Genomic DNA, 49,334 nt, shown 5'->3' with positions numbered 1-49,334 from the left:
CCTAAGTCATGTGTTAATTCAAACGTTTCCCGCCAGGATAGATCTTGTGGTAAAGCTTTTTCGTAAATTCCGAGTGCATTAGTTGTCATGATGCACATTCAACTCCTTTTTTAACTTGCTTAAATTAAAAAGGGTGTTAACGAATATCGCCGTTAACACCCTCCTTTTTTACTAAATTAACCCCAAATTTTATTAATTTCATCCTTAAATTTTTTGGCTTGTTCATGTGGATCGGCAGCTTCTCTAATATCACGTCCAGCAATAAATGTATAAACTGGTACTCCTGCAAATAGCTGTAGTACTTCTGGATGAACACCACCAGTAACTGAAACTTTAAAGCCCAGCTTGATTAAATTTTTAACATTAGCAACATCTTTTTCAGACCACTTTTGTCCTGCAAATTTAGCATCACGACTTTGGTGGTAGACAACTTGATGAATGCCATGATCAAGCCATTCTTGCATTCTATTTTCGTCTTCCCAACCTTCATATAATTCCACTTGGACTTCAATTTCTTTTTGTGCATTGCTCATAGTTGGTACTGTTGCCGCATTAATGCACGTCATCCAATCTGCACCGGCTTGCTTGCATGACTGACCACACTTAGTCCCAGCGTCAGCACACTTAACATCAGCTAATACAATTTTTTCAGGAGCCATTGCTCGCAAAGCAGAAACTGCACTTAAACCATCGCGATAAATTAAAATTGTACCAGTTTCAACGACATCAATTTCATCTTTTACTTGGCGTAAAACATTAATTGCTTGAGCAGTATTATCACAATCTAAAGCCACTTGTAATTTTGGTAAATCCATAATTACCTCCTAATTCTTCTTAAACTTAGTAGGAATAGCTGAAGCCTTTATTTTTTCTTCAACCTCAGCAGCAGAAATAACATTCTTGATACCAATTACTTCACCACCACGTTTTTTTACTTCATCAAACATATTAATGAAAGGAACTGAAGTAAATACCACATCATAGTTGCGAGCGATTCCCTTAGCTTCAGAAACAGACGTATGATCAGCCTGTGTAATTTGATACCCCAACTTTTCCAATGTTTTCTTAACAGTTCTCATTAACATCAAACTAGTACCTGAACCGTTGGCACATGCCGTTAAAATTTTCATACTATACCTTTACCTTTCTTTCTAATCTTTTTTATTTAAATTTTGCCATGCGGAATAATCCTCGGTGATTAAGAAGTACCCTTCTGGATCGGCCCGATATTGCAATTGCGGAATAGCCAACAGTAGCAAAATAATCACAACTACACCTATCAAACCTAGATATTTCATAATAACTGTAAAGAATGGCCAAACCGTTGCCCAATCAAACATTCCAAGATAACCACCATATTTGGCCATACCAATCCAAGTTGCTATCAGTGCCGACCCAGCCACTTGAATCAAACCAGAAATAAAAGGCATAATCATGGCACACTTATAGCCCCCTCGATTATTTGAATATAAGCCAATTACAGCGTTATCAAAGAATAAAGGAATAAATCCTGCAATAACTAAGGTTGGCGAGTGGAACAACAATAATAAAATAATCATAGTAAATTGACCTAAAGCACCGAACATAAAGCCAATTGTTTGTGCATTCTGTGAACCAAAGCCCAAGGTTGCAGCCACATCAATTCCTGGAACCGCACCTGGCAACCAACGATCAGAAATTCCTGTAAAGGATTCCGTTAATTCATTAACAAAAGTCCTAACTCCCAACTGTAAAATTGCTAAGTAAACAGAGAATTGCAGGGCAGTTTGCAAAATATAAAAAAGAAAACTTTGCCCTTTTTGCATAAAATGTGCCTTAATTAGATAATCAGGTCCTAAAACAACTAAAATGGCACCAATGAAGATCAACATTAAGATTGAAGTGGAAACCATGTTATCGTTAAAAATAGACATAAAGCTTGGCAATTTGATATCTTCTAAGCGCTTACTTTTATTTTTATTAGTTTTGATTGAGTGTTTTTCAATTATTTCTGAAATTTTTGCAAAGAAATAAATACCAAACATTTGCTGATGAGCAACAGCAAATCCAGCACCTTCAGTCAACTCTTGCGTAATGCCAACAGTCAAATTAGAGCCAACGGCCCAATATAAACCTAAAATCAGACTCATAATAGCTAAAATAGATAATCGGTTTAAATTTGGAAAACAAAATAGTATTAACCAAAAAGCAGTTGCTGCCTGCTGAACTTGGACATTGCCCGTAGTAAAGACCGCCCGTAATTTTGTATATTTTGAAAATCTAACCAATAAAATATTAATTACATATGCAAATAATAGCAATAACATAGTATCGGCAAACGAGCGCCCAAAGCGTTGCATAATTCCTGCATTAACCGCATTTTGTCCAAAATATGGATCAATTATCATCGCATTTAAATGAAAACGTGCCTTTAAACCGACTAGAATCGGCCTAAAAGTATTAACTAGTCCACCTGAACCAGCTACCAAAATAAAGTAACCGACAGTTGCTTTTAAAAAGCCTGACAAAACGTCATACCATTTTTTATGTTCTAAAATATAACCAATTAGAACAATAAAACCTATCATAAAGGCTGGCTGATTTAAAATATTAGTAGCAAAATAGCTCCAAACAGCCAATAAAGCATTCAAAATATTCTGCATTTTTATTTGCTCTTTTCTTTATTTGAATCATGTTTTTGAATAACTTTGCGATAATCTGCTAAATTTTTTACCTGACACAAATCTTCAATCATTCCTTCTTCCATTAGTAGATTAGATAGATTAGCAATATTTTTCATATGTGTTGCATTATCTTTTGCTGCTAACATAAAAAATAATTGTGCATCTTTTTCAGAATCATTATGATCGAAGGAAACTTTTTCGGGGAATATTGTTAACCCAATTCCGGTTCCTAGAACATCCAAACTGTCTGCTTGTGAATGTGGCATAGCAACTCCAGGTACGATAACAATATATGGACCATATTGTTTGATATCAGCAATTACCTGGTCAATATATTTATCGGTTACCAGATTATTCTTTTTCATTATTTCCCCGGAAATTCGAATCGCTTCTTGCCAGTCTTTAGGATGCTGTGAACTAATATTGATTAGATTATTTTCTAAAAAATAAGGTAACATGATTTCCTCCTGCCATTAATACAATTATAATAATTCAGGGAATGGCAAGTCAGGATCATTTTTGAATGCATCATGGAAGCCGCGATCATACATATATTCATATTTATCTTTATCTTGTGGGAAATTAAATTCACCGCCTACTTGCCAAATATAAGGTTTAAATCCGTATTGCAAACGATATCGCTTTCTATCCCATAAAGCTAAAATATCTTTAGGATCACTATAAAAATTAGACCAAATATCATAGTGCATTGGAATAATAACTTGGGTATTCAACGCTTCAGCCATCCGTAAAACTTGTGAATCATCTAACTTATCTGTGATACCGCGCGGATTTTCGCCATAAGCACATAAGGCAACATCAATTTTATTTTCATTACCATGTTTAACAAAAGTGTTAGAATAATGGGAGTCACCAGAATGATATAAATTTCCACCTGATGTTTTAACTAAATAGTTAACCGCTACCTTATCCATTTTAATCGGCATGGTGCCCGCTAATTTTACATTAGGGTCATCCTCAGTAACTAACTCGGTACGATCAAAAGCTTCCAAAGCTTTTATTGTTGCTGCGCCAACTTTAACTTCATCTCCTGGCTTAACAACAGTAATTTTTTCTTTAGGAATACCCCAGTCAATCCATTCATCTGCTACCCCTTGTGGGCCGATAAATTTTGCATTTGGGCAATATTTATTAACACAAGCAGCAGTATAGATATCTAAATGATCATGGTGGGTATGTGTAACGCAAAGCGCATCTAAATCTTTAATTGCAAATGGGTCAATTACATAAGGTTTATTACGCATATTGGGTTGCATAGTCTCTGCACCAGTCATTCTCATCATTTGATGACCCTGACGCATTTTGCCATCACCATGTGTGTGTTTACCAGTACCATTCCACATGTCAATAGCAACATTGGTACCCTCATGTGTTTTTAGCCATGTTCCCATGCAGCCTAACCACCAAATTGCAAAAGATTTTTCTGGTACCTCTTTATTTGCAATTTGTTCGTTTAAGAAAGTTCCCCATTCAGGAAAATTATTTTCCGCAAATACAGCTGGTGTAACATCATTAATATTTTTAGGTTGAGCCATTTTGTTCCTCCTGTAAGACAATCTTGGTTTGTTTTCACGGTAAATTATATTGTTTATTGGTATCGCTTTCAATCGTATTTTATGATATTTATCTTTTTTTATGATATTTTTTCAAATAAAAGTCGTTAATATTGATATTTTTTCATATTTTATGATAAAAATAGAGCGATAAAAAATTTATTGAGGAAATCTGCTAATGAAAAATTCATATCAAGAAATAAAAAATAGACGAAAACAAATTATTAATTTGCTCAATCATCAAAAGACGCTTTCTCTTAATGCACTTAGCGATAAATTAAATGTTTCAATAATGACCATGCGCAGAGATTGTAGTTATCTTGCTAATCAAGGTAAAGTTATACAAGACAAAGGACTGATAACTTTAGTTAAGCCAGAAGAAATACCATTAACAGATTCAGTCAGTTATATCAAACAATGCCTTGGCAAAGAAGCTGCAGCCCATATTGAAAAACATAGTTGGATTTTTATTAATTCAAGCACAACTGCCTTTGAAGCAATTCCTTATTTGCTTAAAAAAGATGTTAATATTTTGACTAACAACGGCTATGCCGGAAACTTAGATATTCGAAAAAGTAATAGTAAAATAATCTTAAGTGGTGGTAATATCAGCCGCAAACTGATTATGAGTGGTGAATGGGCCGTGGATGCCTTTTTGAAAATTTATGCGGATTGGGCAATAATTGGTTGTGCTGGAATAAGCTTAACTCGTGGTATTTCTACGCCATTTATGGAAGAAGCAAAGGTCAATAAAGCTATTATTAAGCAAGCTAAAAAGCTGATTGTTGTTGCAGATTATAGTAAATTTAATCAATTTTCTAATTTTACAATTGGACAGATATCAGATATTGATTTATTGATTACCGATACTTTTACACCTAAAAAAACAATAGAAAAATTTATTAAAGCGGGAGTGCAAGTAATTCAAGTTAAACTATAAAAAAACGAGCATGAAAAGTCTTACCTTTTTATGCTCGTTTTTCAATTTGATTATTAAATAGCTATTATTCACTTAAAAACGCTAATATTTCTTGAATAGCATCATTCTTTTGACTTGATGACATTTTATCATCTTTAATAATTTCAATTGCATGCCGAACAACCGAAAGTAATTGCTGATCATTCTCATCATCGCTGGCTAAATAAGCAATTTTAAAATATGATTCTAAACTTTTAGTATTATTATCTCTTAAAGAACCTTCAATTAATTTTTTGAAGATAAGTTTCATATTGCGATTATTTTTTCGCTTTTCACGAACTTTTTCAAAATACGGTAAAAATAACGCAACACAAACTGCAGCAATTTCAGCAATTGCAGTAACCCACTCTGACAGTGGTCCAATTTCCATAATCTCACCTCTATATTTATTATACTAGGAATAATAAAGCTGGTAAATTTTTTATTTTAGGTATTAGCTAAAATTTAATTGCAGGACAAGAAGCTTTCGCCTCTGGATTAGCAGAACTCCATCAAAAAATAAATATTTATTGCATTAATACTGAAAATACGGCTAGTGATCATTTTTTGAACGAGGAACGCAAAAAATATAAGGTTGAAAGTATTCCGACATTAATAAAAATTAAAGATAAAAAATATTTTAAAGTGCTGAATCGTATGAAAGGGACTTTAAACTAATTTTTGACAAAGTATTATTAATGCATGTGCTTTTTTATGATTAGCTTGACCAAGAACTATATTTATCTAAAATAATTTCAATTGATCTAATTGTGCAATTGGCTAGCCACGAAAAAAGGAAAGACTGAACTGACAGTCTTTCCTTTTGCTGTAGGGGGGAAAATTCATAAAGTGTTTTAACAAGCTTTTTTGTCTGGAAACGTACCACTTTGAAGTATAAACTATAATTAGTGAATATATCATTTGTTTTTTATTATGAGGTATAGAAATGAAAAAAAAGCAAAAAATAATAGTTAGTTTAACGGCAGCTGCTTTGCTTACCGCTCCAATAATAATCACCAGTATTAATCAAGCTCACGCAGCACAAACTACTGACCAAACTCAAAATAAAATTGCAACAGACGGTACCTTAACATTAAACCACAATACCCGTATTTATAATAAAAAAGGTCAAAAATTATATTCTTACCAGAGAAGTAATGGCTTACTTAAAAAAGGTGCAACGATCAGCTATGTTGATAAACCACAAACAATAGCTGATCCAGATACAGTAAGATATTCATTCCATGATGATGACTGGAATTGGTTCTATTTGCCATATAAGACAATCAAGGGACAAGAATATTACAGCATTGGTCATGGTGGTTATGTGAAAGCAATAAATGTTGAAAAAGTTGATAATGATTATTTATACACTAACGAAATAACTGTTAAATTATCTGAAAAGGTTCCTGTAATGCAAGTTATTAATGGAAAAGCTAAAATAACAGGAAGATTAATTAATGCGGGGCAAACTGTAACCTTAAATGGTAAAACTTCTAATTTTGAACTATTTGGAGTCCATGAGGATGGTGACGGTGATAGTGGGGATTACATGATTAAAAATACAAATAATCAATTTATTAGATTGGATAATGGAACATTAAGAAAAGAATTATTACCGTATAGTAATTTTATGAATGTTGTATTAATAGATAACGCCTATCTTTATACTGAAAATGGAGAAAAATATATTCATCATAATTCAGCTAGTGAAATAATTATTGATAAAACTAACGTAGCTTCAAGCATTTCTCCACAACTAAAAAAAGGATCAATTGAAGAAGTGAACAAAGCTGTTTATCTCTGGGTAGCTGAGGATCAACAAGTAGAATTGTTTTACCAATTAAAAAATGATTTATTATATCCAGAAGATAAAGTTGCTATGTTCATTAAAGCAGAAAGTTCTAAATATATTTATGGTCCACAGATAAAACCAAGTAATGCAAAACAAGATGTAATTAAATAATATTTTATAGTAGAAAAGTTGGTAAATTTCCGTCCTTACAACGTTAATTTACCAACTTTTTTTGTCATATTTATTTCTAGTAAATATTTAGATGATATCAAGAGAAGCAGCAGAACGATTTATGTAATTCCATGGGGAGCGCAAGACAAGTCACAATGGGATTGAATAGATTTTTCTAAGACTGGTAATAATTCTGCAGATGCAGAAGCATATATTGATATTTCAGGTTATTATACTAAATTTGAAGTTTAACTCAATTGATGTTTATAGATTTACTTCTTAATCCAATTTTGCTTTCTAAAAGAGTCATATAGTTTTTTTGACTATTATTTTTTCAAATTTTTCAAATTCAGGAATTTGATTCCCTCGATAACCTGACATGTTTAAAGCTTTTATAGCATTATCCATATTTTGTAAACCTTCTTCACTGTTACCAGACATATAAAGTATTGCTCCGTGATAAAGCTTTAATCGGATCATTTCAAATATAGAATCAGGTGAATCCAATAATGATTCAACTAGCGTAAAATATGTTGCTGCCATGTCTAACCTATCTCTTTTAATTAAAATCTCAATAGTATTTAACAAAGTTTCAGTCAATCCATTTTTATTTTCTGTAAGCGATTGGTACCTCATACCTTTTTGATATACGGACTTACTTAATAGTTCTATTATTTCCGTAGGTAAGAATGGAATAGCATTGGCATATAAAAGAAATTCATAATATGACCAATCCTCCACTCCAAATAAGTAATTTTTAATTGGTTCCCAATCACTAATATTAGGCTCTGTTTCGTTTACTGTAGTTGCATATAATCGACAAAGATAAATATTATGTTTATAACGTATATTTTTTTCTTTCTTGTATAATAATAATTCCGTTTCTTCCAAATTTTTTAGCATCACATTACTCTTAGCATCAACAGCGTCAGAAAGTCCTGATAAAAAAATATTTTGTGGGTGTTTTTCAAAATTATTTGCTTGGAGTAGAAATTCATCAATATCAACATTAATATGATCCAATATTTCTATTAGTTTGGAAAATGATATCTCACTTTCCCCACGTTCAAATTTCGATAAAAAAGCTGGTGTAACAGTATGACCAGCGGCTTGCTTTATAGTTACTCCCTTTGATTCTCGAATTTTTCTAAGTGATTCTCCAAATTTTTTCATTATTTCCCCTTAAAATTCATATATGACTTTTTGAGAGAAATTATATCACTTCTTGCTATGCTTGATGAAACCATTTAAGGAGTGATTCTATATGAAAAATATTAATTTAAGCAAACCCACAACAATCTTAGAACTATATCAACTTCTTCCAAATATTCCAAAAGAAGCTATTAAACAAATAAATTAAAAATTTTTAATCGTTGCCTGTTATTGCAACTGTCCCTAAACAAGAAATTCTTGGAATATTAGATAAAGACATAAATATACAAAAGCCTTTTCATTGTTTGAAATATGTTTATGCTATCGACTGTAATTTAAAAGATATACAAACTTTATATAACCGCATAATAAGTTAGGAGATTAAACCATGAATGTCTTTTTAAAAAATAAATATTTTAGAACCTTTTCAATTGCTGAAATTCTTTCAGGAGCTGGAGACTCTTTATTCTATTTAGCATTGATAACCTACGCAAGTAAATTAAATAATTATTCATTAGCTTTATCATTAATTGCCATCTCAGAAGCACTACCCAAAGTTTTCAACTCTATTGCTGGGTATTACGCTGATAAAACCAAAAACAAATTTAAATATATTATTTTATTATCTTTATTTCGTTTTGTCTTATATTCTGTTATAGGTATATTATTCGCAAAGAATATTGCTAGTTGGAATTTAGTTATAATCGCAATTATAGTAAACCTAGTTTCTGATTCAATGGGTGCATATTCTAATGGATTACAAATGCCTCTTATTGTTAACTTAGTTAATAAAGACGAAATAGGAGAAGCAACTGGATTTAACGGTGGAATCTCTGAAATTATAACTATGCTGGCTCAATTTATGGGTGCTGGACTTTTATTAGTAATGTCATACTCTGGACTAGCTTGGATTAACGCTGTTACTTTTTTATTAGCTGGGATATTATTTTTAACAGTTAAAGTTCAATATACTGGAGCCAATAAGCAGTTACCAGAGCAAGAGATTAACGAGCAAGGCTTTTTTAAAACATTTGCTACTTCATTAAAGCAAATCAAAAAGTCTAAGGGGCTACTAACTATCACCATTATCCTTGCATTACTAAATGGTATTATTGGAACAGTAGAACCAATTCTTTCTATCGTGGTAGCTTCTGCCAGAAACTCCATGATAATATTATCTTATAGCTTTACAATTGCTTTGGTAGGAGCGGCGGAGTCATGTGGGATTATTTTAGGCAGTATTTTGGGACCACAAATATTCAAAAAAGTTTCTATTTTTAGAATCACATTATTATCAGCTATAACTAGCGTAGCTACTGTTATTGCTATTTTAACTAAAAATATATTTCTTTCTTTAATCGTTTTGCTTTTTTTAGGAATCTTTATTGGGACTATTTCTCCGAAAATGATGCAGTGGTTAGTCTCTACTGTTGATCAAAATATTTTGGCATCGTCCATGGGAGCTCTGAATACCATCCTTATTATAAGTGCCCCGCTGATGACTTCCATTATTACTACAATCGCTTCTGCTAATATAAATTTAGCTTTATATACTTTATTAGGGGCTAGCTTAGTCATTTTAGGAATAGTAATAAAAGTAGTAGTAGCCAGGCCCAATGAAAAACTTTAAATACTTATCAAGTAACTGATACGGCTTTTTATGTTCTTTGTGTAAATCAGATTTGTCTTTCAGCTTTGGGTTCATTTTTAGTTCTCACTTTCTTAATAAAGTATAAAGCAATAACTAAGTTTAACAGCAGTTGCTTTGGCCACCGTGCCAGTAATTACCACTAGTCTTAACCAATCACGCAGCATAAACAACTGACCAAACGCAAAATAAAACTGTAACACGCGCATTTATAATCAAAGCAGGCAGAAATTGTACTCTTACCAGGGACGTAATGGCTTACTCAAAAAAGGTGACGGATACAATGGAGGCACTAATCTTTATCGGATAAAGGGGACTAATGATTTTATTAATAAATATAGTGTCAAAAAAATTAGACAGCCTTTACCTAGGTATACTAACTATACTGATGGATTGTTTGTTAATGATGGATATTTATATAACGCAAAGGGTGAAAAAGTAATAGAGAAAGATAATAATAAAGGAGGTAGTATTACAGTAACTTCTATGATTAATATTACTGATAAAACTACAGGTAAAGCTGTGCCATTCTATCGGGTGGCCGATCAATATTTAGATATTGGTCAAAAGAGGAGTAATGAATGCTACATAAAAGTTTCTGATACAAAGATCATATTGGGCGGTAATAATTTAAAAGTAAATAACTAATTTAATCTAAGTTAAATAAAAAGCAGTTAAGAGTTATTCTTAACTGCTTTTTTTTACTTGCTATTTTAATTACGATACCAGCAACTTTTTTGCCAATTATGATAATGCCTTTTCAAGTTCAAGTATCAACTTGTCCTTAATGCTTAAAGTAGTTTTTATTTTATTCACTAAATGTATAAACTAATTTTTATTGTATAATGTTTGTATAGGTTAACTTTTTTATAAAAATAGTGTTTACTAACTGGCGGTATTCTAATGAATAATAATCATAAACTAACTTACATTGTGCTTGTATTAATTATATTACTAGGAAGTTATATCATATTACTAGGAAGTTATATCCCTTACCTTTTTTATTCAGGATCTTATATTCCTTATGAATTAGATTATCAAATTAATACAATGATTAAAAATCATGATACCAAACAAATGAGAGCAGTATCAAGTGATAAAAGAATCTATTCTTTTTTAGTTCACCTTAACAAGAAAGATTCTTGCAAAAACACTTCTGATTACCAAGGTGGAAGTAAAAATATTGATTGGTATAGTACAGAAATTAAAGGTAAAGCAATCGGGGTTGATATGAAAAAAGAAAATAGCATCTATTGGAAAGTAGATAAACTTTATTTTACAAAAAGGTAGTTCATAGAGACATCTGCCAAAGCTATAATTAAAACAATGTTTTTAGCTTATCTTATTTAAGATTACTTTTAAGTACTGCTTTGGCAGATATCGATAGTAGCAAAGAAATTTAGCTAAAATTCGATAAAAGTTAAGTAATTAACTAAAATTAGCAATAAAGACAATCTTAATATTATGTAAAGCGATTCGGAGTATGCCCAATGAAAGATAAAAATAAAGATAAAAATAAATCTAAAAAAATTAAATACTTTATATTTATACATATTATTTGTACTATATTAATTGTTGCATTACTAAATAAATTTGATACTGAAATATTGATGCTAATTCATAGTATAAATATCTTTAGCAAGGTTTCAGATAGTATAATAAGTTTTACATATCTTTTTGTAATTATTTTTATTTTTGAAATGGTTTATCAAAAGATTATTAAATATTTTTTTAGAGAATATAAATAAAACAGCTTTAAAACAATTTTGACCACCAAGATTTTTGGTGGTTTTTCGTTTTTGAATTAAAAGTAACGAAAATCTTTTTAAGTTCATCAGCTACAATTGCTGTGATTAATTTAATAGTTTTTGAGTCTCCACTAAGAATCTGCTTATGATATATTTATGCTATTTTTACGTTTTCTAATTTAATTCTGAATAACGAACTAAATGGATATCTTTTTGGTCTATTTGATTACGGACTTGTGCATCGCACAAAAAATCTACTTCTTGAGTACGTGGCAAGGTCAAACTAGATTGTTGCAGAATACTTTGATCCAAAAAGCCAGGATGACACACCATCATTGGCACATAATTCGGTGACGAATTGAAAGCAAATTTTACTGTGTTGTTAAATGTTTTATATGGATCATAGTTAGGTTTCATACTGTCCATATAGCTAATGATAGTTGTTTCTTTTTTAAATTTAACCGGATTCAAGTTTAAATCAAATTGTAATAACGGTAGATCATATTTATTGGCAACAATTTCTAATCCTTTTAGCAAATTTTCACTATATACTGCATGAGCTTCAAAGTAATCAGGTTTTTTGCCAACAATTTTTTTAAAAAATTTATATTGTGCTTCAATTTCAATAACGACTTCATCTAGATTAACTAAATCATGCTTAGATTGACGATATACTCTAGAAGGTTTAAAGTATCCGTCCTCTGTTACAAGACTGGGAATTAATTTAGGATCAGTAAGTGGCCTACCTGCACAAATTACAGTATGCATCCCAATATCGAAATCAAAATTCTTTAATAAATCTAAACCATGTAGTGTGTCTTTCATATTAACCATTACACCTACATTATTAATTATGCCATTCTTAATACTTTCATAGATACCATAGTTAACGCCTTTAGAATAGCCAAGATCATCGGCTCTAATTATCATATTATGCATCATTCTTTCTCCTTTTATTTTTTCTTTGGTTCAACACCAATAGCATAGGTTACAATTGCCGCAACTACCAATGCAATTACACCACTAATCACACCATTAATAAAATTAGCAGCAGAGCCACCAACATAACATGTTAATGCCATAAAGTTAGCTACAGGAACAACTACATACCCTGACACGTGCATAATTGCTGCATAAATACCACCTGCAAAACCACCAAGCATCATCCCAATAAACGGTCTACGATATTTAATTCCTAAACCATATAATCCGGGCTCTGTAACTCCACCAATGATATTTGCAATAAAATAACTGAGTGCCTGAGACTTTTCTTTCTTATCTTTTAAGCGTAAAGTAGCTCCTAAACTCATACCAGCAACTGCAAAACTTGCAGCAAGTGAACCTAAGATAATAAAATTATCGTGTCCAGTTTGGGCAATAATTGTAATCATTGCACTAATCATTACTAAGTGCATTCCCGTCATTACTAATACCTCCCAGAAAGCACCAATTAATCCAACTCCAATAATAGCAGCTAATCCACCAAGCTGACCAAATGAGATTATTCCTTTAGAAACATATTCACCTAAGAATCCACCTAAAGGTCCCAATATACATAAAGAAAGTGGCAACATAATCGCTATCGTCAAAGTAGGTGCAAAAATTGTCCGTAGAGAAGCAGTTATATGCCTATTAAAAAAGCGTTCAATATATGACATAATCCAAACTGATAGCAAAATTGGCACAACTGTACTACCATAATCAGTTAAATGCATAGGTAAGCCGTAAACAGTAAATGGTTTACCTGCAGCAACTATTTTTACCAATCCCGGATCAAGCATGATTGCACCTAGAAAAATTCCCAAAATTGGTGAAGTATTAAATTGCTTTGCCGCTGTATAACCAATAGCTACAGGAAAGAAATAAAAACCTGCGTCACCAACAAAAGTAAATAGTTGATACAAGTCGCTGTGCACCGAAATCACATTTAGCATTGTGGGGCCTAAGACAGCTACAAGCATTTTAAACATTGATGCTGCAATCAACATTGGAATTAGCGGCGTCAAACTACCTGAAATCTTATTTAGAACAGTATTACCAACAGATTTCAAAGTCATCTTTTCATGCATTTTATTTGTTTGCTCAACGTTTTCGTTAATAGGTGCTGCTTCGGTCAAATTGGCAGCAGCTACAACTGCATCATAAACTTCATTAACTGTCTGACCTACAATAATCTGATACTGCCCACCTGAACGTGCTACACCAAGTACACCAACAATGTTTTTAATTTCAGTATCTTTGGGAATACTCATATCTTTTAGGTTAAAGCGTAATCTAGTCATACAATGAGTTACACTGACTACATTAGTTTTTCCTCCAACTTTTTGCACAATTTGTTGCGCCATATCTTGGTAATTTTTACTCATTTTTTTCTCCTTCATTCTGACTTGTCTGTGAAATCATTCTCTGAACATAAATCATTAAATAAAAGACCTCATCATCGGTACTAACTGTATTTAATTGCTTATCAATTTGATTAACAATATCTATCGTACATCGGCAAACTTTGGGATAATTTTGCTTAAAACTAGTTCTAATTAGTTTGCTTGATCCATCATTAATTTGTTCATTGCTTTCAAGCCGCTTCAAATAATATCTTAAATGTGTCACAAACCTGTTATAAATAAAGTCATTGCAATCAATTTTTAAATCAAATTGTTTTTCAACTTCTTTAATTGCTAATTCAGCAATGGAGTTGAAGCTTGATTCGCTTAACTGTAATGTAGTCACTACTTGTGAATTAATAAAGTGCATAGCAATTGCAATTTTTTCTTCTAGCGGTAACTGAATATCTAACTTGTTTTTGATTAACTTTAAAGCTAGTTCCCCTATTTGATATTCCTTAGGGTAAAATGAACGAATGTCGTAAGAAAAAGGGTAGTTAACTTTAATATTATTTTTTGAACGCTCAATAGCAAAATTTATATGATCAGCTAAACTAAAAAGAATATTTTGATTCAGATCATGTTTAAGTACAGCTTGAGCTTTTTGAATAATTTCCGCACTTACATCTAAAATATTTTCAGGAATTTCTTTCATCAACTTGAAATTGTATGTATCAATACGATAAAAAGTCATTCTTATTTTGCTCAGGTCGGTTAATTCATATGGAATTTTTGGAAAACCTATTCCTCTGCCAAATGCTACCAATTCATCATGATTTTGATCTAAGCAAATTGCCACGTTATTATTAATTTTTTTAATAACTTGCATTAGCTTCCCCTAAATTGCATAAATGTTATTGCCTAATTACTTCATCTTGTTCAGTTATTTGGTCACCAAATTCTTTAACAAAATCCCAATTTTGATGATTAGAATCTAGCTTAGTTAAAATAACCATCGTTGTTAAATCTACTTTTTCTTTAGCTAAAATATAACGATCTAGCTTAATAAGTGCTTGCCCCTGCTTAACTTTGTCACCTTGTCTAACCTCAGCCGTAAACCCTTGCCCTTTTAAATTGACCGTATCAATTCCAATATGAAGCAATATTTCATCACCATCAGCAGTAACTAATCCAACTGCATGCTTACTTTCAGGTAAGGAGACAACTTTTGCCTCTATCGGAGCATGAATAATTTCCTCATCTTTATTCAATTTAACTGCGAAACCATCACCCATTAGTTTTTGCGAAAAAACAGGATCAGGCACATCGCAAAGGTTGATTAAGGTCCCCGAAACCGGTGCTGTTATTTTAAATTCTCGCTTTTTTTTCTTTAAAAATTTAAACAAAATTTTCCTCCAAAACAAAAAACTCTTTAAAACACTACTAATTAGGAAGCACACGAAGTACTTCATCTAATGGTAATGCCTCAAAGAGTAACAATCCATTTTTAATATTTTATATATATAATTATACCTAAAATATTATTTTATGCAAGCGCTATTATTAAAATAACCAATCTATATCAAAGATTATTTCCCAACTTCAGCTCTTGACTTATATACACCTTCAGCCGTATTAATTACCAATTCTTCTCCATCTTTAATAAAATCAGGAACTTGCACAACTAGACCAGTTTCCATAGTTGCTGGTTTACCTGTACCAGTGACTGTGGCACCCTTAATTCCAGGCTCTGTATGTACTACCTTCATTACTACTGTTGCTGGAAGTTCGACTCCCAGAAGATCACTAGCGTTAGCAAATTCAAGTTGCACTTGAATATTAGGAATTAAGTAAAGCTTGTCGTCACCCAATTTTTCACTAGTAACTTCATACTGTTCGTAAGTTTCTGAATCCATAAAGGTATAAGTATCCCCTTCATTATACAAAAACTGGGCATTTTTCTTAGTAATATCAATTAATTCAACCTTTTCTGTCGGTCGCATTGTTTTATGAACTACTGCTCCACTTTCAATATTACGCAAATCCATTTGCATAACGGTATTTCCTTTACCTGGTTTATGATGGTTAGCTTTTAAGACCCGTATCAACTTACCATCCTGACTAAAAACCATACCCTTTTTCAAATTAATTGCCTGTACCAATTTTTTACTCCTTAAATGCTTAATTAGAAATGACTAAAAATAACTAAGTCCTCACTAGAGGCAATGTGAGTTTTTTAATCAATCATAAATAAATCTTATTCATCTAATTAATTATAGCAAACTTGTCCTTCCCGCTACAAAAATAGTTAAATTATGGCAGACATTAACTACTTTACTTTTTACTATTTTTATTTCTTTAATATAATCAATTTTGCTTACTACCAATTTTTTGCTCAACAGCTTTTTGATAAATTGTTTTAGCCGTCATTAAATCTTGCGCAGCTATTCCTACTGTTTCAAAGAAAATTACTTCTTGATCATTTTCACGTCCCACAAGTTCGCCACTAATTACACGGCCGATTTCGCCAGTAAGCTTGACTTGCGAAATTAACCCCTTATTTAAAGGAATAATCAAGTCACCAGATTCCGCTAAAACTGCCGCTTGCGAATCAAAATAAATTTTATCAGCCCTAGTTACTAACTCCGCTGGAGTTTCCTCCATCTGTGGCTGATAAGAACCTACACCGCAAATAGTTGCGCCTGCTTTAATATAACTAGCATCATAAACCGGTGTAGTTGAAGGCGTCACTGAAATAATAACATCAGCATCTTTAATTGCAGTATTAGCTGATTCAACCGCCATAATTTTAGTCTGATATTTAGCAAATTTTTGCTGCATTTCTTGTGCAAATCTTGTTGCTCTTACAAAATCTAAATCACTAACTTGGACTAATGCTGGCTTGCACATAAGCAACATTGCTTCTAACTGCGTAGCAGCTTGACCACCTGTCCCAATTAAGGCTCCTTTATGGCAATCTTTTTTAGCAAGGTATTTTAGAGCAACACCAGATGCAGCGCCCGTTCGTAATTGTGTCACATAATTACCATCCAAAATTGCATTAATTTCACCAGTTTGAGTATCAATATTTAATACTTGGGCATTTATCGAGGGTCTACCCTTATTAATATTTTCGGGAAACATATTCAGAACTTTTACACAAGCAGCATTATATGCTTCACAAAAAGCTGGCATACATAAAAAACTATCTTTACCGTTACTTTTAACAATTTGGGTTCTTAGCGGAACATCAACCTTACCTGCAGAAAAATATTCAAAGGCATCCTGTACTGCACTGATACAATCTTCTATTGAATAACACATTTCAATATCATTTTTTGTCAAAATTAACATTATTTTCTCCTTGATAATTAAACTTCATAAGCTAGATTTGTTTAAGATAAATTTGATCAATAATATGACCTTCTGTTTTATGTAAAATTAAGCCTGCACGCTGTTTAGTCGGAGCTATATATTCGCGCAAATTAACCAAATTAACCATCTGCCATGTATCTTGTGCCAGTTGCAAAGCATCTTGCCGTGGACCGTTGGCCATTTTGTAATAAAAATTATCTGGATTATTTTTATTGAGTTCTAACACCCGAATAAACCTCTGCATAAACCATTTTTCAATTAATTCTTCTTGTGCATCAACGTAAATCGAAAAGTCGAAAAAATCACTGGTTACAATTTGACCATTAGTTGGTAATTGCAAAGTATTAATACCTTCAATAATCAGAATATTAGGTCGTTTTACATGACCATACTTACCTGGAACAATATCACTTAACTCTTGCGAATACAATGGGTAAGCTATTTCCTTTTTTCCACCTAATACATCTTGCAGAAAATCACTAAGTAGGTTCATATCATAGCTTTCGGGAAAACCCTTGCGTTCAAACAAATTACGTCTTTTTAATTCGCGATTAGAGTAAATAAAGCCATCTGTCGTCATTAAGTGCACCTTTAAACTAGGATACGTTCGGCTTAAGAGTATCTGTAAAAGGCGAGCTATAGTGGATTTACCAACCGCAACTGATCCAGAAATACCAATAATAAACGGTGCAGCATCCACCTTTTGCAATAAAAATTCCCGTTGCTTTTGCTGTAAGGAACATTTTTCTTGATACATTAAATAAAGATATGAAACTAATGTACTATAAATTTCTTGAACATCAGTTAAATTGATAACGTCACCTAAGGATTTGATTTTTGTAAGTTCTTCCGGTGTGACTTGGACTTTGCTTTCAGGGGATAATGCCGCCCATTCGTCCCGCTTAAAACGTAAATAATTTTTCATTAATATGCTTCCCTAAATTTATTTTATTCTATTATAAATCAAAAATAGCACCCCATTCTAAAAGGCTAAAACATTAACTAAAATTGAATAGTCTTACAGAATAGTTTCTCTCAAAAATAAAAACTCGTATCAATATACGAGTTTTTATTTATAAATTGTAATACATCATAATATGTTTTACACCAGCTTCATCAAATACATCACCTTGTGCCTGATAGCCCAAAGAATCATAAAAAGGCTTAGCCTGCAGCTGTGCATGACAATATAATTGGCTTATCCCCTTTTGTCTTAAGTATTTATGTACTTGCGCCATCATTTCTGCACCAAGATGTTGCCCACGTAAATTACTATCAACAGCAACTCGACCTAGTATCCACTTATTATTTTCTACAAAAATACGACAAACCGCTAACGCCTTAGTTTGTTTTTGATTCAAAAGAAAAACATGAATTGCCTCTAGGTCCTGATCGTCAAGCTCGGGATCAATAATTTTTTGTTCACAAACAAATGTATCTGCGCGTAAGCGTTCAATACAAAACATTTCACGTCCAGACATATCAGCAATTTTTTTAAATGAAAAATCTTTCCTATCTATCATTTATGCTACCTACTTTTCAATATAAGTATGTTGATCAACATCGAGCAAGGGACTTTTTTCACCCGTATAAATAATATCAAGCTTGTACATTGCCCGTGACGTTATTGTATAAACTAGTTGTGTTTCATCAAGCTTATAATAATTATTCTTTGAAGCATCCCACATAATTACGGCATCAAATTCTAAGCCCTTGGCCAGATAGGATGGAATGACTAACGTACCATCAACTAATCGCTGATTTGCTGTAGCAATCAAAACTGCTTTAGTTCCATTGGCTTTTAATTTTTGAGCAACAACTTGCGCACTAGCTAAATCTTTCGTAATAATTGCCGTAGTCAGTTTATCTATGTTATTTTGCTTAAGAATTTCGGTTAAGACATGGATAGCTTCACTATCTGACCTTTGCCACAGAGTAGGTTTTGGTCCTTGTCGATTAAACGATTCAATTTTCTCACCTTGACGCAGAACTTGCTTAGTAAAGTTCGTTAATTGTTTGGTTGATCGATATGACTTAGTCAGCTGCACCACAGTGGTTTTTTTAGGATCAAATAAATTACTAATTTGTTTCAGCAAGGTGCTGCTCTCATCTTTAGTAAAAATAGCCTGATTCAGATCACCCAACATAGTAAATTTGGCCCGTGGGAAATTATATTTCAAATAACATAATTGGAAGGGAGTATAATCTTGAATCTCATCAATAAAAGCATAGCGCATTTCATAGTCAACATGACGGCCCGTTAACAAATCATATAAGTAAAGATATGCTGAAACATCATTCATATGGATATAATGCTTAGTAAAACTTTCTTTTACACTTATAATATGCTTAGACCAATCGGCTAAACTAATTCCCCACTTGGATAAATCAGTCATTTTAGGGACCGCCCGTAAGAAATTGAGATATTGTAAACGCATGTTAATAAAATTATTGCGCTTAATCTGCTGAAACACCTTATTTAAGGACTTAATTACAATTTTTCGGCTTAAGAATTTTTCTTCTTTTTCTTCTGATTCAAATTCTTGATCTGGATGATCGTATAATTGCATTAATTGTTCACGACTTAAATTTTGAATTTCTTCGGCCACCCAATTTTTCTTAGCTTCAGTATTAATCTTTCGATTAAGAAGCTTAATTAATTCCTCACGTGTTGCGTCAATTCGATTACTTAAATTATAATTTTCATTGAATGAATAATAAAGTTCGCCGATTTTTTCTTTATCAAAAAAAGGACGCTTTTGATTACGAAAATAGATATTTTTAAAAACGACCCCATGTTGATTAAGGTATTTAGCATAATGAGTCATCAGCTTAAAAAAGTGCGTCGAATCTTTCAAACGACTAATTGCCGAATCAGCAACCTGATCTTCAAACTGGTCAAATAAATTCTCTACCTCCATGCCTGGTAAGCGTCTAGCCACAAATTGCCAATAGGTCATTTGAACCATATTTTGCTCACCCATTTCGGGTAATACGTTTTTAATATAGTCATTGAACAACTGATTAGGGCTAAACATAATGACATCGCTACTTTTCAAATTACCACGATAACGATATAGCAAATAGGCAATTCTTTGTAAAATAGCTGATGTTTTACCTGAACCAGCTGCTCCTTGAACAAAAAGTAAATCCGCGCTAGTATTTCTGATAATTTTGTTTTGTTCGCGCTGAATTGTTGTAACAATTGATTTCATTTGCGTACTAGATTTTTCCCCTAGTACCTCTAAAAGCATCTGATCACCAATTGATTCATCGGTATCAAACATGTTGATAATCTTACCGTCTTCAATCATAAACTGACGTTTTTTACTCATTTCAACTGTAATTTCACCTTCAGGTGACATGTAAGAAACCTGCCCCAACTTGCCATCATAATAAATTGAAGAAATTGGTGCACGCCAGTCATAAATCAAAAAATGGTTGTCCTTATCTGCAAATGAACTCAATCCAATATAAATAGTCTCTAATTGTTGACCGTTTTCTTTAAAATCTACGCGCGCAAAATAAGGTCGCTTCTCTAGCTTTTGCACAATTCCCAACTGTTTAGCCGCATGTTGCCAAGCATTTTCACGTTCATCAAGCAATTGCTGCTGCTGATGAATAGACAAGGCTGTTTCCATTGACGTAGAATAACCATCATAATCTAATTTTACATCATCATAAAAGTGAGAATTAAGTTCCTTAGCTTCTCCCGCAGCAGATTTTATTGATGAAGACAATTCAGACTTTTTAGCTCTAATCATTTTTAAAATTTGTTTGAGATGATTTTGTTCAAACTCTTTATCATCCATCGCATTTGTCATAAGGTCACCTATTTTCTCAAAACTTGCATATTATTTTAACATGAAATCGGATTAATATATAATTCTTTAGTTTATTTGTAAAAAATATGAAAAATCATGAAAGTTAATCTAATTATGTTTATAATTTGATTAATAGCATTGGCATTTTTTATTTAAAGTAAATTGGAGTTGAGTAATATGAAAAGTTTTAATTATTTTCTAGTCAAATTAACTTGTGCACTCATGACTGTGATAATTTTGCGCAATTTTATTTTTGATGAAAGTTTATCAATTATTAAATGCAATAGCCAGGTTGTTTATGCGCAAAAGTCAAAGCAAACTAGTAAAAATAGTAAAACTAAAGTCGTTACCAACAATCACTGGCGTTGGCAAAAGCCTAGAGCCAAAGTTTACATCGATTTAAATGATAATCCAGACATGATTTCTGCCACTAATGATGCAATTAGTGCATGGAATAAAACTAAAGTCTTTACATTCAGTAAAACTAAAAATAAGAAAAAGGCCGACATTACAATTAGTCAGGTCTATCATCCCTACACTAATTATGCCGGTTTTACCACCTTTCAATATTATCTTAAAACTGGCTTTTTATATGAGGCAGCTGTTAACTTAAATATCTACTATTTACAAAATTTTTCTAATTACTATTACAATTATAAGCGGATCGTCAATACAGTTGAGCACGAATTAGGTCATGCAATTGGTCTTAAACATAACAATATAAAAAAATCAGTGATGTATCCTGCTCAATCACTTTATCCCATCGAGCCAATTGATATTGCCAATGCCAAAAAACTCTATCATAAATAATTAAAAGTACAAGGAAAGAATCATGAAAAGAATCTACATTATACGCCACGGTCAAACTTATATAAATCGTTATAATAAAATGCAGGGATGGTGTGATACACCGCTAACCGAAACAGGTATTGCAACAGCCGAACATGTAGGTGAAATACTTCAAAATATCCCCTTTGATATTGCCTTATCTAGTGATTTAAAACGAGCTAATGATACCTGCGATTTTATTATTAAGCACAATATTAACCGCGACGAAATTCAACATCTAGCAACACCCTTATTTCGTGAACAATTTTATGGCTATTTCGAAGGCATGGATACAGATATGGCTTGGCAAATGATTGGTGGACCACATGGTTATCAGAATCATTATGACATTTTTAAAAACGAATCGATTGACACCATTAAAGATTGGATTAAGGAAGCTGATCCCTTTCACGAAGCAGAAAATGCTAAAGAATATTGGTCAAGACTTGATCAGGGCTTTAAACTAATCCATCAACTTGATGGTGCAGAAAATATTTTACTGGTTACCCATGGTTTTACAATTCGCAGTATTGCCGCACGCTTTGGGGATTATGATATTAGTGTCGGACCACGCAACGCATCAATTACCATCATGCATATGACTGATTCAAATCAAAAAGTTATTTCATATAATAAAATGAAAATCTAAAAAGCCAGGGACCTAATTGCCCTGGTTTTTTAGATTATTGGGCTATTTGCAAAAATAACTAGCCGCCAAAGTAAACTTTTTGTACTTCAGGATTAGTAAGTAGTTCCTGCCCCGTTCCAGACAACTGAATCGTGCCCGTAGCCAAAACATACCCGCGATCAGCAATCGCTAAAGCTTGCTTAGCATTTTGCTCGATCAATAAAATTGTCGTTCCTTTCTCATTTAATTCCTTAATAATTGCAAAAATTTTTTGAATAAACAAAGGGGATAACCCCATTGAAGGTTCATCTAGTAAGAGTAGCTTAGGCTTAACCATTAACGCGCGCCCAATTGCTAACATCTGCTGCTCGCCACCAGATAATGTTGCTGCATCTTGATTACGTCTTTTTTTCAAAATAGGAAACTTTTGAAAAATTTCAGCATAACTATGTTCAATTTCGGCGCGATTTTTTTGTAAGAAAGCACCCAGCTGTAAATTTTCCATTACGGTCATGCCAGCAAAAATATGACGACCTTCCGCAACTTGTGAAATACCAGCTTGGACAATTTGGGGGGCTTTATTACGTTGAATTTCATTTCCTTGATAAATAATTTCCCCACTTTTGGGCTTTAACAAACCAGAAATAGTCTTAACTATTGTCGTTTTTCCTGCACCATTTGCCCCAATCAGGGTCACAATTTCACCTTGATTAATATTAAAGCTAACTCCTTTAACAGCTTGAATGACACCATAGTTTACAGATAAGTTTTGAACTTCTAACATTGCCATCTAATCAGCACCTTCTCCCAAATATGCCTTAATCACTTGAGGATTTGCTTTAATTTGCGCCGGCTCTCCAGATGCTAAAACTTTTCCTTGATCAAGCACATAAATTCTTTGCGCTAAATTCATTACCAATGACATATCATGTTCAATTAACAATACAGTAATTTTGAACTGCTCTTGGATATATTTAATCAAGTCGGTTAAATCTGCTGTTTCTTCTGGATTCATTCCAGCTGCTGGCTCATCTAAAAAGAGAATTTGGGGATGTGTTGCCAGAGCACGAACTATTTCTAGACGCCGTTGTATCCCATAAGGTAAATTTTTAGCTAACGTTTGTTCCTCAGCGGATAAGTTAAAAATTTCCAATAATTGGTGCGCTTCACTCTTCATTTCTTGTTCGGTTCTGTAAAAACTAGGCAAGCGTAAAACAGCTGTCATGAACCCTTCTTTATACTTACTAGTCATCGCTGTTAAAACATTTTCCATTACTGATAAATTTTTAAATAGTCTAATATTTTGAAAAGTACGCGACAAGCCTAAATCAGCAATTTGCATTGCATTTTTATGAGTCAAATCATATTTTTGCTTATTAGTTTGTAAATCTATAACGCCACTAGTTGCTGGAACCATACCCGTCAATAAATTAAATAAGGTGGTCTTACCGGCACCATTAGGTCCAATTAGCGCAACCAATTCATGTTCATTCAGATAAAGCGATACATCATCAACAGCTGTTAATCCGCCAAATTTACGAACCACATGCTCAACTTGCAATAAGTGTTCCATGCCCTAGTCCCTCTCTTTCTTATTAGTCGGTATAATTTTTTTAAAAGAAAATTCCCAGTTACCTAAAAGTCCAGATGGCTTAAAGAGCATAATTAAAATAAGAGCAATAGCATAAATAACCATCCGAAGTGCACCAAAATTTTGTAAAACTGTATCCAAAATTCCTAAAACAATCGCGGCTAAAAATGTTCCCGTCATACTGCCTACACCACCTAGAACAACGATTACTAGAATTGAAATAGATTCCATAATACCAAAATTAGAAGGAGAAATTGTTTGAACGTATGCAGCTTGCATACTGCCAGCAATCGCTGCTGTAGCTCCGCCTAGAATAAAGGCTTCCACTTTCCACTTTGTTGTATTAATTCCCATTGCTTCGGCAGCAAGTTCATCTTCACGTACCGCTTTAATTGCTCGACCATTTCGCGAACGAATGAAGTTTAATAAAACAATTGTTGTTAAACAAACCATGATATAAACGGTTGGCCATGAACTTAGTGGGGGAATATTGAACATCCCAGCTGAGCCACCAGTAATTTTCAAATTATTAATTATATTACGAATAATTTCCGCCACACCTAAAGTAGCGATTGCTAAATAATCACCTTTGAGTCGAATAAAAGTTGCTGTACCTACAATTAGGGCAATGATACTTGCTAATACTATTCCCACGATAAGCGAGATAATAAAACCCAATTCACTGTCAAAATGTTGCGTAATAATTGCAGTAGTATAAGCACCAATTGCCATAAAGCCGGCGTGCCCCAGTGAAAATTGCCCACTAAAACCAATAATTAAGTTAAGTCCAGTCGCTAAGATAATATTAATACCAATCATTACCAGCATATTCTCAATAAAACTATCAATCACGCCAACCATAATTAAGATATTAATTAAGTAAAAACCGGCAATTATCATTATTAGCCATGATAATATATATTTCCAATTTGCTTTCATCTTGCCACCTAGACCTTTTCTTTAATATTTTTGCCAAAAATACCCGCTGGTAAAAAGAGCAAAATTATAATCAATACTAGGTACACAACTGCATCCTTATACGCAGACAGTCCAACTGATTGGAAAAGTGTTTCTAAAATTCCGATTAAAAAGCCACCGAAAGCTGCCCCTGGAACTGAACCTATCCCACCTAAAACAGCAGCTACAAAGGCTTTAATGCCCGGTGTCATTCCCATAAGCGGATCAATTGAATTATAGTACATTCCAATTAAAATTCCGGCTGCGCCTGCTAATGCTGATCCTAACGCAAAAGTAAACGAAATTGTCTGGTTAACATTGATACCAACTAGTTCAGCTGCATCTGGATCAACCGAAACAGCCCGCATTGCGCGACCCATTTTAGTTTTTTTAATAATTAGTTGCAATAAGACCATTAAAATTAAAGCAATACCTAGAATTAAAATCTGAATATTAGAGATTAAAATACCTCCCATACTGTAGTTAACCTGTGCAATTACTTGTGGAAAACTACGTGCGTTTGAACCCACTAAATACGACATTCCATTTTCAAGTAAAAAGGAAACCCCAATAGCTGTAATCAAAACTGCTATACGTGGTGATTTACGTAATGGTCGATAAGCAAAATACTCAATCAATACCCCTGAAAGTGCACTAATTACCATTGCTGCCAAAAGAGCAGTTATAAAATTAAAGTGCCAGATATTAATTACAAAGTAGGCTGTAAATGCGCCAAGCATATAAATATCGCCGTGAGCAAAATTAATTAATTTAATAATCCCGTAGACCATACTGTACCCTAAAGCCAACAAGGCATAGATTGATCCTAGTGATAGTGCATTGATAATTTGTTGAAGAAAAGTTTGCAAACTAATCACTCCTTTAACTTTGCTTTAATCTTACTTAACACTAAATGAATTACTTACTTTTCCATTAGTCATCTCTTCAATTGCAATTGGCATTTCTGGATCGTGTGTCTTATTAATTGTAATCTTGCCTGTAACGCCATTGAAATCTTTTATATTAGCTAATCCTTTAGTCAGCTTAGTCGAATCATCAGCTTTTTGCTCTTCAATAGCCGTCTTAATCATATAAACCGCATCATAGGCTAAAGCTGAAAAAGCTGAGGTCCCCACCTTGTAACGCTGCTTAAAGGCAGTCATAAATTTCACTGCGACTGGATTTTTTGCCGCTAAGCGGGTTGAAAACGGTGTAGTGTAATAGATATTAGTTGCATTTTGCGCACCAGCAATTTGCGCAAGCTTAGGGTCTACCATTCCATCGCCCCCAATAATTGGTACCTTAATCCCCATTTGCCGGGCTTGTTTAATGATTAAACCAACTTCAGTATAGTAGCCTGGAACATAAATAGCATCGATGCCTTTAGCCTTAAAAGAAGTTAACACTGCATTAAAGTCTTTATCGCCGGCTGAATAAGTTTGACTATCAACTATCTTTCCTTTATATGTTGCTTTAAAAGCTTTGGCTAAGCCTGTACCATAATCACTTGAATTATCTGCATAGATTGCTACTTTCTTCGCTTTTAATTTATTTGTCACAAACTTGGCAGCATTTTCACCTTGGATATTATTTTGAAAACAAGTCCGAAATACATAAGGCTGGACTTTACCATTTTTTTGTAAGGTAAAACTTGGATCAGTTGCAGATGGACTAATAAAAGGAACTGCCGCCTTAGTAATATTAGGAATTTGTGCTGTACCAGCATTAGTGGTTGCTGGGCCAACAATTGCTGCTACCTTATCTTTAGTAGCCAATTGAGTCCCTACAGAAGCAGACGTAGCAATTGAAGATTTATTATCGTGAATAATTAGCTTAATTTTTTTCTTATGCCCATTAACATCAATTCCGCCAGCTTTGTTTATCTCAGAAGCAGCTAATTGAATACCCTGCTTTTCTGCATTTCCATAGCCAGCAGCTGCACCGGACAGTTCCATATTGACACCAATTTTAATTGTCTCCTTATCTTGGTGAGTTCCATTACTGTTATTGTTTTTGGCAATACTACAACCTGTTAGCATTATGGCTGCTATCGTTGTCAAACCCAGTATTCTTTTGAATTTTTTCATTTTTCCTCCTTTTTATTGACTATTAGCCATCAAAAAACCTCATTCATCGAACTGAATGAGGCTTAATTAATTTGTTAGTCAAGCCTCATTCATAAAATGCAAACAAGGACTTAACAAACTTAAACTACACTAGTAATTTCTTTTGAATTAAGTCCTACAGCAAATAATCAACACGGCTACTAAGTTTATGATGGCAATTACTCCAATGTTTGATTGAATATTAAAATATTTAGTTTTCATTAAAGTAACCTCCAATAATTTTAATTTAATATTTAGAATTATAAGTAATAATTATTATATTGTCAAGTTATTTTTAAATATTAAATTATTTTTTGCTATCTAAAAAGGTAACATGATATGTTACCTTTTTAGATACGCTTTATTTATACTCTACTACCAATTTTTTATATAGCTTGACGGTCAAAAGATAATATAACAAGTATAAAAGGCCAAAAATTATAAATGGTATCCAGATATTATGATACGGATCTGGTAATAAGCTGCGAAAAAGTTGTAAACCAAACAAAACGTCGATTATTCCCAAACCAGCCGGCAATAAAAATAAAGTCCCAATTTCATAATTAATTGACTGTTTAAGTAGTTGCTTTCTAATTCCAATTTTATTCAACATTTGATAACGGGACTTATCCTTACTAGCTCCATTCAAAACCTTAAACATTAAAGTTGAAGCAAGCATAGTTAAAAAAGCAATCCCCAAGAAAAAGCCCATAAATTCAAACCCACTAGTTAAATTAATTAGTAGCTGATAATTATTTGGTTTACTTTTATCATAAATCGCAGAATACTTTGGGTTTTCATGTAACTGTAATTTTTGAATTCGCAATAATATTGGATAAGCATAATCAAAATCTTTAACATTCAGTAAAGTTATAAATCTACGCTTACCTTGTAGCCTTTGCCATTTAGTTGGTGAAACCAAGCGAACTGCTTTCCCGCTGCCATTAATTAACATATCTTTTAGATTATTAGCAGCAGTACCCGTATACGCTAATTCATGTGTTGGAAATTTTTGTACTTTATATAATATAGCGGCTGTTCATTTTTTAGATAAAACTTGAGCTCCTTAAGCGGCTTATCTTTAAACTGAATTTATTTAAAATAAAGATATCGCTTTGTTTCCTTTTTCGAGATTGATCAGCCTTAACTAATTGATTACCAATTTTTCCATCCTTAATAAATAAAATACGACTAGCAAAACTAGCAGCAAATGGGGCATGCGTGGCCCTTGCAGTAGTCACTTAATCATTTTGGTTTAAGTCGGCTATTGTCTCAAGTAATTCTCTGGCACTTTTTGTGTCTGGTGCGCCCGTTGGTTCATCAGCTAATAAAATCGCCGAATTATGTACTTAAGCCCGAGCTGTTGCTACTCGCTGCTTTTGACCACCAGATATTTCTACTGGATATTTAGCTAAAATTGAACTGATCTTCAATCTGGTAGCAATCATTTAACCAAAAGATTAATATGCTTAACCGTCATCCTCTGCAGAAATAGTAGTAAGGCAATATTTTCTTCATTGGTCAAATTTTCTAATAATTAATAAAAAAGCCTTTCCTTTGTGAAAGACTCTTTTTAAAAAATATTTTTAAAGCATTAACTAAGCCGATGTAAAACTTTTAATAGCGGTGAAACAACTATTGGCGTTACAATGGCCGTAAAAATCATTTCAACTAACCCATTCAGACCTAATGCAAGAAATAGCACCTTAATTAATGGTATATTATGGTCGAAATTCCCTAGATAACCAATGAGTTGGGTAGAATTGTGCATGAAAATAATACTAGTCAATAAAATAACCATAATTGTATTAGTTAAAGAAGCTATAGCACCCGCGCCTATATAACTGAATTCTTTAATTCTACTAGATTTTTGTGCAAATACCTGCCCAATCATACCCGAAAACAATCCAGCCAATACACTAGGAAGCACTGCAATAATCGGATTACGAAATAGCATCAAACTGACCATATCCCCCGGTTGAGTAATAGCTAAATAAAGCCGAAGCCCGCCCCAAAATAAGCCAAAGATGGCACCAGCTCTGGGGCCCATTAATAAAGAATAAATAGCAACTGTTAACGGGACAGTAGTTATTGCTGGCAAGGCTGGCAATATCCTAATATAACCAATATTAGGTACAAAAGTTTGAAGCAAAAAAATTGCTACAAATAGAGCAGTAATTGCTAAATTTCTGGTTTGTTTTCTCTGCATTTTTTCTCCTCAAAATAATCATGTTATCCATAATTTACTTAATTTACCAACAATAATCACATATTTTATTATATTTAGTAAAAACTACGCTTTATCTAATGTGACCGATTCCTAATAAAAAAATTTTTCAATTTTGCTGCTTCTTCGGTCAGTTTTTCATTATCATCTACTTGGGATAATTTGTATCCAACAAAATAAGGCGATGTGACAAAGCGTGGAATTAATTTAGCACATATACCATTATCATTTCGGGGATAAAAAAACAAATTATAAGATTTACACCGTCCATTTGCTAATTCAGTTAAGAGATATTTTGCTGCTATTTGAATCCAATCAGCCCATAAATCAATTGCTGCTAAACTAAGTAAATTTATATTTATTTCAATATATCCTTGCACTGGCTGCGTGGCAATATTTACTTCTACATGACTACTAGCAAATAATGAGATGCCACTAAAATTACTTGCTGAAATATACTTATAACCATTTTTATGCTTTAGTCCCACAATTTGCATGTGGGGATGAACCAATGAACCACCAGCAGCAGGACCAAAATTTTTATACCATAAAACTGAGCTAAACTGTTGTTTATTCATATCGCGAAAACATTCTAAAGCAAAATTCAGCAGTTTTCGGTTATACTTACACGAATAAGTTGTAATGTCACCGCAATGATCGCCAGATTCAATGATAATTGTCTGCGTTGTATCTTGAAGAGTCGGAAATTTATTATGTAGCCAAATCATTTCATCTTTTTGAACATAGATATCTTTTAAATTATCTACTTGGCAAAATGGACAACTATCATTAATTACCGTCGTTTTGTAAGAATTAGGTTTCCCTTGAGCAAGTTTGAAATCAAAGACTAAGGGCTCAGTATCTTTCATTATTCCCTCCTAATGTTTTACTACTGCTACAATAGATGATAAAATGTATTTGCGACTACTTTTAAAAATTACGTTTATATAGTGAGTGAATTTATGCAATCAAGAAGAAAACTAAAAAAACACAATAATCGCAATAATCTTTACTTAGTCCTGGCGGGATTTATACTAATCTTTGCCGTTATTTTTGGAGTTATTTCATATAACAACCATATTGCCGCACAAGAGCAAGCCAAAAAGTTTGCTACGACTCATTTTAATCCAAATGTAAATATCTATGGCGTAAAAGTTGGTAAGTTAACCATTAACAAAGCTACTAAAAAAGTAAATAAACAAGCAAACAATGTCATTGTATTAGAAAAAGGCAAAGTTTCCACTGAGCGAGACCCAAATATTGATACAATTAACAAACAACAAGTAACAAATTTTTTTAAAAAGCAACATACTACTATGCCGAGCAAACAGAACTATATATTTGCCAATAATGAGTTAGATGCTGCTAACAAAAAAATGCAAACGGTAAGTGACACTATTGTCAATTATAAAGTTGCCAATAAGATATATAAATTAGAAGCCAAAAAACTAATTAATCAGGCCGTCTTTAAGCAAGGGAAGTATACTTTTACTAATTCTGAAAACTTAGTAGCTGAACTAAATAAAATTGACCGCGCTGTTTCAACAATTCACCAAAAATATACCTTTGCTGTTCCAACCAGGAATCAAGTATCTGGTAAAAAAATTACAGTGAAAAATCAAAGTTATGGTTGGGGAATCTATGTAAAGAAAGCCCAGTCTGCTGTTGAGCAGGCATTTTTAAACGGAACAAAAACTTTAGATGGAAAAGATTATATTTATGGCTTAGGATACAGCACGTATGGTTTAGGATACGGTAAAACTAATCATGGCATTGGTAATAACTATATTGTAGTTTCCTTAAAAAAACAAGAACTATGGGTTGTAAAAAATGGTAAGCTTGCCGTTCATTTAAACGACATTGTTACTGGAACTAAAGTTGGCAACAAATCAAATGTAACACCTGAAGGGGTCTGGTACATTCATTACAAGCAATCTCCTGCAACTTTACGTGGTCGTAACAACGATGGCTCTAAATATGCTTCTCCAGTTAAGTATTGGATGCCATTCACCTTAAGTGGTTGCGGCTTTCATGACGCCAGTTGGCGTAGCGACTGGAGTAAAAGAGCATACTTACGTGGTGGATCACATGGTTGTGTTAATATTAAGCCTAGTGAAGTCAAATATGTATGGAGCAATATAAGCAAACACGAACCAGTTATCATTTACAATTAAATTTAATAATAAAAAAGCATTATCAAATTGATAATGCTTTTTTACATCCAGCTAATTATTTAAGATAGCACCGTTTTAATTGCCTTATTCACAGCACTTTGTTGTTGTTCTACCAAATTAACCCTAGTGGCAATTACTTTAGTATCCATTTGAATCTCACGACCTAAACCTGGTTGATTAATTTTAGGCTCAAAAAATTCAGTAAATTCTTGCAATCTATTTGCAGTATGGAAAATTCTAGCAGTAACCGTAATATAAGTAGTAAATTCCATATCACCACCAACCGTCTTTTCCAGCCATGACCATTCTTTACGCAACCAGTCCCAAGCAGCCTGCTGTCCTTTAGCATTAGCTAAAATATTAAAGTACCAAGAACGTAAATCTTGTGGTTTAATAACATCCGCATTTTTAAAATCTGCCACTATCTTGTTGATATCTGTTATGTCTTGCGAAGCTGTAATAGCGGCTAGTAAATCTGCCTTATAATAAGGATCAACTGCTACTTGATACTCATTAATCAAGTGGTCAACTAAATCCTGCTTGCGGTAATTTTTAACTTCATTAACTAAAACATATGGTCGAATAGACGCTGCAATTTTAACTAAATCATTTTTATTATTAGCAAAAATTTGATGTCCGCCTTCAATAACCTGCTCATTTTCAGCATATAAGCCAGCTGATAGGGTTAAAGGGCGAATTAACGAGTCATCGCCTACATCATTATTTGATTGCCAACCTAAACGAGCAATTTGCTTTTCAGATAAAAGATTATAAAAAGCTTTTAAATTCTGCTCTTCGTCAGAACCCGGTTTAGTAAACTTACGTAATTCACGGGCTGTATTAAATAAAGCATTAATAACAATATAAGATTTTGAAGTAGCAAATTTAGGTAATAATGGCACAATTTCAGCATAAGAAATCTGGCCCCCTTCAGCTAAAAGACCTAAATCTTGTAATAACTGCAATTGATCTACTGCAGTTAACTGTTCAAGATTTGCCATGATATCGGCCATTAATTTTTCATCATAATTAACGATAAAGTGGGAACTATTACCGACATTAAGCCGCAAAGCATGACCAGCTTCTGCACGTAGTTGTTTATAATCACCCAAGTCAAGTTCTGTTTGCGTCATAATTTGTGGTGCTTTGAAATTTGCATTTATTGGAATTGCCCATGTTCGACCAACTTCTTTACCTTCGCCGATAAAGAATTGCTTTTGTTGCAAAATCAAATGTCCATTTTCATCAACATGTGCATTGACAACTGGATAGCCAGGCTGATCAAGCCATGTATGCATAATCTTGCCAATATCTAAATCAGTCACCGTTGATAAGGCATTCCATAAGTCATCACCGGTTGCATTACTATATTTATGTTGGTCAAAGTAATACTTAAGTCCCTTGCGTAAAGCATCATCACCTAATAGGGCTCTAACCATTACCAGCATGCGGGAGCCCTTAGCATAAACAATGGCTCCATCAAACAATGAATCGATATCAGCGGGATGCTCAACTTGAACATGGACCGATTGAACACCATCGGTTGCATCTCGTTTCAACGCTGCTGGAACTTCTGAAATTTGATATGCGTTATCCCAGATTTGCCAATCAGGCTCTAGGGCATCTATTGAAACATATTCCATCATGTTTGCAAAACTTTCATTAAGCCACAAATCGTCCCACCATCTCATTGTGACCAAATCACCAAACCATTGGTGTGCTAACTCATGAGCAATAACCGTTGCCACATAAGACTTTTGCTCAACTGTAGCATTATCTGGATCAAGTAAAACAGCTGCTTCTCGATAAGTAATTAATCCCCAATTTTCCATTGCACCAGCTGAAAAGTCTGGCAAAGCTAATTGCCATGAATGGGGTAGTGGGTATTTAGTCTGGTAAAAATCTTCATAAAATTCAATTGCACGTTTAGCAATATCCACAGCAAAATCCAATTCTTTAGCCTGGTGTGCCTTAGTAGCAAAAACACCAACTTCAACACCATCTTTGGTCTTCGTCAATTTAGATTGTAATTCACCAAAGGCAAAAGCAACTAAATAGCTGGACATTTTGACAGATTTTTCAAAGTAATGCACACCATTTTCGACTTTTATTTCTGGCATGTTAGCTAGTGTGGTCTCACCTTCGTGTTCATCATACTTAAGTGCTAAAGAAAAAGTTGCTTTAGCTTCTGGTTCATCCACACAGGGAAATGCTTGACGCGCAGCTGTAGTTTCGAATTGGGTACCTATAATTTGTTTCTTTACACCATCAATCATGTAGTAGGACGGATAAATTCCCATCATTGTATCTGTTAGCGGTGCAGTATAAACAATTTCAATCTTGACGCTACCTTTTTTACCTAAGTCAATCTTTATTGCTTCGTCTTTATCACTTACTGTAAATGGAACTTCAACACCATCACACTTAACTGAAGAGACCTCCATATACTTTTGGTTGATTAAAACAGTATCTTCGATTACTTCACCGGTTATTGTTGACGTACCAGCAATTGTTTTCTTTTCTCGATTAACATCAATGAATAAATCGTAATGATCAGGATGAAAAGTTTCATAAAAATGTTTCGTTGTCATAATTTACCTCCTAGAAAAAAGCTTATTACTAAATTTTACCAAAATCACATCTGAATATCATTAAAACTGGATTGTAAGGCAGGCGTGTTCTTTCTGTAACAGCAATGAAATATTTATTAGGTATAGTATCTGTAGTATTAAATAGACTACTTAGTGAGGTATAAGACAAATTGATTAAAGGTAAAAAATTCATGCTTAAACTAATTACAGCCTTAGCCTTAGCGGTTAACTGCACTGCAATTATTGAATTAGTTCATAAAGACACTGCTATACAAACTGTAGCAGCCGCACAAAAATTATCTAAAAAAGAAAGGGCAGCTAAAAACTGGATTGCCCGCCACGAATCAGGTGGTAATTACAATGCACGTAATGGAGTTTGTTACGGTAAATACCAGCTTAATTTAGCATATTTAGGTGGTAACTATTCCCCTAAAAATCAAGAGCGTATTGCCGATAATTATGTATATAATCGTTATGGATCATGGGTTAATGCGAAAAGATTTTGGCTTATCCATCATTGGTATTAAAAAATTTCATATTAATTTGTCCTAAGTAAAAAAGCAGGTTAGTCAGTTACTAACCTGCTTTTTAATTTGCTTTTTCAAACTAAAAGTTGCACTATACTAATTTAAGTACAACTTCCTAATATACTTAAGTTCTATCATATAATAAACGAGTCTTGCACGAACTTTTAAGCCAGCCTGCAAAAAAGGCAGAACCAAAAATCACTAATGCTATAACCGCAGTAAAAATAATTAGATTATCACTATTTGTTAGGGCAATTAACTGGTCGGTTTGAACCAATTGATTTGACTCATTAACTTGATCACATAATCCAAAGAACAACATGAATAAACTGGTCAAAGTTAGTAAGCCATTAATTGCGGTTAATCTTTTCATTTTTATTAGCTTCAAAAAATCATGTCCTTTCTTTCGATTTAAGTATATAATTATATGCTTTTATGAATTAAATTCAAGACATTATTAAAAAAAGTTAATATTTTTAATGCTTTCTGAATTATTTATTTAGCCACTCACTATTTAACCATTCTTGCGCCAAATTAAACCAATGAGCTGCATGCGAATTATCTTGCCATTCGCGACCTCTTGTCACCATATCTGTCCGGGCTAGAGAAAAACCATGTCCACCTTTATTAAAAAGGTGAACTTCACACGGCACTTTTTCCTTTCGTAGTGCCGTTGCATATTCTAATGTGTTAGTCACTAAAACGATTGGATCATCCCAAGCATGAAAAATGAAGGTAGCTGGTGTCCTAGAAGTCACCCCTAGAGCACTATTTAGTACAAATTGATCTGCTGGTACTTTATTGGTTGCATTTTTTGGGATAGCAAAACCAATTTTATGCAGATTAATCAAAGGATAACCTAAAATAGTTTTATTGGGTAAAACAATTTTGGCAGTAAAATTAAAGCGATTTTGGTATTCCAGCGAATTAGCCATACTGTTAGCAAAACTTGCCACATGACCACCAGCAGAAAAGCCAATTGTTACAATTTTGTCGGCATCAATTTGATATTCTGCTGCGTGATCACGAAAATATTTTACTGTGGTTAAAACATCCAAGCCAGCATCTGGATAAATATCACCTGCATCTTGAATCAGGTTATAATCCATCACAACACTGTTAAACCCGCAATTATTAAAAGCTAAGGCAATTGGCTCACCTTCACGCTTTGATAGGTGATCAAAACTCCCACCTGGAATCACAATTGCCAATGGATGCCGCGGCTTGATTAAATCACCAATTGAATCCAAAATATATGGATGAATTTTAAACTTGCGTCCATTAAAATTTGTTAAAATTATTTCATTTGTTTTCATTTTTTGCCTCACGTTTTACCATACTTTTTGCTAAAAAGCTTGTTGTTAATGGTACCGTTAATATTACACCAATTAGGGAATACACAATAATCAGGGCTTCATTAACTAGCATTTTCTCATTAAAAATTTCACCTAGAGTATAATTTAATCGAATATACCATAAAAATAAAGAAAGGCAGCTACCAAACATGCCAAACAAAATGGTATTTATTGCTGTGCCTAAAACATCATTACCGATTTTTGTCCCACTTGACCTTAATTCATCATATGTAATCTTAGGGTTATGCTTTTTAATTTCCAATAATCCAGAACTAATTGCGACAGCTGCTTCTGCTACTGCACCTAAAGTTGAAAAAATAGCAACGGCAACAGCAATGAGTGGATAACTTAAACCCGGCATCTGTGATAAACCTACTAGAATTTCTCCTGCTTCAGGACCAAGTCCTGCTGCCTGTGCAATATATTCAAAACCTAAAATTACTACACTGACTAATAAGCAAACAACCATTGACGAGTAAAATGAATTTTTAGCAACTTGATAATCATGCGTGCCTAAAAAAATGATAGTCACTAATTTGAGTGGAATAAAAATCAAAATAAGTAATGGAATATTGATACCCCAGGAAATAAGAACTGCTAATAAAATTAATAATAACGTATTAATTAATACACTAAAGAAGCTCCTGATTCCTGTCTCGCCACCGATAATCGTCATCAAAATCGCTAAAACTATTATCAAAGCAGTTAATGTACTCATTACTTATGCCACACTTTCCACCTGTTTTTATCTAAAAATAACAAACTACAGCCTGTTGCAAAAACAACCGTTAACACGATACCAATGGCTGAAATCACACTTTGAGTAACACCTAAAGATAACGTAAAACCAAAAGTTGAGCCAAAACTATTATTATCACGTAAATAAATAATTGTTAAAGGTAGGGCTTCTGACATAAAAATTAAAACTAAAACATTGATTAGCGGTCCCATAATTTCCTGACCCATGGTCCGCCCACTCCTAATTAACTGTTTAGTTGTAATGTCCTTTTTAGTTTGAATCAGCTCATATAAACTAGAAACAATGTCAGTGGCCTCGTCCATTACTGCTCCCAAAATCCCTAATAAAGTCTGGGCCAAAAAAATGCCGCGAGGATCTTGCGTAGCATAGTCACCAGTCTCATATTTGATTTCTGACTCTCCTGTTAAACGCATGATGATATAACATAGTGCAAAAGAAATAAAAACGCCTAATAAAGTAGCTAACCAGGTCACTAACATTTTGCGGTTATATCCTTGCACAATTAATAAACTGAAAAAGGAAAACACAATATCTGCTACAGCAAATAGCAAGACAATATACGCACCATTTAATTTAATATTCAGCATAATAACAAAATAGAAAAGTAGCCAACTCAAGAGCATTGACAAAATTAGTCCCAGTGCCTTTTTACCAGAAACTGCTACAAGTAAGGTAGTCATCACTGTTATAGCCAAGACAACTACCCAGTCTCGCTTAGGATTTTGAATTGCTGGATCATTCTTTTTAATATTGACAAAAACTCGCTGTTTTGGACGATACTTTTGGGTTACAAGCTGTGATGGATAATAAAAGTTAGTTGTTGTATACGTTTGATTTTGATGTTTACCAGATAGAATTTTCAAATGCAAGACTTGCTTTCTAGTTTCATCTTTATTATCGTATACGTCTTTACTTTTTTCGACTAAAGTATCTGTGATTTTTTCATCGGTAATTATTGCAACGTCATTTTTAGTATAAATATTAGTGGCAAAATAAATACTAGCCGTCAATATCAGACCAATAAGCATCACTATTACCGCTACCAAGTAGCGTTGCTTAATTTTTTTCAAAATCAACATCCTAACCTACATAATTCACTATAATTTCTTATGATCAATATTAGCTAATCTTTATTTTATAGATTAAGAAATCTTTGCCACCAATGTCTAGTCTCTGTCTCAGGTTGCATATCAATTAGCGTTCGGTGCTCATTAACACTAGCTGTTTTTTGAGAATTTTCTTGAGCTTTAGCTAAAATTTCATCATGAAGCTGCTCAGACGTTTTCTTTTCATCATGAACAATTTGTTGGCGCTTTTGCTTAGCTGTAAATAACTGTGCTTTGGGTTGGCTTTCTTCATCAGTTACTATCCCAGAAATATCTGCCAAACCCTCGAACTTTTCAGTTTGACCATTTTGTTTTTGTAATAGTTCTTGGTTTTGAGCTTCAATCCGGTTGAGCTGCTCTTGTAAATTTTCCAGTGCCGTATTCTGTTGGCTAATAGTTTGCTGAAAGGCATCAATTAATTTCATCACTTGTGCAGATGTCATTATCTCTTGCTTGCCTTTTTTAGTCTGGTTTGTCTTTTTGATTTCTTTTGAACTAACTGCAAAAACTTGCTGCGCTGCTTCGTATAAAGTTAAACCATTTTTTTGAGCTAATCGATGAAAATCTTGTAAATCTTGAACATCTTGCTTACTATATAGCCGCGCATTCTGCTTAGTTCTAGCATAATAATTTGCTTGGCCAGTAACCTTTTCAACAATTAAAGAATACTTTCTTAAAGTTGCTACACTAACTTGTAATTCCTTAGCAGTTGCTGCCGGTGCGGTTAATTCTTCAAAATCATGCTTATTACCACTCATAAAGTATTACTCCCTCTAGCACAATCAAATTAATCTATTTTATGTAGTAAGCTTTTTTTATGCTCATATCTTTTTTGGGCTTCGGTAATCAATTTCGTAATTAATTCGGTATAAGGAATACCTGCAACTTCAAATAATTTAGGATACATACTAATATTAGTAAAACCAGGTAAAGAATTAACCTCTGTCAAAATAACTTTTTGATCACTCTTGCGCAATGTTGAATCGATTCTTGCCATACCACTACATTCCGTTACTTGATAGACTTTTAAAGCATTAGCTCTAATCTCAGCTATAGTTTCTTCAGGCAAGTCGGCTGGAATTTGTAAACTAGTTGTTGAATTAGCATCATACTTATTTTCATAACTATAAAAAGTTCCCTCAGCATTAATAATTTGACCAACTCCTGAAACTATTGGATGATCATTTCCAAGCACAGCAGTTTCAACCTCTGTACCATGAATGGTTTCTTCTATTAAAACTTTATCATCATAGCGAAAGGCATCAGCTAGAGCAGCATCAAATTCTTGCTTATTAGTTACATGGTGTACACCAACAGATGAACCTTGATTAGCTGGTTTAACAAATAAATCATGCCCTAATTTGGCACTAACTTGATTATAATCACGTTTGGTATTTTGCTCATCTTCATATTCAAAACGTTTAATTGAAATCCATTCAGCCACACAAACGCCTACACGTTGTGCTAAAATTTTGGTAAATTCTTTATCCATAGTTACTGCTGCAGCTAAAACATCATCCCCAACAAATGGTTTATCAATAACCCTAAATAAACCTTGTAAACTACCATCTTCACCTAAATTACCATGTACAATGGGAAAAAATACATCTAATTCTGGAAAATTCGCTAGTTCACTTAAGTTAGAAATATTCGCTACTTGATGCGGACTTTTAATCTTATATTCTGCATTTGCTAAAACTTTTAATGATTCTTGCTCACTTGCAATATAGCCCTCATTAGTTATCCATATAGGATGAACATCAAATTTGCTTTTATCAATTGCCTTATAAATGTTATGCCCCGACATAATTGAAACTTCATACTCAGAAGAATTACCACCAAAAATAAGACCAACTTGTGTTTTCCTAGTCATTGCTTCTACCTCTTATCATTTTTTCTAACTTTTTTATTATACGGCAATAACTAGCTGAATAATGGTAATTTAGTTAATTTTTATAAATGTTTTTGTCTCATCCCAAAATTACCACCATAACTTAAAATTAATTATTTTCGTCTTAGTTACTTAATCAATTCGCCCTAACTTATAAAATTAAAAGTATACTTCATGAATTAACACTAATATCAACTAGTTATTTTTTAAATCTTAATTATTAAGATTAGGCCATATCTTTATTAGGCCACAATAAAAATCCCATCTTCATTGAAACATAAAATTCACTTATTATGTTTATCGCCAAAGATAGGATTATTTAATATTAAAACTTATTCAAAACGGCTGTAATTTCTGCTAATAAGGCAGCTTCATTAGTAACAATAGTACCATTTAATTTAATTAAACCAGTAGTATATAAGTTAACATAATGAAATTGATTTTCTGCCACTTGCTTTAACGCCGCTAACTTTTGATTATTTTCGCTTCCCTGCTGCCGTGTATCAGTATATAGACCAATAATCGGGATTTCTTTAGCATAGGCAACACCTATTTCACTTGCCACACCATTATCAATACTATTACCATCAAGAATTGCTACCAGTAAATCACTCTTAATCAATCTTTCTGTATCTGCTTGAGCAATCATCTTTGAATCAGCATAAGCTTGTTTATTGTTTATTGCATTATTTTCTTGTGGTAAATATAAATCAATTGCAGTATCTAATTGCCGAATTTTTTCTGCCAAGTAGGCGTTGTAATTAATTTCTGCTTGCGAAAACAGTGCATTAGCTAAATAAACTTTCATCATTAACTCCTATAATACAAAAAAACACCTAAATATTTTTGTAAGATAGTTTAAACATTACTTTTAATTATTAGGTGAACTAATTTCCCATGGAATAGCACTTAAAATATACAAGACTACACCAGCAATCACATAATCTAAAAATATGCTACTTCCAATTTCTAATATACAGCCCAAAACTGCTATCTCATCAACATTAAAAATAATTGGAATCATAGCTAATATACCAGATATTAAAATTAGCCAAAAGCCCGCCCACATTCCAGCAGCTGTAATAGTATGAACTAAAGTCTTAGAATTCATCACCATTAACATATCATTAATTAGTGAACGTAAACTGATAATTATCATTATAAACAGCGTAATGTTTACAACCAATATTACAAAAGCAATGTTTCCGCCCAAAGTAACTAAATCTAAATTGAAAGCATCTATTACATCATATGGAGCATTCTTTCCTTGTCTTTTGAGTCTTTTTTGTACTAATTGGGCATCGCTGGATGCCTCTTGATCTATATTTGATTCAATATCATGCAAAATTTGTTGTGCCAACTTGATATTATTAAATTTAAACCATGGAACACCTATGGCATAATCAATAATATGATCGGCAATGGGCTGCGTTTGCTTAGTAGTTAATAAATTAGAATTTACATCTTTATTAGCACCAATCACTTTAGCTAGCTCGTTAAAATGATTGTTAACGTGTCGAACAATAACTGCTTCATTATTATTAGTTCTCAGCTGTCCCTTCATAAAAAAAGGATTGAGAAAAGTTACTGTAGTCATAACTAATGTCACAACTAATAAAATGCAAAAAGATGAGACCCTTTTGTACTCAAGATTTTGTTCTGGATTTACTCTACGCAAACTATTTTGTGCGCCATTTGCCATGCTATTCCTTTCTAACAAACAATATCTTTATCATCATCAAACATAGTATCAATTGCATGGTGAATTTCTTTAATGTCAGTTGAAGCAATAATTTCATGGCCTTTTTTTAATGCCTGATTAATTTCATCCGGTGTACAGTGTAGAAAACTATACATCAATGAACTAGTGGCATAATCTGCTAATTGTTCAGCAGAAAGATTAAACTGTGTATTATTATTATAGTAAAGTCGGCCAATACCAGTTATAACAAAGGCAATACCATACTCAACTTCATGTGGGTTAAAATAGTCTTCATCAAAAATTTGGTTTTCTCTGACCCATTCTTCAATCATACTGCTCCAATTATCAAGCGTGTCATTACTGCTAAATACTTCATTAATAATACGCTTTAAACCTTCATCATAAATGCCTAGCATTGCAATTGTATACAAAAATGCTTTAGTACGCGCACCCACCGTGCCGTCACTTGTCTGATTAAATCTGTTAACTTGTTTATCCAAAGTGTTTAATATATTACGGACCACATCATCGGTCAACTTAACTTTATGGGGGTAATATGATTGCAAAAGTGATTTAGAAATTCCAGATTTCTCTGCAATCATTTGAAAAGAAACATTTTCCATTCCATTTTTTCTTATTAAATAGAATGTATTTTTCAAGATAATTCGTCTTCTTTTATAATTTTTCCGTCGTGCCATCATAGTTTCTCCGTTTTCTATACATTATATTCTTATTATATCAATGATATAAAATAAATAAACAAAAAAGAAAACAAAGGCCTTTAATTAGTACTAATACTTTGTTACCACATTACCCCCAGAATATTAAATTACTTTAGTTCACTTTCGCTTAATAGGTGCATTGAACGATCATTGTAGGCATAATTAATTCCACGCGCTAATAACAAATCAACCGATATTCTAATCATACGATCTGGATAATGTTGATGCTTAATAGTATCCGTAACTACAATTTGTTCAATAGGTAATCCATTTAGAATTTCAGTTGCATTTTGTGAAAGTAAGGCATGCGTTGAAGCAACATATACTTTCTTAGCGCCTGCAGCCATAACTGATTTGGTTGACGATGAAATCCTTGAACCTGTATCAATTAAATCATCAACAATAATACACTTCTTATTTTTAACATCACCGATTATGTCATGAACATCTGCATCGTAACGGGCGCGTCTTTGGTCAACAATAGCAATTGGGGCATCAAACATTTGACCAAAATTTCGAGCCAGCTTAGCCCCAGAATGATCTGGAGAAACCACGACTATATCATCATCTTCCTTAGTTGCAATACCATTATCAATGAAATACTGCGCTAATAGTGGAATTGCATGCAAATGATCAACGGGCACATTATAAAAGCCCTGTATTTGAGAAGCATGTAAATCTAATGCAATTAAATGATCTAATCCTGTAATTTGTAACAAATTGGCAATCAATTTTGCTGTAATTGGTTCACGTGACCGTGTCTTTGTATCAGAGCGTGAATATGCTAAATATGGAACGACTACATTTATTCTATGAGCTGATGCACGGTGAAGTGCATCCAAAACAATTTCTAATTCCATAAAGTTTTCATTTACTGGGTCCTGAATTGATTGGATAACAAAAACGTCACATCCTCTAACACTTTCACCAATATTAACTTGAATTTCACCATCACTAAAATGCTGCACCGCTGTTTCAATCAACGGTTTTTTCAAAATTGTAGCAATTTTTTCATTTAAAGCTGGATTCCCACTTAAACCGATTAATTTCATTGGATGCATTAATTGAAGAATTTCTTCTTTATTCATAACTACCTCTTTATCAAAAATACCATCTTTTCAGTCTATTATAACCAAAAAAGTTCCTAGTGCCTAGAAATTGACGGAAATTAAAAAAGCTGGAGATATCCTTCCAGCAAATTGTATAATTTTAATTTTCGTCTCTAAAGAAATTTTTCATTAAATCAAGTAGTTTAAAGCTCTTAACAGCATAACTATTATGCTTTTGTCTTGGCATTATCAGTAATTGCCCTTGAGGGATAAGCTGACTATACCAACGGACATGATCAACTTTAACCCAGTCCTTCTCACCAACAACACAATAGGTTGGAATAGTGATTGCTTTTAAAGCATCAACTGAAAGGTAGCTTTCGGTTAATTCAACTCGACTATCCCGATTTAATTGCAAGAAGCGTAGGCAACCTTCAGTTAAATAATGATAAGGTCGAATACCATTACCATTGACAAACACTCCGGCAACCATTAATTTCTTAAAGGCGCTTGAATCTTGACTAGCAAGCATCATTGCCACCAATCCACCCGCATCAAAGCCAAAGCAATAACAGCCCTTAATTCCCATTTTTTTAATGAAAGTAGCAATATCTGCAACTTCTGTTTGATAGTGCTGCGCTATTTCTCCCTCGCTCAATCCATGTCCCCGCATATCAAGCACATACACTGTGTAATAGAGGGCAAGCGGAGCAATAATTTGTGCAAACATTCCACCATCAAAATGGTGACCATGTAGTAATAATAACGGTTCACCCTGACCTAGTTTATTGTAGTATAAATTATTGCCATTAACTTCTGCTATCATTGACGATTCCTTTCACTAGCTTCAACTAGTTTCTGCTTAGAATTATCTTCTTTTTTATGTTCCTGCCATAAGCTACGAATAATAATTTTGGTGATAATATAATTTGCCTTAAAATTATCAGGAATCATCTTTAAATTAAAATTGTGTACCATACTATCCTTGCGTTGCCAATAATGATATAGTGGCCGACTAGTGCAATAAAATCCATCTGTTAAAGCTAGATATTCCACATTGAAAATTTGGTCTTCCATAAATGCTAAATTCTCCATAAAGCATAAATGATTTTGCCGTACAACAGAAATTTTATATCCTTTATTCCAAGTATAACCTTTAACTGGTGTACCTAAAATATGATTATCAAACAATGATCCTAAAGGATTATTAATCAGTTGATAGCTTTTTAATTTTGTTTTTATACCTTTTATAACTTTTTTGGTAACCGGCTTAGATCCTATCTTATTCTCGTAATCTAGCCAAAATCCACATGAGACCATAGCTACTTCTGGATGTTTATGAAACGCTTGTATAAAAAAATCGGTATAGCCAGAATCAACCCAATCGTCACCGTCATGAAAAGTAAAATATGGTGTGTCAACATGAGCAAGACCAACATTGCGCGCATCAGATAAGCCACTATTTGGTTTATTAATAATTTGGATATAACGAAACTTCGTTTGATAGCTTTCTACTATCTTTTTTGTATTGTCCGTTGAGCCATCATTAACAATTAACAACTTAAAGTTCATATTATCTTGTTTAGCTAGGTGATCTAGTGCCCGACTAATATATTTTTCAACGTTGTAAATTGGCATAATGACCGTTAACTCAGGTTGCTGAATCATAGCACCCCTCCCTCATAAATTATTATACCATCTTAATATTTTTAAAATTTTAAAAATACTATAAACTAAACGTTAAAAAAGTAATAACGTTATTTATTATCTTAAATGATTTAGTATAATATGTGCAGCAAAAGGAGTTAATAAATCTTATGAAAAAAGTAAAATCAATTCTAATAATTACTGTCCTCTTATTTGGAGGTCTATTGGGAATGAATCTGCCTAAACAAATTGTTCAAGCAGACGACTCCCCCGTTATTTGTCTAGGAACTTCTCTTACCGATAACCAACGCCAAGGCACAATAAAGGCTTTGAGTAATCCTTTAAATGACAACAGCTATCACACCATAACTATTACTGGTCAAGATTTAGTTCAATACCTTAATCCTTCTGGTGCAAATTTCACTAACACTTCAGGCGTTTGGTCAAGTGCAATGATTCAAAAAACCGCTCAAGGTAGCGGCATTAATGTCCATATTCTTGACTATCAAGGTCATAATAATATTACAACGATTACAGCTAATCAATATAAAAATGCTGCTCTAACTGCTGGAATTACGGATGCCAATATTTATGTTACTAGTGCTATTCCAATTGATGGTTCTGGGGCTTTAGCTGGCGTCTACTCCGCTTATAGTAAAAATGGGGAAAATTTAAATCAAAGCCAAGTTAACGCTGCACAAGATGAAATGGGTACTTTAAGTAAAATAACCAAGGAAAATCAAAATAAAAAAGGCTATAGTGATGCCCAATTAAATAATGCAGTTGCTGGCGCCAAACAAGAAATGGGGAAAATTGGCAACAATGTTTCTGATAGTCAAATTCATAACATTGTTAACAATCAAATTAATATTAATCACCTAGGTGATGTTATTAACAATAACCAAAAAGAGCAAATTATCAATATTTTAATTAAAATCCGTGACTCTGGTGCTTTAAAAGATCATCATTTTAAAGATCAAGCTGATGCTCTTTCCAAAAATATTGAAAAAAATGCTAAAGGTATCTTTGATAAAATCAATACTACCGAAAATCGAAACTTATTTGAACAAATCTGGGATGCGATTACTAGCTTCTTTAGTGGACTTGTAGCAGGTTTCTCTAATTCTAAGTAATTACATTTGATCCATAAACTTGTTTAAAGTATGATCAACAAATTCATTACCGCGATTTTTAGCATGACCTTTGGTCCACTTAAATTCGGCTTGAGTGAACTCACTAAGTAGTTGATCTAATTTTTGCCATTCTTCGACATTAGCAATTTCCCCTTTACTACTCTTGTGCCAGCCCCGTTTTTTCCAATTTTGGAGCCAGCCTTGTGTAATCGGATTTAAAACATATTGTGAATCAAGTATAAATAATAGAGGTTGTTGGTTAAATTTTAATTCCAACAACTTTTTTAGTGCCTCAATTAAGGCCGTTAATTCCATTTTATTATTGGTTGCACCTAATTCACCATTGCTATCATAAAATGATTGCTTTTTACCTGCTTGCTGCCATTCAATTAAATATGCCCAAGCCGCCTTATCAGTTGCGTGTACATGACCACCTTTATAAGTTCCAGTATTACGTGTACCGCCATCGGTATAGATTTTGGCAAAATATTTTTTATTTGTTTTTGAGGTCCCTCTTTCTTTATTTAAGGGCTTTATCTTACTTGCCTTTTGAATTTTAGCAATTGCTTGTCTTAATGAGTCTTCATCTTTTTGCAGTAGCTTCTTAGCTGTTGCTTGATTAAAGCCCAAATAATTTGTCGCATCAGTAATTTGTTCAAACGCCTTATATTCGGCATTAGAATAGCCAATAACTTGTTTTTCTGCTTCTTTCCAAGTGCGATAAACCCCTGGCTGACGACCCTTTTTTACAGCATAAAATTTCATATGTTCCTCACTCACTAAAAATTGTTGTCAATGTTAAAATATTAGTAGCACTAATTTTAAGGTGGTTATTTATGTTCTTTAATACCAAAAAATATACTGAAATTGCTGAAAAAAACCGTAAACGCAATCTGTCTAAAGACCCTAGTATGTTTAATATGGTTTCGTTAGCAATTCTAGCTACCATTGGCCCTACTCGCTTTTTTTTGCGCCTACATAAAAGAAAAATTGAAGATAAGTCAAAAATTGAAAGCAAAAAAGGAGAATTCATCCAAGAACCTGTAATTTACTTTCATGGCTTTCGTGGTGGGGACTACACCACCAATGTTATGATTAAGCAAGCACTAAAAGAGAAAAAAAATTCTAACTACCTAAAGGTTACTGCTGATTTATGGGGAAATTTTAAACTAGAGGGGACATGGACAGGTGATCAAAAGCCAATCGTTCAAGTGGTTTTTCGCCAACGAATTGTTGGTGTCTATGCTATTGATTACTATTTACGTCTTATTCTACCTTTTTTAGCTAATCGATACCACTTTACACATTATTCAGCAATCGCTCACTCATTAGCCTGTCCTTGTATAATACGCACAGAGATGCGTAAGGCTCATAAAACAAATTTCCCGCATTTAAACAAATGTGCCTTAATCGCTGGTCCCTTTGACGGTGTAACCTATATGGGAGATATTCCTAACGTTAACGGTTTTAATAAAAAAGGTAGACCTACAATGATGAATTTACACTATTGCTATTTTTTATTTAGGCGAAAGCGATTTAATCCGAATATTTCCGTCTTGAACATTTACGGAAATGTTTTAGATAATACCAATAGTGATAAATTTATTTCTGTTACTTCTGCCAAAAGTATTCGCTATGTTTTAGCACCATTGGTCAAATCCTACCATGAAGTAGAAATTCGCGGCGAAAAATATGCCGAACATAGTTGGATGCATGATAATCCGTTTGTCATTGACATTGTCAATAAATTTATCAACTTCAAAATATAAAATTTAATTTTCGGAGGATTTACGTGATTGTAATACAAGATATACTACGAATCATTATCACTACTAATATTATCTTATCCTTTTATATTGTATTTCACCGTCGGCGGTCGGTTTCAACTACGTGGGCTTGGCTAATTATTTTATTAGTTTTTCCAGTGATTGGTCTCATTCTCTATGGCTTCTTTGGTCGCGGCATTTCGCAAGAGAACATTTTTGCCATTAACAAACAACACCATATTGGGTTACGTAATGTTCAAAAATCAATTACTAAAGCACCTAAAAAGACCAGTCCTGCTGATACCTCTGACAAAGCCAGAATGGTTATTCACTTTTTCAATCATAACGGTGAAGCGCCACTTAGTAAAAATAATCATGTCAAACTCTACACAGATGGCCAAGCGCTGTTTGATGACATGATGCACGACATTCAGTATGCACAACAATCCGTTAACGTTGAATTTTATACCTTTTATAATGATCAAATTGGTAACGAAATTCTTAACTTGCTAATCAAAAAAGCAAAAGAAGGCATTGCTGTACGCGTCCTTTATGATGCCTGGGGATCTTTAGGTGCTAGTAAAACTTGGTTTGATCAACTCCGCCAAGCAGGCGGTGAAGTCTTACCTTTCATCACTTCACGTAATATGATTACGCGTTCTCGCATCAATTATCATTTACACCGTAAGATTGTAGTAGTTGATGGCAAAACATCTTGGACGGGTGGTTTTAATATTGGCGACCAGTATTTAAGCCGTAACAAAAAGTTCGGTTACTGGCGCGATAGTCATGTAAGAATTGTTGGTTCAGCCTCGCTACTTTTACAAGAGCGTTTTGTCATGGATTGGAATGCCTCAATTCAAAAAGAAAGTCAATTAATTACTTTTAATACCATGCTTTTTCCTAACTTAGATGAGAATGAAATCCATCCTGGTGATGTACCAATGCAAATCGTCGCAGATGGGCCTGACCGAGATATCGCTAATATGCGTAATGGCATAATGCGCTTAATGTCGCTAGCTAAGAAAAGAGTTTGGCTACAAACACCTTATTTAATTCCTGATGATGCCATGATGGCTACTTTGCAAACTATTGCTATGTCAGGCGTTGATCTACGAATTATGATTCCCTGCAAACCAGACCACCCTTTTATTTATCGCGCTACACAATGGTACGCTAACGAACTAACTCGTTTCGGTATTAAAGTATATATCTACAATAAAGGTTTTATCCACGCTAAAACAATTGTAGTCGACGATGACTTTGCTACTGTTGGTTCAATGAACCAAGATTATCGTTCTTATGACCTCAACTTTGAAGACGTTGCTGTTTTTTATGACAAA

The 49,334-nt window shown here is 33.3% G+C and carries 51 protein-coding genes and 2 pseudogenes (1 of these 53 only partly in view); 13 read left to right on the top strand and 40 right to left on the bottom strand.

Annotated features, from left to right (window positions below):
* The 6 genes and pseudogenes from F5ESL0233_RS08355 to ulaG form a co-directional block, all read right to left on the bottom strand.
* A pseudogene (locus F5ESL0233_RS08355) lies at nucleotides 1-89 on the bottom strand (xylulose 5-phosphate 3-epimerase); the annotation flags it as partial.
* A gap of 87 nt (nucleotides 90-176) precedes the next feature.
* Entirely contained in the window at nucleotides 177-815 is a 639-nt protein-coding gene (locus tag F5ESL0233_RS00870; RefSeq protein ID WP_090093891.1) for a 3-dehydro-L-gulonate-6-phosphate decarboxylase, read from the bottom strand.
* 9 nt (nucleotides 816-824) lie between these two features.
* Nucleotides 825-1,130, bottom strand: coding sequence for a PTS sugar transporter subunit IIB (locus F5ESL0233_RS00865; protein WP_090093892.1), 306 nt, complete (start codon nucleotides 1,128-1,130; stop codon nucleotides 825-827).
* A 21-nt stretch (nucleotides 1,131-1,151) separates the two neighbouring features.
* Nucleotides 1,152-2,642, bottom strand: coding sequence for a PTS ascorbate transporter subunit IIC (locus F5ESL0233_RS00860; protein ID WP_118907258.1), 1,491 nt, complete (start codon nucleotides 2,640-2,642; stop codon nucleotides 1,152-1,154).
* Between the two features lie 2 nt (nucleotides 2,643-2,644).
* The gene (locus tag F5ESL0233_RS00855; protein WP_090093895.1) at nucleotides 2,645-3,121 is read right to left on the bottom strand and encodes a PTS sugar transporter subunit IIA; all 477 of its coding nucleotides are present in this window, start codon (nucleotides 3,119-3,121) and stop codon (nucleotides 2,645-2,647) included.
* A 24-nt stretch (nucleotides 3,122-3,145) separates the two neighbouring features.
* Nucleotides 3,146-4,219 (bottom strand): L-ascorbate 6-phosphate lactonase, encoded by a 1,074-nt coding sequence (gene ulaG / locus F5ESL0233_RS00850; protein ID WP_122058290.1) that lies wholly within the window; start codon nucleotides 4,217-4,219, stop codon nucleotides 3,146-3,148.
* 196 nt (nucleotides 4,220-4,415) lie between these two features.
* Between ulaG and F5ESL0233_RS00845 the strand changes: the two genes are divergently transcribed.
* Nucleotides 4,416-5,177 (top strand): DeoR/GlpR family DNA-binding transcription regulator, encoded by a 762-nt coding sequence (locus tag F5ESL0233_RS00845; RefSeq protein WP_122021223.1) that lies wholly within the window; start codon nucleotides 4,416-4,418, stop codon nucleotides 5,175-5,177.
* Between the two features lie 64 nt (nucleotides 5,178-5,241).
* Here F5ESL0233_RS00845 and F5ESL0233_RS00840 read toward each other — a convergent pair whose 3' ends face one another.
* Nucleotides 5,242-5,586, bottom strand: a complete 345-nt coding sequence (locus F5ESL0233_RS00840; protein WP_090093901.1) for a hypothetical protein — start codon at nucleotides 5,584-5,586, stop codon at nucleotides 5,242-5,244.
* Between the two features lie 555 nt (nucleotides 5,587-6,141).
* Between F5ESL0233_RS00840 and F5ESL0233_RS00835 the strand changes: the two genes are divergently transcribed.
* Nucleotides 6,142-7,161, top strand: a complete 1,020-nt coding sequence (locus tag F5ESL0233_RS00835) for an SLAP domain-containing protein (protein WP_122058289.1) — start codon at nucleotides 6,142-6,144, stop codon at nucleotides 7,159-7,161.
* 306 nt (nucleotides 7,162-7,467) lie between these two features.
* Here F5ESL0233_RS00835 and F5ESL0233_RS00830 read toward each other — a convergent pair whose 3' ends face one another.
* The gene (locus F5ESL0233_RS00830) at nucleotides 7,468-8,334 is read right to left on the bottom strand and encodes a helix-turn-helix domain-containing protein (RefSeq protein WP_122058287.1); all 867 of its coding nucleotides are present in this window, start codon (nucleotides 8,332-8,334) and stop codon (nucleotides 7,468-7,470) included.
* A 367-nt stretch (nucleotides 8,335-8,701) separates the two neighbouring features.
* On the opposite strand from F5ESL0233_RS00830, the gene F5ESL0233_RS00825 reads away from it, so the two are divergent.
* The 4 genes from F5ESL0233_RS00825 (at nucleotide 8,702) to F5ESL0233_RS00810 (ending at nucleotide 11,709) form a co-directional block, all read left to right on the top strand.
* Nucleotides 8,702-9,943 carry an MFS transporter gene (locus tag F5ESL0233_RS00825; RefSeq protein WP_122058285.1) on the top strand — a complete coding sequence of 414 codons (1,242 nt, stop codon included), beginning with the start codon at nucleotides 8,702-8,704 and terminating at the stop codon, nucleotides 9,941-9,943.
* A 249-nt stretch (nucleotides 9,944-10,192) separates the two neighbouring features.
* Entirely contained in the window at nucleotides 10,193-10,609 is a 417-nt protein-coding gene (locus F5ESL0233_RS00820; RefSeq protein ID WP_122058284.1) for a hypothetical protein, read from the top strand.
* Nucleotides 10,610-10,864: 255 nt separating this feature from the next.
* Complete coding sequence (locus F5ESL0233_RS00815; protein ID WP_122058282.1) at nucleotides 10,865-11,251, top strand: hypothetical protein; 387 nt, start codon at nucleotides 10,865-10,867, stop codon at nucleotides 11,249-11,251.
* 200 nt (nucleotides 11,252-11,451) lie between these two features.
* Nucleotides 11,452-11,709: a hypothetical protein gene (locus F5ESL0233_RS00810; protein WP_122058281.1), complete on the top strand. Its 258-nt coding sequence runs from the start codon at nucleotides 11,452-11,454 to the stop codon at nucleotides 11,707-11,709.
* Nucleotides 11,710-11,883: 174 nt separating this feature from the next.
* Here F5ESL0233_RS00810 and F5ESL0233_RS00805 read toward each other — a convergent pair whose 3' ends face one another.
* The 9 genes from F5ESL0233_RS00805 to helD form a co-directional block, all read right to left on the bottom strand.
* Nucleotides 11,884-12,651, bottom strand: a complete 768-nt coding sequence (locus F5ESL0233_RS00805; protein ID WP_122058279.1) for a ChbG/HpnK family deacetylase — start codon at nucleotides 12,649-12,651, stop codon at nucleotides 11,884-11,886.
* An 11-nt stretch (nucleotides 12,652-12,662) separates the two neighbouring features.
* Nucleotides 12,663-14,075 (bottom strand): PTS transporter subunit EIIC, encoded by a 1,413-nt coding sequence (locus tag F5ESL0233_RS00800; RefSeq protein WP_370448331.1) that lies wholly within the window; start codon nucleotides 14,073-14,075, stop codon nucleotides 12,663-12,665.
* A complete protein-coding gene (locus F5ESL0233_RS00795) occupies nucleotides 14,068-14,922 on the bottom strand; it encodes a PRD domain-containing protein (protein ID WP_122058276.1) in 855 nt (284 codons plus the stop codon). The genes F5ESL0233_RS00800 and F5ESL0233_RS00795 overlap by 8 nt, the downstream gene beginning before the upstream one ends.
* A gap of 25 nt (nucleotides 14,923-14,947) precedes the next feature.
* On the bottom strand, nucleotides 14,948-15,439 hold the full coding sequence (locus F5ESL0233_RS00790) for a PTS glucose transporter subunit IIA (protein ID WP_158593112.1): 492 nt from the start codon (nucleotides 15,437-15,439) through the stop codon (nucleotides 14,948-14,950).
* A 183-nt stretch (nucleotides 15,440-15,622) separates the two neighbouring features.
* Nucleotides 15,623-16,195 carry an elongation factor P gene (efp, locus tag F5ESL0233_RS00785; RefSeq protein ID WP_122058273.1) on the bottom strand — a complete coding sequence of 191 codons (573 nt, stop codon included), beginning with the start codon at nucleotides 16,193-16,195 and terminating at the stop codon, nucleotides 15,623-15,625.
* A 205-nt stretch (nucleotides 16,196-16,400) separates the two neighbouring features.
* Nucleotides 16,401-17,387: an ornithine cyclodeaminase family protein gene (locus F5ESL0233_RS00780; protein ID WP_122058272.1), complete on the bottom strand. Its 987-nt coding sequence runs from the start codon at nucleotides 17,385-17,387 to the stop codon at nucleotides 16,401-16,403.
* A 31-nt stretch (nucleotides 17,388-17,418) separates the two neighbouring features.
* Entirely contained in the window at nucleotides 17,419-18,333 is a 915-nt protein-coding gene (coaA, locus tag F5ESL0233_RS00775) for a type I pantothenate kinase (protein WP_122058270.1), read from the bottom strand.
* Between the two features lie 148 nt (nucleotides 18,334-18,481).
* A complete protein-coding gene (locus F5ESL0233_RS00770; RefSeq protein WP_122058269.1) occupies nucleotides 18,482-18,931 on the bottom strand; it encodes a GNAT family N-acetyltransferase in 450 nt (149 codons plus the stop codon).
* Nucleotides 18,932-18,940: 9 nt separating this feature from the next.
* Nucleotides 18,941-21,232, bottom strand: a complete 2,292-nt coding sequence (gene helD, locus F5ESL0233_RS00765) for an RNA polymerase recycling motor HelD (RefSeq protein ID WP_122058267.1) — start codon at nucleotides 21,230-21,232, stop codon at nucleotides 18,941-18,943.
* A 177-nt stretch (nucleotides 21,233-21,409) separates the two neighbouring features.
* Between helD and F5ESL0233_RS00760 the strand changes: the two genes are divergently transcribed.
* Both F5ESL0233_RS00760 and F5ESL0233_RS00755 read left to right on the top strand, forming a co-directional pair.
* Entirely contained in the window at nucleotides 21,410-22,042 is a 633-nt protein-coding gene (locus F5ESL0233_RS00760; RefSeq protein WP_122058266.1) for a matrixin family metalloprotease, read from the top strand.
* 22 nt (nucleotides 22,043-22,064) lie between these two features.
* Complete coding sequence (locus F5ESL0233_RS00755) at nucleotides 22,065-22,709, top strand: histidine phosphatase family protein (RefSeq protein ID WP_090093914.1); 645 nt, start codon at nucleotides 22,065-22,067, stop codon at nucleotides 22,707-22,709.
* 58 nt (nucleotides 22,710-22,767) lie between these two features.
* Here the strand turns inward: F5ESL0233_RS00755 and F5ESL0233_RS00750 are convergent, their stop codons facing one another.
* The 9 genes and pseudogenes from F5ESL0233_RS00750 to F5ESL0233_RS00710 all read right to left on the bottom strand — a co-directional run bounded on the left by F5ESL0233_RS00750 (nucleotide 22,768) and on the right by F5ESL0233_RS00710 (nucleotide 30,437).
* On the bottom strand, nucleotides 22,768-23,478 hold the full coding sequence (locus F5ESL0233_RS00750) for an ABC transporter ATP-binding protein (protein ID WP_182431340.1): 711 nt from the start codon (nucleotides 23,476-23,478) through the stop codon (nucleotides 22,768-22,770).
* Complete coding sequence (locus F5ESL0233_RS00745; RefSeq protein ID WP_090093916.1) at nucleotides 23,479-24,261, bottom strand: ABC transporter ATP-binding protein; 783 nt, start codon at nucleotides 24,259-24,261, stop codon at nucleotides 23,479-23,481.
* Between the two features lie 3 nt (nucleotides 24,262-24,264).
* Nucleotides 24,265-25,218 (bottom strand): branched-chain amino acid ABC transporter permease, encoded by a 954-nt coding sequence (locus tag F5ESL0233_RS00740; RefSeq protein ID WP_090093918.1) that lies wholly within the window; start codon nucleotides 25,216-25,218, stop codon nucleotides 24,265-24,267.
* An 8-nt stretch (nucleotides 25,219-25,226) separates the two neighbouring features.
* Nucleotides 25,227-26,105 (bottom strand): branched-chain amino acid ABC transporter permease, encoded by an 879-nt coding sequence (locus F5ESL0233_RS00735; RefSeq protein ID WP_090093920.1) that lies wholly within the window; start codon nucleotides 26,103-26,105, stop codon nucleotides 25,227-25,229.
* 30 nt (nucleotides 26,106-26,135) lie between these two features.
* Nucleotides 26,136-27,323: an ABC transporter substrate-binding protein gene (locus F5ESL0233_RS00730; protein WP_122058264.1), complete on the bottom strand. Its 1,188-nt coding sequence runs from the start codon at nucleotides 27,321-27,323 to the stop codon at nucleotides 26,136-26,138.
* Between the two features lie 379 nt (nucleotides 27,324-27,702).
* Nucleotides 27,703-28,296, bottom strand: coding sequence for a hypothetical protein (locus F5ESL0233_RS00725; protein ID WP_122058263.1), 594 nt, complete (start codon nucleotides 28,294-28,296; stop codon nucleotides 27,703-27,705).
* A gap of 91 nt (nucleotides 28,297-28,387) precedes the next feature.
* Nucleotides 28,388-28,878 (bottom strand): annotated as a pseudogene (locus F5ESL0233_RS08350) (ATP-binding cassette domain-containing protein); the annotation flags it as partial.
* Between the two features lie 57 nt (nucleotides 28,879-28,935).
* Nucleotides 28,936-29,550 carry an ECF transporter S component gene (locus F5ESL0233_RS00715; RefSeq protein ID WP_090093924.1) on the bottom strand — a complete coding sequence of 205 codons (615 nt, stop codon included), beginning with the start codon at nucleotides 29,548-29,550 and terminating at the stop codon, nucleotides 28,936-28,938.
* Between the two features lie 95 nt (nucleotides 29,551-29,645).
* On the bottom strand, nucleotides 29,646-30,437 hold the full coding sequence (locus F5ESL0233_RS00710) for a DUF4931 domain-containing protein (RefSeq protein ID WP_122058260.1): 792 nt from the start codon (nucleotides 30,435-30,437) through the stop codon (nucleotides 29,646-29,648).
* 93 nt (nucleotides 30,438-30,530) lie between these two features.
* On the opposite strand from F5ESL0233_RS00710, the gene F5ESL0233_RS00705 reads away from it, so the two are divergent.
* Nucleotides 30,531-31,742 (top strand): L,D-transpeptidase, encoded by a 1,212-nt coding sequence (locus F5ESL0233_RS00705; protein ID WP_122058258.1) that lies wholly within the window; start codon nucleotides 30,531-30,533, stop codon nucleotides 31,740-31,742.
* 59 nt (nucleotides 31,743-31,801) lie between these two features.
* Here F5ESL0233_RS00705 and F5ESL0233_RS00700 read toward each other — a convergent pair whose 3' ends face one another.
* On the bottom strand, nucleotides 31,802-34,333 hold the full coding sequence (locus F5ESL0233_RS00700; protein WP_122058257.1) for a M1 family metallopeptidase: 2,532 nt from the start codon (nucleotides 34,331-34,333) through the stop codon (nucleotides 31,802-31,804).
* 191 nt (nucleotides 34,334-34,524) lie between these two features.
* On the opposite strand from F5ESL0233_RS00700, the gene F5ESL0233_RS00695 reads away from it, so the two are divergent.
* Complete coding sequence (locus F5ESL0233_RS00695; protein ID WP_090093974.1) at nucleotides 34,525-34,860, top strand: aggregation promoting factor surface protein; 336 nt, start codon at nucleotides 34,525-34,527, stop codon at nucleotides 34,858-34,860.
* 124 nt (nucleotides 34,861-34,984) lie between these two features.
* On the opposite strand, the gene F5ESL0233_RS00690 is transcribed toward F5ESL0233_RS00695, so the two are convergent.
* The 12 genes from F5ESL0233_RS00690 to F5ESL0233_RS00635 form a co-directional block, all read right to left on the bottom strand.
* Complete coding sequence (locus F5ESL0233_RS00690) at nucleotides 34,985-35,233, bottom strand: hypothetical protein (protein ID WP_122058255.1); 249 nt, start codon at nucleotides 35,231-35,233, stop codon at nucleotides 34,985-34,987.
* Nucleotides 35,234-35,351: 118 nt separating this feature from the next.
* A complete protein-coding gene (locus F5ESL0233_RS00685; RefSeq protein ID WP_122058254.1) occupies nucleotides 35,352-36,176 on the bottom strand; it encodes an alpha/beta hydrolase in 825 nt (274 codons plus the stop codon).
* Nucleotides 36,163-36,933 (bottom strand): YibE/F family protein, encoded by a 771-nt coding sequence (locus F5ESL0233_RS00680; protein WP_122058252.1) that lies wholly within the window; start codon nucleotides 36,931-36,933, stop codon nucleotides 36,163-36,165. The genes F5ESL0233_RS00685 and F5ESL0233_RS00680 overlap by 14 nt, the downstream gene beginning before the upstream one ends.
* Nucleotides 36,933-38,054, bottom strand: a complete 1,122-nt coding sequence (locus F5ESL0233_RS00675) for a YibE/F family protein (protein WP_370448328.1) — start codon at nucleotides 38,052-38,054, stop codon at nucleotides 36,933-36,935. Before F5ESL0233_RS00675 ends, F5ESL0233_RS00680 begins: the two co-directional genes overlap by 1 nt.
* Nucleotides 38,055-38,110: 56 nt before the next feature.
* The gene (locus F5ESL0233_RS00670; protein ID WP_090093937.1) at nucleotides 38,111-38,839 is read right to left on the bottom strand and encodes a transcriptional regulator; all 729 of its coding nucleotides are present in this window, start codon (nucleotides 38,837-38,839) and stop codon (nucleotides 38,111-38,113) included.
* Between the two features lie 29 nt (nucleotides 38,840-38,868).
* The gene (locus F5ESL0233_RS00665) at nucleotides 38,869-39,954 is read right to left on the bottom strand and encodes a D-alanine--D-alanine ligase family protein (RefSeq protein WP_090093939.1); all 1,086 of its coding nucleotides are present in this window, start codon (nucleotides 39,952-39,954) and stop codon (nucleotides 38,869-38,871) included.
* A 343-nt stretch (nucleotides 39,955-40,297) separates the two neighbouring features.
* Nucleotides 40,298-40,780 carry a nucleoside 2-deoxyribosyltransferase gene (locus F5ESL0233_RS00660; RefSeq protein ID WP_165777867.1) on the bottom strand — a complete coding sequence of 161 codons (483 nt, stop codon included), beginning with the start codon at nucleotides 40,778-40,780 and terminating at the stop codon, nucleotides 40,298-40,300.
* Nucleotides 40,781-40,843: 63 nt separating this feature from the next.
* The gene (locus tag F5ESL0233_RS00655) at nucleotides 40,844-41,674 is read right to left on the bottom strand and encodes a hypothetical protein (RefSeq protein ID WP_090093943.1); all 831 of its coding nucleotides are present in this window, start codon (nucleotides 41,672-41,674) and stop codon (nucleotides 40,844-40,846) included.
* 11 nt (nucleotides 41,675-41,685) lie between these two features.
* Nucleotides 41,686-42,372, bottom strand: coding sequence for a TetR/AcrR family transcriptional regulator (locus tag F5ESL0233_RS00650; protein WP_090093945.1), 687 nt, complete (start codon nucleotides 42,370-42,372; stop codon nucleotides 41,686-41,688).
* A gap of 131 nt (nucleotides 42,373-42,503) precedes the next feature.
* Entirely contained in the window at nucleotides 42,504-43,484 is a 981-nt protein-coding gene (locus F5ESL0233_RS00645) for a ribose-phosphate pyrophosphokinase (protein WP_090093946.1), read from the bottom strand.
* Nucleotides 43,485-43,605: 121 nt separating this feature from the next.
* Entirely contained in the window at nucleotides 43,606-44,271 is a 666-nt protein-coding gene (locus F5ESL0233_RS00640; protein WP_090093948.1) for an alpha/beta fold hydrolase, read from the bottom strand.
* Complete coding sequence (locus F5ESL0233_RS00635; protein ID WP_090093949.1) at nucleotides 44,268-45,113, bottom strand: glycosyltransferase family A protein; 846 nt, start codon at nucleotides 45,111-45,113, stop codon at nucleotides 44,268-44,270. Before F5ESL0233_RS00635 ends, F5ESL0233_RS00640 begins: the two co-directional genes overlap by 4 nt.
* Before the next feature lie 209 nt (nucleotides 45,114-45,322).
* Between F5ESL0233_RS00635 and F5ESL0233_RS00630 the strand changes: the two genes are divergently transcribed.
* Nucleotides 45,323-46,225 (top strand): DUF1002 domain-containing protein, encoded by a 903-nt coding sequence (locus F5ESL0233_RS00630; RefSeq protein WP_370448332.1) that lies wholly within the window; start codon nucleotides 45,323-45,325, stop codon nucleotides 46,223-46,225.
* Here F5ESL0233_RS00630 and F5ESL0233_RS00625 read toward each other — a convergent pair whose 3' ends face one another.
* On the bottom strand, nucleotides 46,226-46,990 hold the full coding sequence (locus F5ESL0233_RS00625) for a ribonuclease H family protein (RefSeq protein ID WP_090093952.1): 765 nt from the start codon (nucleotides 46,988-46,990) through the stop codon (nucleotides 46,226-46,228).
* A gap of 71 nt (nucleotides 46,991-47,061) precedes the next feature.
* Here F5ESL0233_RS00625 and F5ESL0233_RS00620 point away from each other — a divergent pair, with 71 nt between their 5' ends.
* Both F5ESL0233_RS00620 and cls read left to right on the top strand, forming a co-directional pair.
* Complete coding sequence (locus tag F5ESL0233_RS00620; protein WP_122058249.1) at nucleotides 47,062-47,994, top strand: alpha/beta hydrolase; 933 nt, start codon at nucleotides 47,062-47,064, stop codon at nucleotides 47,992-47,994.
* 23 nt (nucleotides 47,995-48,017) lie between these two features.
* On the top strand, nucleotides 48,018-49,334 hold the 5' portion of the coding sequence (gene cls / locus F5ESL0233_RS00615; protein ID WP_122058248.1) for a cardiolipin synthase. The gene runs 141 nt beyond the window's last position; 1,317 of the gene's 1,458 nt are visible here — the first part of the coding sequence; its start codon is at nucleotides 48,018-48,020; its stop codon lies beyond the right edge, outside the window.

The sequence above is a fragment of the Lactobacillus sp. ESL0233 genome (genome assembly GCF_003692995.1).
GTDB classification, from domain to species: Bacteria; Bacillota; Bacilli; order Lactobacillales; family Lactobacillaceae; genus Lactobacillus; species Lactobacillus bombicola.
The sequence above is the reverse complement of the archived record's forward strand: the minus strand, read 5'-3'. Positions and strand labels throughout refer to the sequence as shown.

Excerpts from the sequence above, each read along its gene's own strand:
- F5ESL0233_RS00645 (WP_090093946.1), bottom strand. The coding sequence starts at position 43,484 with ATGAATAAAGAAGAAATTCTTCAATTAATGCATCCAATGAAATTAATC.
- F5ESL0233_RS00750 (WP_182431340.1), bottom strand. The coding sequence starts at position 23,478 with ATGGCAATGTTAGAAGTTCAAAACTTATCTGTAAACTATGGTGTCATT.
- F5ESL0233_RS00650 (WP_090093945.1), bottom strand. The coding sequence starts at position 42,372 with ATGGCACGACGGAAAAATTATAAAAGAAGACGAATTATCTTGAAAAAT.
- F5ESL0233_RS00860 (WP_118907258.1), bottom strand. The coding sequence starts at position 2,642 with ATGCAGAATATTTTGAATGCTTTATTGGCTGTTTGGAGCTATTTTGCT.
- F5ESL0233_RS00670 (WP_090093937.1), bottom strand. The coding sequence starts at position 38,839 with ATGAGTGGTAATAAGCATGATTTTGAAGAATTAACCGCACCGGCAGCA.
- F5ESL0233_RS00795 (WP_122058276.1), bottom strand. The coding sequence starts at position 14,922 with ATGCAAGTTATTAAAAAAATTAATAATAACGTGGCAATTTGCTTAGAT.
- F5ESL0233_RS00635 (WP_090093949.1), bottom strand. The coding sequence starts at position 45,113 with ATGATTCAGCAACCTGAGTTAACGGTCATTATGCCAATTTACAACGTT.
- F5ESL0233_RS00620 (WP_122058249.1), top strand. The coding sequence starts at position 47,062 with ATGTTCTTTAATACCAAAAAATATACTGAAATTGCTGAAAAAAACCGT.
- F5ESL0233_RS00695 (WP_090093974.1), top strand. The coding sequence starts at position 34,525 with ATGCTTAAACTAATTACAGCCTTAGCCTTAGCGGTTAACTGCACTGCA.
- F5ESL0233_RS00845 (WP_122021223.1), top strand. The coding sequence starts at position 4,416 with ATGAAAAATTCATATCAAGAAATAAAAAATAGACGAAAACAAATTATT.
- helD (WP_122058267.1), bottom strand. The coding sequence starts at position 21,232 with ATGACAAATGCGATGGATGATAAAGAGTTTGAACAAAATCATCTCAAA.
- F5ESL0233_RS00770 (WP_122058269.1), bottom strand. The coding sequence starts at position 18,931 with ATGATAGATAGGAAAGATTTTTCATTTAAAAAAATTGCTGATATGTCT.
- F5ESL0233_RS00855 (WP_090093895.1), bottom strand. The coding sequence starts at position 3,121 with ATGTTACCTTATTTTTTAGAAAATAATCTAATCAATATTAGTTCACAG.
- F5ESL0233_RS00660 (WP_165777867.1), bottom strand. The coding sequence starts at position 40,780 with ATGAAAGTTTATTTAGCTAATGCACTGTTTTCGCAAGCAGAAATTAAT.
- F5ESL0233_RS00690 (WP_122058255.1), bottom strand. The coding sequence starts at position 35,233 with ATGAAAAGATTAACCGCAATTAATGGCTTACTAACTTTGACCAGTTTA.
- F5ESL0233_RS00675 (WP_370448328.1), bottom strand. The coding sequence starts at position 38,054 with ATGTTGATTTTGAAAAAAATTAAGCAACGCTACTTGGTAGCGGTAATA.
- coaA (WP_122058270.1), bottom strand. The coding sequence starts at position 18,333 with ATGAAAAATTATTTACGTTTTAAGCGGGACGAATGGGCGGCATTATCC.
- F5ESL0233_RS00740 (WP_090093918.1), bottom strand. The coding sequence starts at position 25,218 with ATGAAAGCAAATTGGAAATATATATTATCATGGCTAATAATGATAATT.
- F5ESL0233_RS00835 (WP_122058289.1), top strand. The coding sequence starts at position 6,142 with ATGAAAAAAAAGCAAAAAATAATAGTTAGTTTAACGGCAGCTGCTTTG.
- F5ESL0233_RS00745 (WP_090093916.1), bottom strand. The coding sequence starts at position 24,261 with ATGGAACACTTATTGCAAGTTGAGCATGTGGTTCGTAAATTTGGCGGA.
- ulaG (WP_122058290.1), bottom strand. The coding sequence starts at position 4,219 with ATGGCTCAACCTAAAAATATTAATGATGTTACACCAGCTGTATTTGCG.
- F5ESL0233_RS00685 (WP_122058254.1), bottom strand. The coding sequence starts at position 36,176 with ATGAAAACAAATGAAATAATTTTAACAAATTTTAATGGACGCAAGTTT.
- F5ESL0233_RS00710 (WP_122058260.1), bottom strand. The coding sequence starts at position 30,437 with ATGAAAGATACTGAGCCCTTAGTCTTTGATTTCAAACTTGCTCAAGGG.
- F5ESL0233_RS00865 (WP_090093892.1), bottom strand. The coding sequence starts at position 1,130 with ATGAAAATTTTAACGGCATGTGCCAACGGTTCAGGTACTAGTTTGATG.
- F5ESL0233_RS00655 (WP_090093943.1), bottom strand. The coding sequence starts at position 41,674 with ATGGCAAATGGCGCACAAAATAGTTTGCGTAGAGTAAATCCAGAACAA.
- F5ESL0233_RS00725 (WP_122058263.1), bottom strand. The coding sequence starts at position 28,296 with ATGTTAATTAATGGCAGCGGGAAAGCAGTTCGCTTGGTTTCACCAACT.
- F5ESL0233_RS00810 (WP_122058281.1), top strand. The coding sequence starts at position 11,452 with ATGAAAGATAAAAATAAAGATAAAAATAAATCTAAAAAAATTAAATAC.
- F5ESL0233_RS00825 (WP_122058285.1), top strand. The coding sequence starts at position 8,702 with ATGAATGTCTTTTTAAAAAATAAATATTTTAGAACCTTTTCAATTGCT.
- F5ESL0233_RS00625 (WP_090093952.1), bottom strand. The coding sequence starts at position 46,990 with ATGAAATTTTATGCTGTAAAAAAGGGTCGTCAGCCAGGGGTTTATCGC.
- F5ESL0233_RS00705 (WP_122058258.1), top strand. The coding sequence starts at position 30,531 with ATGCAATCAAGAAGAAAACTAAAAAAACACAATAATCGCAATAATCTT.
- F5ESL0233_RS00715 (WP_090093924.1), bottom strand. The coding sequence starts at position 29,550 with ATGCAGAGAAAACAAACCAGAAATTTAGCAATTACTGCTCTATTTGTA.
- F5ESL0233_RS00730 (WP_122058264.1), bottom strand. The coding sequence starts at position 27,323 with ATGAAAAAATTCAAAAGAATACTGGGTTTGACAACGATAGCAGCCATA.
- F5ESL0233_RS00815 (WP_122058282.1), top strand. The coding sequence starts at position 10,865 with ATGAATAATAATCATAAACTAACTTACATTGTGCTTGTATTAATTATA.
- F5ESL0233_RS00665 (WP_090093939.1), bottom strand. The coding sequence starts at position 39,954 with ATGACTAGGAAAACACAAGTTGGTCTTATTTTTGGTGGTAATTCTTCT.
- F5ESL0233_RS00805 (WP_122058279.1), bottom strand. The coding sequence starts at position 12,651 with ATGATGCATAATATGATAATTAGAGCCGATGATCTTGGCTATTCTAAA.
- F5ESL0233_RS00680 (WP_122058252.1), bottom strand. The coding sequence starts at position 36,933 with ATGAGTACATTAACTGCTTTGATAATAGTTTTAGCGATTTTGATGACG.
- F5ESL0233_RS00630 (WP_370448332.1), top strand. The coding sequence starts at position 45,323 with ATGAATCTGCCTAAACAAATTGTTCAAGCAGACGACTCCCCCGTTATT.
- F5ESL0233_RS00830 (WP_122058287.1), bottom strand. The coding sequence starts at position 8,334 with ATGAAAAAATTTGGAGAATCACTTAGAAAAATTCGAGAATCAAAGGGA.
- F5ESL0233_RS00760 (WP_122058266.1), top strand. The coding sequence starts at position 21,410 with ATGAAAAGTTTTAATTATTTTCTAGTCAAATTAACTTGTGCACTCATG.
- F5ESL0233_RS00840 (WP_090093901.1), bottom strand. The coding sequence starts at position 5,586 with ATGGAAATTGGACCACTGTCAGAGTGGGTTACTGCAATTGCTGAAATT.
- F5ESL0233_RS00780 (WP_122058272.1), bottom strand. The coding sequence starts at position 17,387 with ATGTTAATTTTGACAAAAAATGATATTGAAATGTGTTATTCAATAGAA.
- F5ESL0233_RS00800 (WP_370448331.1), bottom strand. The coding sequence starts at position 14,075 with ATGAGTAAAAATTACCAAGATATGGCGCAACAAATTGTGCAAAAAGTT.
- F5ESL0233_RS00700 (WP_122058257.1), bottom strand. The coding sequence starts at position 34,333 with ATGACAACGAAACATTTTTATGAAACTTTTCATCCTGATCATTACGAT.
- F5ESL0233_RS00640 (WP_090093948.1), bottom strand. The coding sequence starts at position 44,271 with ATGATAGCAGAAGTTAATGGCAATAATTTATACTACAATAAACTAGGT.
- F5ESL0233_RS00755 (WP_090093914.1), top strand. The coding sequence starts at position 22,065 with ATGAAAAGAATCTACATTATACGCCACGGTCAAACTTATATAAATCGT.
- F5ESL0233_RS00870 (WP_090093891.1), bottom strand. The coding sequence starts at position 815 with ATGGATTTACCAAAATTACAAGTGGCTTTAGATTGTGATAATACTGCT.